The sequence below is a fragment of the Gammaproteobacteria bacterium genome, assembly GCA_013151035.1.
Classification (GTDB): domain Bacteria; phylum Pseudomonadota; class Gammaproteobacteria; order JAADJB01; family JAADJB01; genus JAADJB01.
In genome coordinates this window covers 1-57,671 of record JAADJB010000018.1, presented here as the reverse complement: position 1 = coordinate 57,671, position 57,671 = coordinate 1, and the positions used below count along the sequence as shown (strand labels likewise).

Genomic DNA, 57,671 nt, shown 5'->3' with positions numbered 1-57,671 from the left:
GTTGTACCACAGATCAAACAATGGGAAGCGTTTCTGAATCAGACCTCCAATAAACAACAACTGGTCAGCCGTTATCTCTATGAACACCTGTTTCATGCCCATATTCACTTTGCCCTATCCCCTCAACGGGAGTTTTATCAACTGGTACGATCCAGCACACCCACGGGAGAACCCATTAATGAGATCCCGACCTTACGTCCCTATGACGACCCAGGTAATGCCCCCTTCTATTATCGCTTACTCCGCTATCATCCTGTCATTGTCGCCAAGAATCATATTGTCTATGAATTTTCTGATAAACGTATGCAGCGTTACAGAGAACTTTTCCTGAGCCAGGATTATACCGTCTCAAAACTACCCTCCTACGCGATAAGTATTACCTCCAATCCATTCAAGGTCTTTTCCGACCTGCCAGCAAACTCACGCTATCGTTTTCTACTGGATGACGCACATTTTTTCATCGAGGGTTTTGTTAAAGGCCCCGTTTGTCGGGGGCAGATCGCGCTTGATGTTATTGAGGATCAATTCTGGGTTATGTTTTTTGATCCCAGGCAGGCAATAATCACCAACAATGAGCAATTCATCGGAAAAATGGTCAATGAACTACAGTTGCCCGAAGATGAAAACAGTAACCTGGATCTACTGCGTATATGGACCGATTACTGGCAAGGGCAAAGACGCTATATGGAACACAAACAAGCCTGGTTCAAGACCATCGGTACCCACAAACTGGAGCATGCCATGAATTACATCTGGGATGGCGATGGCAAAAACCCCAATGCCACACTCACCATCTTTCGTCACTTCGATAGCGGTTCAGTCGCCTACGGACTGGTTGGAGACGACCCGGAGACGGCATGGATCATTGATTACCCGATGTTTGAACGTATACATTATTTACTGGTTGCCGGATTCAATGTCTTTGGCAACCTCAGTCACCTGATCAGCACACGAATTTATATGGATTTTCTACGCATGGAAGGCGAAGATTACTTCCTTGCCTTTCTCCCTGTCCATCACCGCAAAGAGATTCGTGATAGCTGGTATGCAGGACAACGCAATAGCATTGAAACATTATTTTCTGCCCCGCAGGAATGGTTAAACACAGAATCGGTAGTTGGTTATCAAACCGAAAATCCACAAAAAGAATTATACCAATACATTAGAAACAGGGTCTCCCGTATAGCCCCACTGGCAAAAAGCATGAATGATTGTGGGCGCATCAACTGCAAAAAGCCATCATCCATAACATCAACAAAAGATGCCGACCGCGCAATGAAAAAGATCGCACGACTACAAGGTGAACGCCTGCACGCATTCCCTGATGTCGCCTTTATCCGCGTAACCACCGATAATCCAGAGGATCATTTTGCCTATACCCTGATTCGTAACAAGGCCTACAAAAATGTCACCTCATTTCTTGCCGATGAACATCAACGTGATCGTGCCGATATTAAAAAAGACACCATCACAGTAACCAAATGGCTGGAAGGTTCATACCCCAATTTCTTTTTTTCCGTTGCGCTATCAGAGATTGAAGAATTCACAATCCGCTGTGCCTCTATCAAGACGCCAGCCGATTATGAAAAATTTGTGAGTCGCTATGGGGTAAGACGCAGTGATCCTGACTTCTGGAAATTCGCCGACTGGTTTCAGGATGAATACAGACAAAACAAGCCCGTATTATCCGGATTATTTGATTTGAACCGTTATAATAATGATTAGGGAACTGCTAGGTTTGCTATTATTACTATTGTTCTAATAGCATCTTAGGTGGATATGGATATTTAAAGGATGTAGATGCGATAATGACTCAAATCAATTCAAAGCAGACCATGTCATTTTTTATGCTCCTATTGGAGTTAAAATTCCCTTTCTTCTTTAATTTTATCCTCCTCTATGTGGTTGCTTAGGTAATCAATGAATTTTCCTAGCCATGATTGGATTTTGATGGATGGCTCTTCCGATATCCACTGTCTAACTGAATCACGAATTTTAGACAGGTGGTTACTCTCATGCCCAATCCAGGTTCCCATATGAAAATGTATGAACAAACTACCCACCATTTTATCATCATTGAAAAACTCTTCGATAATCAATCGCGTTAATTGACCACCATCATTCTGATCTACAGTTTTAGGTAAAATGTCTCGTATTAGCCAGAATCTTTCTTCTCTATCTTCATTGACCCAGTTTATGATTTCTTCTGCAGGCATGTAGCTAATGGCTCCTCTTTTTGGTTTGCTTTCATATCCGGTATCACCCAGCCAGTAAATCACTTCATAATGATTCATGATCTCTGAAGCCAATATATCAGTAACAATTTCCCAAGATTCATGTGGGTATAAAACAACAATTTTATCGGCAACCTTTGTGATGTAATCCGAATGACTATAACGTGAAATTGCTTCCATATTAGTTAAAATTTTAGCGAGCAATTCAATGCTTCGATTAGGGTGTTTTTTAAGAAATACTTCAGCAATTATGTTCCAATAGTATTCATACATCTGATCTTTATTTTTAGTCAAAAGAGTGGCTGTGAGGACATCAAATACCATTTTCTCTGGAAACTCACCGGAAGATTCTTTATCAAAATAATAATTTTGAACAAGCTGCGTACAGATAATTGCTGATGTATTATCATTATACTTCAGGAGTGTAATAATAATTTCTTGAAAAAAGTCATCTTCAATATCACTAAGGCGCTTCCCAAATGAAAATCTATCAAATGCAATGGATGTTAGCTCTCCTTCCCTTATTAAAGTAAGCATGTAGCGCAACATTGATTCGGTGAAACCGGAACGTATGATGCAATCTACTGCAATTTCTCGAAGATCTTTATTGTGTAATAAGCAATTTAATCGTTCTTCCCAGCGCACAGCATCATGTGTGCGAAGGCCAGCCAAATAACCACCAATAAAGATGCCATTAATATCATTACTTTTTAATTGAATATGCGAGAAGATTTCTTCATCAAATATAGGGGTGGCAAGCTTGCCGCATTCCACGCCTAATTCAGGCAGTCTATGACCACTTTCCCGAACCAACTTGTTTAAGTTTTCTGAAAAGATATTGATATCATTCATGTACTCTTTAGCCAATTCGCGTACACGTTTGCTAGGTAAGTCTAATTTCTTGTATTTTTCTCCGCGGAACATATAATCCTCGTCCCAATTGGTATGTAGAACATATCGATTGGTTCGCTCCCACAATGACTCACCAGTTAATAGCTTATCAAGCTTATGAATTTTAGTGAGCATTTTTTTATCCGGCTTTTTATGTCTTTGCTGTAGCTCACATATAACAAATTGGGTAAGTAACTTTCGGTTAATCTCATCATCATTGGCAAGGTCAAATAAGATATCCATCACCTCATTCGACATCTCATCGATTCTGATCAGCCCTCTGGCCGCGTTGACTAAAACATTAGCAGCCTGATTTCGGTCAGCAGTGTTAAATCCTTTCATTTCATTGTGTAGAAAACGCAATACCTCACGCCAATAATCAAACAATTCTCCATAAGTCGTAGGATACCAAAATTCAATTGGTGGCCTCAGCCCTTGATATTCAGCACCTATCATCCTATAACCACCACGAGTTTTTAGCCATTCTTGACATAATTCTAAGCCTAATGCTCGCTTATTCACATCGCTACTTTTCACCAGTTCTTTTAAGAAAGGAATTCGTTTCGACGGTGCTGCTTCAGTAGGCGCCCACCCTAGACCAGTGCTGAACAGCTTTAATAGAAGTCCTTTGGAATTATTTGAATAAGTACTATTCTCCGTTAATACAATTAGAATCAATATATTTACTGAACGAATAAAGAGACTATCCCAAACAGAGATTTTTCCTAATGCCCAAACTATGTCTTGACGACCTGCATCCCATTTATACAGATCCTCATATGTCCAAGTATTAATCGTTCTTTCCAACAATGCAAGTGTGGCAATAGGATCTGCTTCTGCTAAGTACTTTATAAACCGAAGACCAACTTCTGATTTCATGAATGATTGATTTGAGAATGGACCTTTTGGAGATAAAATCTTTTTTACTACATCTTGAGCTGGAGCGGCCTTATGAGCGTAAATAAATAACTGTAAAAACCAGTGTTTCATGCTGGTGGGGACTTTCTCTAAAAAGGTTATAAACTCAAATCCTCGCCCGTAGTTATCCCAAAACTCAACCCAGAGATGAATATGTAAAGCTTTAGGTACAATAAATAATGTGTGTCGACCCTGTAATACCCGCTTGTTTCGATAGTGCTGTACAATTATTTGGAATCTGCCCCAAGTCATTGTTGGATCAACCTCTTTGATGAGGTTGCAAATAAATTGACCTTCTTCACTCACTGGCGATTCAAAACCGAAGCGGTGAAACAAAGCAATATGACGCATCACAAGCCTGTGTTGCTCTGCATCACGGCTATCCATTGCTTTATGACCAATGATAAAACGATCCCAAATAGGTACATCTGCCGGTGATTTGAGAATATCTTCAGGATTACTTTTAAGATTTTCACCAACAGCGTGTGCGACACGAGGTGATCCACTACACCAAGTAGCCCAATTGTGTAGATCCATATTTTTTTGAAGATAAGAGTGCAAAATATTTTTAATTTGCTCTTCTTGCAGTTGCGGACAAATAATACTCTTCATGGTGCTGTCATGAGTTTCATCTGATCCATGATCGATTGTGATTAATTTGATTCCACTATGACCTTTCAATGCCGACCAAATTGATGATCTGTCACGATCATCACAATCATCTATGACTAAGGTAACAGAATAGTGCTTTTCTGATTTGAGAAGCTCATTGAATAATTTGCTTTTCTGAAAATCTTCACCTGTTGGGACATAAATCACTGATGGCGCTATTTCATTAGTAGAAACAGACTCAAGAACAAGTCGAGTCTTACCAATACCAGGTTCACCAATTATTCGGATGTGCTGTACAGTATCATCTTGTAAGGTTGTTCGTATGTCTTGTATTAAGGTTTTTTGTTCATCTCCAAGCTCTAACGGTAGCTGCATTTGAGCCTTTCCACGCCAGCCTGCAATAGACAAAAAACCACCTTCGTCTAAGCCAAATAAGGAAAGACAAATAGATGGATATTTATCTAACTCGCTGACTAGCTGACCTTGCCCAAACACCCCAACCTTTGGACTTTTATAACCGCAGGCCTCAAATAACTTAGTAAGTTCATTTATTATTTTTGTATGTTGATTTGGCAATAGATCATGGCCAAAAGTAATAAGAGCATATGTTCCATTTTTATCAAGGCAGTTTTTTAATTCGTCGCCTAATAATTTTTTAGAGGGTTTAGCAGTCGATTTTCCAAATAATTCTCTCTTTAAGGCACTGGGTTGCCATGGCTTGAAGCTAGGCCCCGTTTTTATTTGAAAGTGCGTGCTACCCTTAGATAACAGGGAGCTGGATGTAGGGGAATTATCTACTTTTGCATCAACCCCACCATCTTTTATGTTGATATTTAATGATACCACCACATCCTTCGAGCTTAACCCATTCGCAATAGCTTCACATCGCAATAAACCAAGAAAAACGCTGGTGCCTAATGCCGCATCTAACTTACCCAACTCACTAGGCGCTGGAGCAAATATTGATAGTATTGGTCCAAGATTTGACTTAATTGTTCCTAGACCTGCTTGGATTTGTACATTCTGAACGTTCATATTAACGCGTAGCCCGGCTTTTGTTGCTAGTGTGACAAGCGCATCCAGGCTGAATTTATCAATTCGATCTTTGAGTAAATCATTCAAACGAGGCTGGGTAATACCAAGATCACCAGCTTTTTCGGCTTGTGTGCCAGAGCGTTGTTTAACATGCTCACGTAATGTTGTCATTAGTTCTGCACGTTCCTTAATATCTACAAATGACTCACGTTTAGTTTTTGGTGATTTAGTCATAATGTCTAATTTACCTTCCATTTTTGAATTGATGCAGAATTTATATCAATTCCGATATAATCAAGTTTATATCAGAACTGATATAAATGTCAAATAGTGGCTATGCTAACGCTTCAGGGTGCCTATTCCCCCTCTGTCAGGATAGTTATCGCCTCACTTAGATTATTAGAATAGAAGCTGTGGTGGGTGCTAGAGAGTCAATAATGAATCGTTATTCATCCGAACATAAAGAATCGGTAATACAGAAGATGATGCCACCACAGAACATTTCGATGACCCATCTAGCTAAGGAGGCCTACATTTCAGATGTCACCCTGTATAATTGACAAAACAAGCCCGTATTATCCGGATTATTTGATTTGAACCGTTATAATAATGATTAGGGGGTTACTATGAATAAAACACTCACACTCATCCGTCATGCCAAGTCCTCATGGAGCACACCCGGCGCAAACGACCACGACCGTATCCTCAACGAACGCGGCCTCATGGATAGCCCGCAGATGGGCAAGGCATTGTCTGAACGGGGTGTTCATTTTGATATGATCCTGTGCAGCACGGCAAGGCGAGCTATGCAAACACTGGACTTACTGTGTGAATATCCACTTGCCGATAAAGAGGCTATCCATTACCTGGATGAGCTCTATTGCGCAAGCACCGATAAACTCATCAGCATTATTCAGCAAGTGGATAAGCAATATAACGATATAGCCATTGTCGCGCATAACCCAGGGCTTGAAGATCTGGCGAATAAACTCATCTCTGGAAGAATGAACAACATGGCAACTTGCTCAGTGGTGCAGATTGGTTTTGATATCGAAGACTGGGATCAGGTTAATACCCATACCGGTGAGCAACAACTCGATATTAATCCAAAGAACCTCTAATCACCTTTAAATATATCTTCACCACCCACCACAATCGTTACCATACGATCAGGATTAATACGCCGACGGAATGCGTCATGGATCTCATCCCGAGTAAGCCGACTGATATTTCCATTAAAGTCTTCCAGATAACTCAATGGCAATCCATAAAAACCAATCATCGACAGATACCCGATCATCTTGCCATTGCTATCAATACGCAAGGGAAAGCCACCGGTAATATGCTGTATTGCTGCCTCCACCTCATCTTCCGTTGGCCCGCTTGTAACAAAGTCCGTTAGTGTCTTACGTGCCACCTGCAACGCTTCGCCCACCTGATCATTACGCGTTTGTAAACCCAACATAAAAGGCCCTTTTCTTTGCATCGGCAGGAAATAACTGTAGGCACTATAAGCAAGACCTCGCTTCTCACGCACCTCATCACTCATGCGTGAGACCAGACCACCCCCACCGAGGATATAATTCCCGGTATAGAGCGCATAATAATCCGGGTCACCCCGATAAACGCCCGGTTGCCCCATCAGTAAATGGCTCTGTTGCGAAGGGTGATGGATATATTGCTGAGAGCCTGTCTCCAGATCAGCGACAGATGCCAATGCTGCTGCCGCGTGACCTTTGGGCAGGTCACGGGTAATACGCCTGGCAATCGCCTCTGCCTGTTCCCTGTCAACATCACCGACTATCGACACCACCGCATTCTGCGCAACATAATAACGTTGATAAAAGGCCTTTACCTGTTGCAGACGAATGGCCTCGACACTTTCCCGGTTTCCAGCAGGTGATGTTGCATAAGGATGCTTATTATAGATAGCGCGGTAAAAGGCTCTGCTCGCAATCGCGCCAGGGCGTTCCTGCTCCATCTTCAAACCAATCAGCGTCCGTTCACGTTCACGCTTAAAATCAGATTCATTAAAATCGGCATGACTCAATACGCTGGCAAAAACCTGTAAGGCATCATCCATTAAATCCGCCTGACTTAGAGTGCGCAGAGATAACCACGCCATATCACGTTCAGACCCGGCACCCAAGTGGGCACCAAGCCCGTCCATACGTTGTGCAATGGTGTCAGCATCCATCCCGTCAGCACCCTTATCGAGTAGCGTATTGGTCAATGCTGCCAGACCGGGCAAGGCATCATCATGGGTAGAACCCGCAGCAAATACCACCCGCACATCCAGCATGGGTAACTCGGGTGCGGCAATAAAGTAGACCCTGGTACCCTGGCTGGTCTGCCAATGCTGAATATCTATATCCTGTGCGTACAGGTTCTGACTGGTCAGGAAAACAAAGAACAAAGATGATATATAAAATAACCGTCTCATTTCACATCTCCTGTTGAAGCTGCCGTCGTCTCTGGCACCAGAGTCGCAATAGTCAAATTATTTTCAATCAGATAATCACGCGCTGCCTGTTGAATCTGTTCCACCGTGACCGCCTGTATTCGTTTGACATAATCATCACCCTGCTGCCAGTCCAAACCGGATGCCTCCAGCATACCAATCTGCATCGCCTGATAAAACATCGAATCCTTTTCATAAACCGCATCAGCCACCACCTGTGCCTTGGCACGCCGCAACTCTTCTAATGTTACCGGCTGCTCACGCAGCAGAGCAATCTGCTCACGCAACGCCTGTTCCAGTTCGTTAATAGTATGCCCATTGGCCGGAACGCCTTGCAGGATTAATAAACTCTGTTGGCGCGCATACAAGTCATAACCCGCACCTGCCGTTGCTGCCACCTGTGACCCACGCACTAGTGAACGGCTCATACGCGCGCCATCACCACCATCCAGTATCCATGCCAGCACCTCCAGCGCATAGGCATCTTCGGTATTTTCAGCCGTACGCAATACCGGCACCTTGTACCCCATCATGACAAAGGGTAGTTTCGCCTCGGCATGCACCTCAATACGACGCAGACCGCGTTGTTTAACCTCAGTACGTTTTTTGGCAGGCTTGATAGCCACCGCTGGAATCGCTGAAAAATATTTCTTTGCCAGCGCATATACCGCATCAGGATCAACATCACCCACCACCACAATCAACGCATTATTCGGCGCATACCACAAGCGATACCATTCTCTGAGGTCATCCAACTCCATCTCCTCTAAATCCTGTTGCCAGCCAATCACCGGATTACGATAAGAGCTATTCATAAAAGCGGTAGCATTAAAGTGTTCACGCGTTAGTGACTTAGGCTTATCCTCAGTACGCATACGGCGTTCTTCCATCACCACCTGAACCTCTTTAACAAACTCCTTTTCCTGTAGCTTGAGTCGGTGCATACGATCCGATTCCAGCTTGAAACTGACCTCGATACGCGATTTTTCCATACGCTGAAAATAAGCCGTGTAATCCCGCCCGGTAAAGGCATTCTCACGACCACCATTACGTGCAATAATGCGAGAAAACTCACCCGGCTCATAGTTATCCGTACCCTTGAACATCATGTGTTCCAGCACATGAGATATCCCGGTATGCCCATCCAGTTCATAACTGGAACCCACCTTGTACCAGATCTGGGATACCATTACCGGGGCACGATGATCTTCCTTAACAATTAAACGAAGCCCATTATCAAACACATACTCACTCACCTTGTTTTCTGCAATCACATTCGATGCAAACAAGACCAACAACACCCACCCAAACGCTTTAAGCATTCAATATCACCTTAGTAAAAAATACCCATGAAATAGTAATGACACCCGAATAATCAGAAGTTCCCTGCTACCACTATGCACTACACGCATATCACAACCGCCAGAAGCTTAATTACTACCTTCTTTTATCGCCTGACGACGCTTCTCTGCTTCATTTTTAATCATCAACTCAAGCTCTTTTGCTTTTTCAAGCGCCTGAATCTGACCTTGAAAAACAGGTTCACTGACCGTTTTTTCCGGAGCCACCTTGTCTTCCCCACTGGAACAGCCAATACCCGAAACAATGGCTGAAAACACTATCAATCGACCTATATTTATCATCATATTTCCAACATCCTGATTGGTGTTAATTAATTTTATAAAACTCATCGTCCCTACCACATACAGTCGCCAGTTATTTAGACGCTATTTTTTCTAAGCGCTCCGCCAACCAAACTTTTATAATAGATTGACGTGTAACACCTAAATGTTTTAGCTTTCATAGAAACTCATACAATAATTATTGCGATGATTGTAACCAGCCCCATGTCATACGCCACATCACCAAACTTCCTCAACTGATGGATCATCATAGCGTTCCAAGCTTGCTAACCATTCAGACATATCTTCTTTTATCACTTCTTTTAAGTCACTAAGGTCTTCTTTATCTATCTGCTTCTTCTCATGCATAAAGGTATAAAACTTTTTGAGACTTGTTGCGTTGCCCTTAATAGTTGACCGACTTGCCCACATCGCCTTTTTTATGAACCAATATCCAAGAAACATGCTTACAGAGGATGCACCATCTTTTGCCTCAGTTATATCATCGTACAACAGATAGTCGTTTACGTAGAAATCAATATTCGAAACATGATTATTTATCGTCTTTTCCGACAGACCTGATGATTTTAGCCACGCTTCAAACTCCATTAACAAGCATTCGTTGGCTTTTCTTATCTCTTCGCGATTTTCTTCGCGCTTCTCGTAATCCATTTAAAATACCCTGTGTTTTAAAAAAAAGGGACAGAGGATTATTTAATCCCTCCGTCCCCTTTTTATAACCGGTCATTTATAAGATTGTGGTTGAATCATTGCTGGAACAACCTTACCACTCATTAATACCACATAAATATTATATTTTAATTTCATGGCCTTGTTAGCAACTTTAATTAAATAGTGCCAGTGTTTCTTATGTTTTGGTATTTTTCTTATTTCTATTTCACTTATAACATCTACTTTATTTTCATCTTTGTTAAAATCATTGACCGCTTTAATAGCATCGGCAACAGTCAAAGGAAGAGCTGTTTTACCTGGAATCCATTCAGGACTGTTATTAATATATTCTTTGCTTATAAATGCGACCATCTTTAAATCATCAAATTGCTCTACAATTTCAACTTTAGATTGATATGAATATACATTTGTAGATAAGATAAGAATAAAAATTGATACCCAACGGTATTGATTCATGTAAGGATTCCCCTTGTTTTTGTTACATTTCAACTTAATACTAGTGTGCCTTTGTACGCTTTATTTTAACACATTAAGTTAATCCAGATTCAGGTCAAATTATTTTTACTGATTCTTAGTTAAGCCCAAAGAAAAACAAGCATGGCAGGTGGATATATTATAAAGATACTTGCTGTTATCATAGCTACCATTACTTCAACGACAGGTTAGAGTTTCCATGTTTGGCTTCAAGCGTAAAAAAGACCCTGAAGAGACGGCTGTAACACCAAGTACAGAGCCAGAAAAGCCCAAAAAAGGCCTTTTTGGTCGCTTGCGGGACGGGCTATCCAAAACCCGTAGCGGGCTGGTTGAGGGCATATCTAACCTTGTGCTGGGTCACAAGGAGATTGACGATGAACTACTGGAGGATCTTGAGACTCAATTACTGGTTGCGGATATTGGTATTGAAGCAACCCAGCGCATCCTCAAGGATCTGACCCAACGCGTTGCACGCAAACAACTCAAGGATGCCGACAGCTTAATGTCTGCCCTGCGTGAGGATATGCAGGCGATCCTCACACCCTGCACGATACCTCTGAATATCGACACCAGCAATGGTACCTTTGTCCTGTTAATGATCGGGATTAATGGCGCTGGCAAGACCACCACCATTGGCAAGCTGGCGCGCCGTTTCCAGGATCAGGGTAAAAGCGTGATGCTGGCTGCCGGTGATACCTTTCGGGCAGCTGCGGTGGAACAACTACAGAGCTGGGGCGAACGCAATGACATCCCGGTGGTGGCTCAACATCAGGGAGCTGATTCGGCATCGGTGCTCTACGATGCCCTGCAATCGGCACAGTCTAAAAACATCGATATCCTGATCGCGGATACTGCGGGTCGTCTACATACCCAATCGAACCTGATGGAAGAACTGAAAAAACTCAAGCGTGTGTTACAGAAGCTGGATGCCAATGCACCCCATGAGGTGATGTTGGTGCTGGATGCGGGTACGGGTCAAAATGCCATCAATCAGGCCACTCAATTCCATGCGGCTATGGGACTCACCGGGATCACCATTACCAAACTGGATGGCACTGCCAAGGGTGGTGTCATCTTCGCTATTGCGGAACGCCTGAGCATCCCTATTCGTTTTATTGGTGTCGGTGAAGCCATCGAGGATCTACGTGAGTTTCATGCTGATGAATTCATTCAGGCACTCTTTGAACAGGAATGATCCGCTTTTCCAACATATGCAAACGCTATAATAATGGCCCCGAGGCTCTGAGCGGGATCAACCTGTTTCTGGATAAGGGTAGCCTCAGTTTTCTAACCGGCCACTCAGGTGCCGGTAAAAGCACACTATTACGCCTCATCGCCCTGCTCGATCGCCCCACACGCGGACAATTGATTGTTGATGGTGATAACCTTAGTCGCATCCCTGCACGCAAGATCCCTTACCTAAGGCGTAAGATCGGCATCATATTTCAGAATCATCGCCTGTTAATGGATCGCACGGTATTTGATAATGTGGCTCTGCCCCTGATTATCGCAGGCTTCCGACATCAGGATATTGCACGCCGAGTACGCGCCGCACTGGACAAGGTGGGTCTATTGGATAAGGAGCGTAAACAACCCATCAGCCTGTCGGGTGGTGAGCAACAACGAGTGGGTATTGCCCGTGCCGTGGTACACAAGCCCCGCATCCTGATTGCTGATGAGCCTACCGGTAATCTTGATCCTGAACTATCGCGCGAGATCATGGGTTTATTCGAACAATTCTCCCAGGTGGGTGTGACGACCCTGATCGCATCCCACGATCTCGCCCTGATCGCACAGATGCATCACAACATATTAACCTTGGATCAGGGGCAGCTTATTCATCCTGAGGATCGCTTTATTCCATGAAAAAAAAGAAGCCCTCTACTCGTAAACCCGTGCGTAGCCTTAAAGACATATTACGCAACTATCTACTGCGTCATGCCCAAACACTCATTAGCAGCCTCGGTCGACTCTGGCTAAAACCTATCGCCAGTCTATTGACCATTGCCGTTATTGCCATCACCCTTGCCCTGCCCGGTGCCATGCTGATCCTGCTCGACAATCTGAAACAGGCACAGATTAACTGGGATGGTGCCACCAGCATCTCACTATTTCTGAAACAAACCGTCACCGAACAACAGGCTAGAAAACTGGCTGGCGAGATTCATTCATGGCCGGAGATCGAACAGGTCAGGATTATCACCAAACAACAGGCACTGGAAGAATTTCAACAATACCCCGGCCTTGGCAATCTCATTCAGCAACTGAATAAAAATCCTCTACCCACGGTACTGGTACTACAACCCGGTGATCTTGATCGCTATCTAAGCCAGTCCCTGTTGCAACGACTACAACAACGCCCCGAGGTTGATCTGGCACAACTGGATCTGGAATGGGTCAAACGCCTGTCGGCAATATTGGCTATTTTTGAGCGCATTATTCTTATTATTGGTAGCTTGTTGGGGCTTGCAGTATTGCTGGTCACCGGCAACATCATCCGCCTGGAGATTCAGAGTCGCCATGAAGAGATCGAGATCACTCAACTGATCGGTGCCACCAACGCCTTTATTCGTCGCCCGTTTCTCTACACCGGGCTCTGGTATGGTCTACTCGGGGCACTACTCGCCTGGATCATGATCGGCATCAGCTTCTGGTTACTCAGTACACCCGTACAAGCACTGACTGAGCTCTATCACAGCGCCTTTCAACTCTCCGGCATGAGTCTGAGCTGGGGACTGGCGCTGTTGGGTCTGGGGACGCTATTGGGTTTGATCGGAGCCTGGATTGCTGTAGCCCAGCATCTTCATCGCATACAGCCGCGTTGACTTGCTATGCATTCCCACGCGGGAGCATGGGAACGAGAAAGGTCAGTCCCCAGGTTCCGTTAACTCAAGAGACCGGGGGTGACTCCTCTCTATCAGAGACCCTTGCCCGCATGGACGCGGGCGTGGAGCCTACACGCCTACATGGATGTAGGTAGGTAGAGCAATGCAGGAGCAATTGCCGAGGATGTATTCACGGCGTGTCTCTGATAGAGAGGAGCCAGCCCCGGTCTCGAACTTACCAGACCTATATTTTCTCAAGCAAATAAAAAATGCCCGCTTATGCGGGCATCTTCACTAACAACAGTAATAAAGAAAATTACTTCTTCTTAGCCGTCAGCTCAACATCAAGATCCTTCGCTGCCTTCATCATCCACAGGTTCATAAACCCAGCAGCCGCATTACCCTGATCAGCACCACCATTACCACTACCATTCATAACAATATCAGGCACCCATTTCTGCTTGCCCAGTTCCTTGGACAATACCGTCATCACCTTCACGTAGGCATCCAGCTTCTGTTCCAGCGCGCCATCAGCCTTGTAGATGAGCCGTCTTTGCTCACTCACGCCTTCACCCTCAAGGATTTGAGCCCGCTTATTATACTTCGCGGCATCAACATTTAACTTGGCAACCTTAACACCCTTATCAGCAGTAATAATGGCCTTTTCCTTTTCCAGTTTCGCCAGCGCAACCTTTTTATTAGCCGCACCCAGATCCTTCTGCTTCATTACCTTGGCCACTGCCAACTTACGTTCGGCATTGATGATAGCAACACTCTTTTCTTCTTCCGCTGCAACCTCGGCCTTTTTCTTCTTTACCATGCCTTCATATTCAGCAATCTTGACCTTCTTCTTACCAAACTCTTCAGCCGCCAGACGTTCCTGCTTGGCACGCTCTGCTGCGATCCTGGCTACGATGGTCTGTTGCAGTGCATTACGCTTGATCTTGATAAGACTCTCGGTCTCTGCCTCATAACGAATATTGGTAATCTGGAACTGTTTAAACTTGATCCCGTAACGTGCTAGAGGGTCCTCGTTTCTCAGTTTTGCACCATCCTTTACCTTAACCCTGACAACATTGTTTTCCATCGCACCACCCAATGTACCCTGATCAGAACGAGCAACCTCTTCTGTCATATAAGTACCCTGAGTCAATTGATCCTTGGCCCATTCAGAGAAGATGGCTCGTTTAGTGGTATACGACTCACCCGAATTCATCAAGGCAGCCGTTAATACTACAGACTCTTCAATAGTCGGTTTGACACCCATCTCAAGCAGATTGTTATAATCCCGAAACTTCTTGTGAACAAGTCTTAATTTGCTTCGATCAGCTGGTAGATCAAACATTGTCATCACCGAGATCCAGCCCAGACCACCATCATTAAATCGTACCTCGATCTCACTGGATAGGGAAGGATCTTTCTCCTTACTCCGGCCCGGTCGCTCGATCATGGTGCCATTAGGCCCTTTTATTTGATCGGCCTGGGCAAACTTGACGGTACCCGCCTCAGGATATTTTGTCACCGAACCAAGACACTGACAAAACAAACCCGGCTTGGAAATAATATCCACTGCCCCCGTCATCGCAGACTGTTTGACCGTAATAGTACCCGCTTCATTGGTTTCCAGCAGCCCGCCTATTGCACCGGCAAATAACAGGGCAGCAAACAAACCACCCAATACTGTCGGCTTTGCAAGACCGGTCTGTTTCATCGTCTCACCAAAATTATTCATTTTGCCCCGTGTTTCATTGGTTTCCATGATTGTCTCCACTTTTATTACTAATACGTTGTTTTATTTTTCATTTAAAAATATCACCCAGGGCCCCCGATCAGGAAAGACTCTGTAGCTTACTCTCGATTTCATTCACCAGCGCATCCTGCTTTTCACTGCCTATATGCGCCATCTTCAGGAAGTACAGTGCCACCTGATACTGATCAATGGCACCTTTCGTATTACCCTTTGCCTCTTCCTTGCTTGCCTTGGCGAGATACTCGTCATATTGCAACTGGTTGATAAAGTCATTCGCCTCTTCGATCTCTTCGCTCAACAACTCTTTATCAATACCCATATCCAGTCCTTCGCTCAGGATCGCCTGTGCAGAGGTGGCATGATTAACCTTGGCAATGGTACTCGTGGTCTCGCGCGCCTTACGCATAGACTCCTGAAACCGTCCCTTGATACCGGAATGCGTGAGCCCCCGTTTCAATGACAGTAATTCAGATAGCTGGGAGGCTGAATCCTTCCCCGGCAGCATCTCTTCCATTTGTTCAAGATGACCAATGGCGCGATCAATATGTGCCAAACGCGCCTTGAAGCCCTCGCTATCATTAAATGACTTCATGCTTTCATCAAAGTCACGTTTTACCGAACCATAATCGACATGCTTCTCCGTTTGCATTGACTGTGCACGAAGTTGCTTATTCTTCTCACTATGGTGATAAAGCCAAAGAAACAAGATCCAGCAAAAAAAGAATATTAACCAGCCCATTTTAATTCTCCATCCAAATCCGCTTAATAAAGAGCCCTGGGGCCTGAACTACTAGGATAGGCCTCCATACCATGCTCACTGATATCAAGACCAATGTGTTCTTCTTCCTGACTCACACGCAAGCCACCCAAAAGCAGACTGACCAGGTGCCAGACAAGATAACTACCACCCCCGGCAAAGACCGCAATCGCAGCAACCCCGATCAACTGAGTCGTCAACAATGACAACTCCCCGGTATAAAAGAAGCCTTCACTCAGGCTAAATAAACCAACAGCCAATGTGCCCCAGATACCGTTGACAAGATGCACCGGCACCGCACCAACAGGATCATCAATACGCCGTCTATCGAGTAACATAATAAAGTAGACCACCAACACACCGGAGACAAGTCCGATAATGACGGCACCACTGGTGCTAACCTCGGCACAACCCGCTGTAATCGCCACCAGGCCACCCAATGCACCATTAAGAATCATACTCATATCCGGTTTACCAATAAGCACCTCGGCAGCAATCAAGGCACTGATTACACCCGCTGCCGCCGCCAGCGTTGTGTTGAGTGCCACTGTGGCAATCAGCTCGCCACTTGATGCTGTCATTGCACTGCCCGCATTAAAACCAAACCAACCGAACCACAACAGGAACATGCCCAATGCCGCCATCGCCAGGTTATGCCCCGGAATAGGTGACACCCTGCCATCACGGGTAAATTTACCTGCCCGCGCACCCAGAATAATCGTTCCTGTTAGTGCCGCCCAGCCACCAACAGAATGCACCACCGAACTACCGGCAAAATCAATAAAACCCAGATCAGACAACCAACCACCACCCCATGCCCAGTGACCAACAACCGGATAAATAATGGCAACCAATACTATAGAGAAGGCAATAAATGAGAAAAACTTGATGCGCTCGGTTACCGCACCGGAGACAATATGCGCTGAGGCAGCAACAAACATCAGTTGAAATAGAACCTTGGCATACAGGGGTAAGGCCGCCCAACTAAGAGAAGTATAATCACCATAATAATAGTCACCCACCGCCGGGCTATTATCGACACCGGATAACATCCAGCCGGTCATCCCCATCAGTGAATTACCATCACCAAACATCAAACCAAAGCCCACCAGCCAGAAACTCAAACCGGCAATGGCAAAGATAACAATGTTCTTGGCAAAGATGTTCACCGTATTCTTTGCCCGACAAAGCCCCGCCTCCAACATGCCAAACCCGGCATTCATCATAAAGACCAGAACAGCCGCAATAATCACCCACACAGTATCCAGCGATACTGCAAAAACAGCCATATTCTCAGTAGCACTCATTATCAATAACCTCTTGTCTTAATTTTGCCCATAACGGTTGTCCGGTTCATTCACTGTTGCCGGCTCACCGCTTTTATCCAAACCGGATATTGTCTTAAAACTTTTCTTGTGACATTGCTGACAGGCATTGATCGCATCACCCGTCATAAATTTAATTATCCTGTTACCGGCAACGTGACCTTTATGGCAGGTGGTACACGACACCTTTTCCATCGGCCAGTGATTCTCTTCGGCATGAAAGACCGTATCAGGATCACCCTGTGTCGACTTGCCTCGGGTGTGACACGTCAGGCAGACCTGTGCCGATGGGAGTTCGCCCTTGGTCTGACCTGATTCATGGCAGACCTGACAATCGGCATCAGACCCTCTTTGTTTGAATACATAGCCATGGAATCCGGCCAGCGTTTTGATATCATGTAATGGCGCAGCAAAGTCCTGACTCAATTCGCTGTGTAAATGGCAGCTAATACAGCTTTCATCACTCGCCTGAGCAGGTGCCAACAGTAACGAAGCAAGCCCCATCACCAACATCAATAGAGACAACCGATTAATCCTCATCGGCTTTCTCCTTTTTTGATTCTATCTCCATCAATTCAAGCGGATGATCATGCTTCATCACCTTGTACTTGGTCTTGCCGGTTAACCATGAGGTATCCATCGGGAACACATCAGGATTCAGGAACACATGATAGAAATGCTGCACAAAGATGACCAGCACCGCCAGGATTGCCTCCCAACCGTGTATCAACTGCGCATAAAAAACAAATTCAACTGGAATCCAGCTTGCCAGTGGAGAGAAATTCCACATCAATAGCCCGGTTGATATAACAATGAAACCACCGATCACTGTCGCCCAGTATTCCACCTTCTGATACCAGGCATAACGGTACATCAACGGCATTTTATCGGCTCTGCCAAACAGATAACTAGTGTGCAAAAAGGCATCAATAAAATCTTTTTTGCTAAGGAATATCTTACCCGGTGGTTTCAACTTGAGCAGATAGGGCAATAGATGAATAGCCGCCAACAGCATAAAGACAATCGCGGCAATGCGGTGAATAATAGAACGCAGTTCTTCACCACCTGACATCCACACCACTGCCTCAGAAAGCACTGACTCAGGGAATTTAAGCGAGAGACCCGTTGCTGCCAGAAGAATAAATGACAAAGCCCAGAAGAAATGCTGTAAACGCCAGGAGATAGAGAAGCGTTTCACACTCGGTTTATTATCATCCTCACTACTGGAGGCACCCGCCTGGGTCTTTTTCATATAATCGCGTGTGGAAAGCAAGGTGAAAAACCCGACAATACCAATAATCATCGCCAGATAGGTCGAATCAATCATGGAGGCAACCGAGAAAGGCCCGGCCGTTACCGGATCACGGAAATGAGTCACCTTACGCGTGGAATCACCGCTTAAATTTTGTATCAGCAGGGCATCAGCACCGGCACCGGCATTAATGGCATCACCATGACAACCGGCACATAGACCACCAATATTATCGGCATGAATAAACGAGGCAGGGGAATCGGTGGGTACTTCATGACCTCGATGACAATAGATACAGGTCGGAGCCAGGGTATTCCCTAAATGAAATTGCTTGCCGTGGAAGGTCTTCATGTAGGAGCCGAGGGCATCCTTATGGCATCGACCACAGGTATTGGTATCATTACCCCGGTAGATCTTCGATGCCTTGCTGGTCACCAGGGGTGCCAAATGAGGGTCATGGCAATCCACACAACTCACCGCTGTGGTCTCACTCTTGCTGTTTGCTACGCCATGAACGCTGGCATTAAATTCCGTTAATCTATCTTGATGACAACTACCACAGACCTCTATAAAGTAGGCCTTGTTTTCCTTATTATCAGGGTCAGCCACCATGGCGGCATGTGCCTCTTGCCGACTCTCTGTAGTAACCGCTGTGTAAAAGTCCTGACCCTTAACATCCTGTTTCAGATGACAATCAACACAGCTTACACCCTCCGCCGCATGACGACTCTTTAGCCAGGATCTGGCCGACTCATATCTTTCAGGTTTTTTAGTTTCTTCGTGACACGACTTACAGTCGGCTGCGCCCTCTTTTTTGGCACTATCAATGTTTGCACTGGCAGCATAACCTGCGGCTTGTGCCGTCGTAAGGAATGCCACTGATAAGCACAGACTGGTCAGTAGTATAAAGATACCACGTAACATTATTGATGTCCCTCTTCTAACAGCGATCCCGATTTACATTCCCAGTGCCCTTCATTCTCTACCACCGACTCAACGAAGCGATGATCGGTTATAGTTTTGTTTTTTGTGCTCACCACACCACTTAAACCCGCATAAAGATTCTCAAAAAATCCAGGAGCCGTTTCTTCCGTCACCGGGCGAGTGGATTGATAGCGACTATGACAAGTCAAACATAATGCCTCTCTATCAACAGACTTGAGATCCTTCACACTGTGATAACCGTTAATGCCACCCGGATCATAAATCGCCTTGCCGTCTTGAATAGACTCCACACTATGACAAGCCACACAGGTCACACCATCACGATACAACTTACCTTTCATGACATCATTAGTGGCCGCAAAGACATCACCACTAATCACCTCACCAGGCGCATGGCAGTCAAAACAATAGGCACCACTGTTCGTCCTTTCTTTTTCCAGATAGTCTTCCAGACAACTGCGAAAGCCCTGGCGACTAATAGAGTCAGCATGCGCAGAGGACTCCCAGGTATCAAAGTTTGATACATGGCAACTACCACAACTCTCCGCACGCGGCAGCCCCTTAGCCTGCACTGTCAGGCTGGCGGTCAACAGGAATAAAAACATTACGATAAGTCTCATGCGTAATTACTCGCCGAAATCGACCTTTTCTGCTTCAATACCCAGCTCTTTTTCCAGCTTATCCAGGCGCCGCAACTGGTTTGCCTCGTTCTTTATCCTGGACAGCTTCAGTTTCATTGGCGCATTACCATACCAGTGCGTCCAATCCGGGCTAAAGTGATAGGCTCCTTTCCAGGCATGGACTAGATCAAACTTATACAACTCAAAAAACAGCGCCTCGATACCGGATGTCTGCTCATAAAGCTGATGCCCGGTCAGCATCAATTTCTTACCCACGAATGGATTCTCTGGTCTATCCTCCGGCATCGGATTCAACAAGCCATCACTATGAAGTGATTTAATCACTTTGATAGCCTCACCCGCAACAGCATCACTGGCAATTTTGATACCATCCGCAACCGATAGCTTATGTTCGGCAAAACGCTGTGAATGACAGTTCATACAGATAGAGACCATCTTGGCACGTTCACGTTTGAATGTTCCTACGGTAATCTCATTCATCAAGATACCATTAGGGTTTTTGCTGTATCCCGCACCGGTATCCTTCTTACCGATAAACTTGCCCTGTGAGGCACCACCTAAGGTCAGACCCTGACTGACATCATGATTACCGGCCTTCATGTGGCAGGTGACACAAGTCGGCGCGCGACCACCCTCTTCAAACCCCTTACCTTCTATATCAAAAATGACACCGTGTTTTGACGATTCATAATAATCCAGCTGCGCATGATCCGGCCCCATATGACAAGTGCCACAGGCAGCCGGCTCAAGTGCCTCTTTAGGATTAAACTTGTGACGAGAATGACAGGAATCACACTTATCTTCGACACTGTGGCAACCACCACAACTGGCCTCTTTCATTTCTTCATACTGGGCAAGGAAACGACCCGCACCGCCACCTTTACCACCCGATGCTACCTTGATACTCCAGGCGATAGAATGTTTACCTGCACGATGCTGCATAGTCTCGGAGGCATGACAGGTTCCACAGGTATCAGGGGTCGGCATAATAAGGTTGCTGTGATCGTTATGACAGCTTTCGCAGCCGACACCCTTCTCATAATGCCTGCTTTCTTCCCAATCCTTCACCGCAACAGGTGTCAACACCTTGTGACACTTGACGCAATCCTTACCTGCGCCCTCGATAATAGGCGGAATGTATTTCTTAGGATTGCTATAGCCATCCTTTACCACCTTCCATTTTTCTGTCATCGCCACACCACGTTCAGGGTAGTGGACAATAGGTCTGGGGACATCATCAGCCGCAACGACTGCCCGAAGAAAAATAATATTAAAAATGGCTAGCAAAATAATCGAGGCAAAACCCCGTAGCAAGCTGTTACTCATGACGCACCCTTAACCCTGATTTCAAGAAGATAGAAATGTATTTTTTTACTTATCCTTAAAACCTCTAGCACAATCTATGCCATAAGCATAAAAGCTTATTAATCAAAAGGGTATGAAACTCTCTGCTAGCAGGCCCGCACTATAAGAAGGCAGCAAATTCAAACCCGCATATAAATTGTACTAATTTGGTGCGCAACAGGCACAACAATCCAGAGGAAAAGGTATTCCCACATTAACAGGAACTTAATACCCACTTGGCACTCATACTGTTAGAGTGCTAAAATACAACTTATTATAGATATTAAACGGAGTGAGCCATTGCCATGAGTAATGAATTAGCCATTAAAAATCAAGACTTTGCCATGTTAATCCCCAATGGCAATCTGAGTGGTTATATGCAGACAGCCAGTCGTATCGACATGCTGAGTGCAGAGGAAGAACAGGATTTGGCGTGGCGCCTGTTTAATCATGGCGATATTGATGCGGCGCGAAAAATGGTTTTGTCTCATCTACGTTTTGTTATCCATATTGCGCGCGGTTATAACGGCTATGGCCTACCCTTAGGTGACCTGATTCAAGAAGGTAACGTAGGTCTGATGAAGGCTGTTAAACGCTTTGACCCCAATGTTGGCGTGCGTCTGGTATCCTTTGCCGTGCACTGGATTCGCTCCGAGATCCATGAATTTATCCTCAAGAACTGGCGCATCGTAAAGATTGCTACCACCAAGGCTCAACGCAAATTATTCTTTAACCTGCGTTCTGCCAAGAAACGTCTGGGCTGGTTCAGTCACGCAGAGGTCAATACCGTTGCCGAGGAACTAGGCGTAAAACCCGAAGTCGTACTGGAGATGGAAAAACGCCTTAGCGGCACCGATATCGGCTTTGATCTACGCAACGAGGAGGATGACGAACAGGCATCATTCTCAGCCCCCGCCAGTTATCTACAGGATCAGCGTACCGATCCGGCACTGGAGATTGAACTTCAGGATACCGAGGATCAAGACAAACAACAGCTCTATCGCGCCATGAAACAACTGGATGAACGTAGTCAGATCATCTTGCAGCAACGCTGGTTAGGCGAGAAAAAGACCACTCTGCAAGACCTTGCAACACGCTTCGGGGTATCCGCTGAACGTATTCGCCAACTGGAAAAGAACGCGATGAATAAGCTCAAGCTCCAGATTACGATATAATTCGAGGCCTCCAGACGGAGGCCTTTTTTATAACACGAAAAAACCCCTATGAACCCAAACGACTATACCCTGCCCGAGCTATCCCCGGCACAGCAAAAACGACCCATTATCTGGCTTAACCTGGGACTGGTCGCCCTGGTTGCAGCGGGTCTGTTTTCCTTATTGCTGGTGCTTTCCCGTACCCCAGGGATACAGGACATCATCCCCTGGACTGATTTTTTTCATACCGCACTGATTGTTCATGTTGATCTCTCGGTATTGATCTGGTTCCTGTCCTTTGCCGCCCTGCTATGGAGTATACAACAGGCACAATATGCACCCACATTAGAAAAGGTAGCTCTAAGCCTGGCGATCCTCGGTACCAGCGCCATTATCATCGCGCCGTTTACTGGCGAAGCACAACCTCTACTCAATAACTATATCCCGATCCTGCAACAACCCCTGTTTCTACTTGGCCTAGGTCTATTTATCAGCGGCATTGCACTACAACTGATACCCGTTTTATTGCACACAACGACACCGCGTAGCACAACCTATACCGCCTCTCAAGCCCTGCAATTTGGCATCCGCAGTGCATCACTGACCACCCTCATCGCATTACTGATCTTCATTTACTCATACCTCACCCTGCCTAGCGACCTGATCGGCAAAACCTATTTTGAATACCTGTTCTGGGGAAGCGGCCATGTGCTGCAATTCACCCACAGCCTGATGATGCTGGTGGCCTGGTTATGGATCAGTCAAGGCAGTGGAGTCCCGTTAAACATCGCGCCAAAGACAACCCGTTTATTACTGGCACTGTGTCTGCTACCTGCCTTTATTGCCATCCCGATCTCACTCGGCAGTGAGACCTATAGCCTGGAACACCGCATCAATTACACCGAACTCATGCGTTGGGGCGGACTGACCAGCCTGCCACTTGGTCTGATCATTGCTTACTATTTACTGCGTGCAGACAAGGCCAGCGGTGCACAGCGTCCGATTAGAAACGCCCTCATCTGCTCCGTTCTGTTATTTGCCACCGGCGGTGTTCTCGCCTTTATGATCCACGGTATCAATGTCGTTATCCCCGCCCACTATCATGGCTCTATCGTAGGCATCACCCTCGCCTTCATGGGACTCGGCTACCTGTTATTACCCAAACTGGGCTTCAGCGCACCCGATACCAAACTGGCGCGCATACAACCCTACGTCTATGGCGGTGGTCAACTGATGCATATCCTCGGGCTTGCCTGGTCGGGTGGTTACGGCGTGCAACGCAAGACCGCCGGTGCTGCACAAGGCCTGGATCAACTACCCGAAATAGCCGGTATGGCCATGATGGGGCTGGGTGGTTTAATTGCAATCATCGGCGGCCTGTTATTCCTGATCGTTATGATTCAAGCGATGATAAAGAAACCACGGTAGGGTGCCGCACCGCGCACCAAAAAACTCGCCATTCTCGCGCAGGCGGGAATTTTTCTAAGCCATCTGTGTGACATAAATCAGAGCTTACCCTAAATAAACCTCATACCGGGTACTACGACCACCGCCTGTTTGCTTAAATACGCCTATCTCCGTCAGGTACTGCAAATCACGTGCAGCCGTTGCTTTCGATGCACCGGTAATGGCCACATATTTTTTGGTACTCATGCCACCTTCAAAGCCATCTATTCCCTTTTCTAACATGCGTCGAATTACTTTTAACTGACGTTCGTTAAGTTGGTTTTCAAATTGATCAAAGAATTTTGTTTTCTTAAGTATGAATACTATATTTTCTTCGGCTCTGGTTTGCGCTTCAATAATGGTGCTTAAAAAATAAATTATCCACTCTGTTATCTCGTTTGATCGCTGCGCTGTTTTCAATGCGTTGTAATAGGCCTTCTTATTTTTTTCTATAGTTTCAGACAGGCTTAAAAGAATAGGACGACCAAGATTTTGTGATAGCGCTTTTTCAGATAACGCTCTACCTATACGTCCATTTCCATCTTCAAAGGGATGGATACTCTCAAAATATAAATGTGCAATAGCAGCGCGTAGAACAGGATTTTTAATCTCATTTTTATCACCCAGTGCAGTGCTATTGAACCAGTTTATAAACCGCTCCATCTCTTCCGGTACTTTTTCAGAAGCCGGAGCTTCAAAATGAACCTTCCATTTACCAATAGGGCCAGAGACAACCTGCATGGGTTCTTCGTGGGTTCGCCACGCACCAATTTCTATTCGTCTATGTTGACCCGATAACAACATTTTATGCCAATCAAAGAGTTTTTCTTTGGTTAGTGTTTCCTTGAAACCATTATGAATATCGACCATAAGGTCTGCGGCACCTTTGGCACGTTGGTCTGCAACAGATTCTTTATCTTCATCCAGACCCAGATTATGGCGGATAGAGGACATCACCTCAGAACGATTTAGATACTCCCCCTCAATTTCCGAAGTCTTAACCGCTTCAGAAACCATAAGATTGATAATTGCTTCCGTTTTCATGGGGTCAGGCAGACCTTTCAAAAGACCGCTAACATACCCCGTTTTCTCCGCAAAAACGAATGAAACATCCTGAAATCTGGAAATATCATAGTGAAAATCAGGCCAGTCATCTTGTTGCCAATTGTACTTCATGAGGTGAATATACCGGCTATTCACCTCATAATCAATAAAACCATGAGGCGAATGGCCGGTATATTCACCCAAAGTCATCAAGCAAAGATTAAGGAACCCCTGATCAATAGTAAGTATTCAACCCATTTTTTTTATTTGTCCCTCTGGAGTGAGTTGCAACATATCTTTCCCCTGCTGCAACAAGAAATCCAGAAAAGTGCGTGCGACCAGCGATAATTTTTTACCTTTCAGGTGCACCGCATACCAGCGATAGAACAATGGAAAACCTTCTACATCCAGTATCGCAATATGCTCACCCGCCAACTCCAGGCGCAGGTTATGTCTGGATAAAACTGATATTCCAAGACCCGCCATAACAGCTTGTTTAATGGCTTCACTGCTACCCAGTTCCATGTAAGGCTGCACCTTCAAACCCTGTTCGGCAAACAGGCGATCTATTGCTAAACGTGTCCCAGAACCCGTTTCACGCACCAGAAAGCGTTCTTCACTCAACTGTTCAAGTGAAATAGATGTCTTTTGTGTGAGCGGGTGATGAGGACTGGCAACAACCACTAACTCATTATCAATAAAGGGGTAAGCCTCTACCGCCAGGTCAACGGGAACCTGTCCCATTATTAATAAATCATCCTCATTAGACTTCAGACGTTCAAGCACCCGAGAACGATTTGTTACCTTCAACATGGGCTTTACCTCAGGATGTTGTGCAATAAAAGCCCCCAGCAAGTGCGGCATAAAATACTTGGCAGTGGTAATAACCGCAATGCGCAATGGCCCTTTAACCACACCTTCCAGTTCAGCGGTTGATTCACCCAATGCCACCATACTGCCAAGGATACTCTGGGCCGAGGCATAAACCTCATCACCGACAGCCGTGGTATGAAGATGATTAGCCACCTTCTCCAGCAAGGGATAGCCAATGGTCTCACTCAGTTTTTTAACCTGCATGGATACCGTCGGTTGAGATAGATGCAACTCCTCAGCCGCACGGGTGTAGCCTTTAAGACGCACTACAGCCTCAAAGATCTGCATCTGGCGCAGGGATACATGGCGAATAAGGTTTTTAGCTGTTGAATACACCATAGATAAAACCCTATATATAAAATAGAAACTATTGATTATTATTTATACCCCTGTTTTAGCATAATGTCTAGCACGCGGTAACTACCGCGCCATAACTCATTTATTGATCACTGGAGAACATAATGGCTAAAACCTATGACGCGGGAGTAAAAGCATACCGCGAAACTTACTGGATGCCGGACTACACCCCGAAAGACACGGATATCCTGGCCTGTTTTAAGGTTACACCACAAGATGGTGTCCCTCGTGAAGAAGTTGCCGCTGCCGTTGCAGCAGAATCATCAACTGGTACCTGGACTACGGTATGGACCGATCTACTGACTGATCTGGATTATTATAAAGGTCGCGCTTACGCAATTGAAGACGTGCCAGGTGATGATACCTGTTTCTACACCTTTATCGCCTACCCGATTGACCTGTTCGAAGAAGGCTCTGTTGTTAATGTAATGACCTCTCTGGTTGGTAACGTATTCGGCTTTAAGGCACTACGCGCACTGCGTTTGGAAGATATCCGTTTCCCCATCGCTTATGTTATGACTTGTAATGGGCCACCACAGGGTATCCAGTTAGAACGTGACATCCTGAATAAATATGGTCGTCCAATGTTGGGTTGTACGATTAAACCTAAACTGGGTCTGTCGGCTAAAAACTATGGTCGTGCCTGTTATGAAGGTCTGCGTGGCGGTCTTGATTTCACCAAGGATGATGAGAATGTTAACTCACAACCCTTCATGCGCTGGCGTGCCCGTTTCGATTTCGTAATGGAAGCGATTCACAAAGCCGAAGCCGAAACCGGTGAGCGTAAAGGTCACTACTTAAATGTAACTGCCGCAACCTCTGATGAAATGATGAGACGTGCTGAATACGCGAAAGAAATCGGCGCACCGATCATCATGCATGATTACATCACCGGCGGCTGGTCTGCGAATACACAGTTAGCACAATGGTGTCAGAACAACGGTATGTTGTTACACATTCACCGTGCTATGCATGCGGTACTCGATCGCAACCCGCACCACGGTATTCACTTCCGCGTATTAGCCAAGATCTTACGTCTGTCCGGTGGTGACCATCTGCACTCAGGTACGGTTGTTGGTAAGTTAGAAGGCGACCGTGAAGCAACACTGGGCTGGATCGACCTCATGCGCGATTCATTCATCAAAGAAGATCGTTCACGCGGTATCTTCTTCGACCAGGATTGGGGCGCGATGCCAGGCGTACTGCCGGTTGCCTCTGGTGGTATCCATGTATGGCACATGCCGGCACTGGTTAACATCTTTGGTGATGATTCCGTACTGCAGTTTGGTGGCGGCACATTAGGTCACCCCTGGGGTAATGCAGCGGGTGCTGCGGCTAACCGTGTCGCGGTTGAAGCCTGTGTAGAAGCACGCAACACGGGACGTGAGCTTGAGAAAGAAGGTAAAGACATCCTGACAGCAGCAGCAAAACATAGCCCTGAACTGGCCGCAGCAATGGAAACATGGAAAGAGATCAAGTTTGAATTTGATACTGTTGACAAACTGGACGTATCTCACAAGTAATTTTTTAATTGTCAGGTCGGGAACCAGGATCAGGTTCCCGACCTGACTAACAACAAAATAGTTAACTCTATCTGGAGCAATAAAAATGCAAGATTATGAATCAAGTTTGAGTAATACCTCAAGCCGCAAGTTTGAAACATTCTCATATCTGCCACCGATGACAGCTGAGCAGACGCGTCAGCAGATCGAATACATCGTCAGCAAGGGCTGGAACCCAGGCATCGAACACACCGAACCAGAGAATGCTAATGGCCATTACTGGTATATGTGGAAACTGCCCATGTTTGGTGAAACCGATGTTGATGCAATCCTGAAAGAGGTTGAAGCTTGTCATACCGCTCATCCAGACAACCACGTTCGTCTGCTGGGTTTTGACAACTTCGCTCAATCAGCGGGCGCGTCGATGGTTATATATCGTGGAAAAACTGTGTAACGGCACATATCACCCCTGAGTTTCACAATCGCTGCCCCGTTAACTCAAGAGACAGGGATTGCGTTTCTCTATCAGAGAAGCGTGATTCATGCCTCGAACTTACCAGATAATTTCACAGGTGAAATAATCATGAGCAAACCAGATAAATATATCGGCATTGATAACGAAATCAATGGTGGCATGACCAGTATTGGCAAGATCATCCGTGATGGCTGGATGTTTGGCCTCATCGAAGAAAACGAAACTTGTGAAGGCTGGAACCTGGCCGGGATTGACGCTTTGTTGCAAAAAGTGAATACCGAGTGGGATAAGCACGGCTGTTTGGTCAGCCAGTTACCCGATCCATTAGCACAGCGTCACCAAAGAATTTATGCATTGGCCAGACAAAAGGCAAAAGCCGCAGGCTGGTCAGGCGAATGCGAAACCAATGACGAAGACGAATAAACTCAAACACAAGTGTAAGCAGGTGCAACTATGACTGATACAAGAGTAGATCCAGAACAGTACATCATCAAGGATGAACCTTACTACGAAGCCATTGGTAAAGAGATAGAACTCTACCAGGCCGCCTACGATGTACGTATGCCAATGATGTTGAAAGGCCCCACTGGCTGTGGTAAATCCCGCTTTGTCGAATACATGGCATGGAAACTACAACGTCCATTGATAACCGTCGCCTGTAATGAAGATATGACCGCATCCGATTTAGTGGGACGTTTTCTGCTCGATAAAGACGGCACCAAATGGCAGGATGGCCCACTGACCATGGCTGCACGTATCGGTGCCATCTGTTACCTTGACGAAGTAGTAGAAGCACGTCAGGACACCACCGTTGTCATCCATCCACTAACCGACCATCGCCGCTCTTTACCGCTGGACAAAAAAGGTGAACTGATCAAAGCGCACCCGGATTTTCAGCTGGTAATTTCTTATAACCCCGGTTATCAGAGTTTAATGAAAGATCTCAAACAATCCACCAAACAACGTTTTGGTGGGCTGGATTTTGATTACCCGGAAACCGAACTGGAAGTCGCGATTGTATGCAAAGAATCTGGCGTGGACAAAGACATTGCAGAAAAACTGGTACAGATCGCACACCGTGCCCGTAACCTGAAAGGTCACGGTCTGGATGAAGGTATCTCCACCCGTCTGTTGGTTTATGCTGGACAGCTAATCAACAAAGGTGTTGATGCCGAGGCCGCCTGTAGTATTACCATGGTAACGCCATTAACGGATGATCCTGATATGCGCGACACCCTGAATGCTGCTGTACAGACCTTCCTGGGCTAAAAAACAAACCACCCAATAGGGTATACCGCTATGTCGTCTATCAAACTTGAAGATTATGCAGAATTTCTGGAGCAGGCAGCACCAGAGATAAGGGATATTCTTGATAGCACTTTTCACGAAGCTGCACGCATCATGTCACCTGCCGGACTAGGCGATTATATGGACGGTGCCCGTGCACTAAGTAATCTTCGTCGTGGCCCCGACCTTGTTATCACCTACCTGGAAGAAATGCCATTAGTTGCCAAAGAGTGTGGCGAAGATATTATCCCCGACTGCATTACCGCTGCCATGAAGGTTTCATCAATGACCTCGGGCGAGGTCATCACCCTGATGTTTTCCAGCTTGCCGACTGTAGCCAAACGCCTCGGTGATGCCCAACTGGTACGCGGTTATCTCACCCTGATTCATCAGTTAGCGTCAACTGCTGCGCGTGGTTTACGACCCATGCTAAGCCACATTGATGAACTATTATCAAAGTTAACCCTGAGCGGTCTACGGCGCTGGGCGAATTTTGGTGCGCAGGCCTATCGTCGCGACTTTAATAACCTGACTTCCTATTTCAACCTGGAGTCAGCGGATAGCCGCGCTATGCTGGAAAAAGAACGCCGTGGCGTACTGTTTGTTAAAGTACAACGCAAATTGAACTTCTACCTGCGTGCCTTGTGGGGGCGTGATTTTTTCATTCGTCCAACGGGTGCTGACTACACTGATTTTCGCCCCTATGTCGAAGATCGCATTCTCTATGTACCCGATGCCCTCGATGACGTAGCAGACATCGCTGGTCTCGAACTGTATCGTGCCACCGTCGCACACATGGCATCGCACATGATCTACACCAGTGCCTCCATGTCAGCCGAACAACTCAGCCCGGCACAGATGTTTTTCATCGGCCTGCTGGAAGATGCACGCATCGAATACAAGGCTATCAATAGTTTCCCCGGTCTGAAAAAACTATGGCGATCATTGATGCAGGCTGAGTATAAAGAATCTGTCGAACACGAAACGGTACCTGTGCTGGAAAATCTGGCACTACAACTACTGGATAGCAGCATAAAAAATGATGATGAAGCACTCAACAACTTTGTTGAAAAGTTTCATGCCAGTATCGAACATAACCAGGATGATAACCACTTCGCTTGGCTGATGGGTGTCGAGTTATATAATATATTCGCTAGTCGCAAAGCGGTTCCCAGCTTGCGTATTCTGGAACGCTACCGCATCCCTTATCGTGATGATAATCGTATTATCTGGCACTTCGAAGATATCAACTGGGATTCAGGAATTGAATACATGGCGGCCAGCCAGCGCCAGGTTCGCCGTCAGGTTAGCCCGCTGATGATGGCACATGAAGTCGACTGTGAACTGGCTGGTAATGATGCGCAGGAGATATGGACTTGCTCGGATTTAATGCGTTTCTATGAAGACGACCTGACTGATAACGCCAAAAGTTTTAACGCTGAATGGGGCAAAGAGCCGGTATCTGATCCCTTCCATTATCAGGAATGGGATTACCAGATTCAGCTCCATCGTCCGGACTGGGCGACAGTGTATGAACGTCGTCTGCCTAAAGGCAACCCGGAGGATATTGATAATATTCTCACCGAACACAAACCGATTGCACATCGCATTCGACAAATCATCGACCTGCTAACCCCGGCTGGTGTACAACGCCAACGTGGTATGGAAGACGGCGATGAGATCGATATTAATGCGGCAGTAGATGCCATGATATCACTACGCATGGGTGAACAACCCAACCCACGCATTACCATGCGCAACGTGTTAAAAACCCGTGATCTTTCCGTTGTAGTATTACTCGATCTATCCGAATCCACCAATGAAAAGGTGGGTGACTCGGATAAAACTATCCTGCAACTAACGCGTGAAGCGGCCACTCTGGTTGCCACTGCCATTGATGGCATTGGTGATCCCTTCGCGCTACACGGCTTTGCCTCTGATGGTCGCCACGATGTGCAATATTATCGCTTCAAGGATTTTAATCAGCACTTTGATGACGAGGCTAAATCACGTCTCGCAGGCATGACGGGAGGCTTATCCACTCGCATGGGTGCGGCGCTGCGCCATGCTGGACACCACCTGTTAAAGCAACAGGAGCGACGCAAACTTATCCTGCTGGTCACCGATGGCGAGCCAGCCGATATTGATGAACAGGATCCACAGCATTTACGCCATGACACCAAAAAGGCCGTCGAAGAATTATATTCCACCGGCGTTCTCACCTACTGCCTGACTCTGGACCCACATGCCGATAGTTATGTGAAACGTATTTTTGGTGAAAATAACTATACCATAATCGAACATGTCGACCGTCTACCCGAGCAACTGCCATTATTGTTTGCCAGTCTTACCGGGTAATGAATTAAATCACGAGGGAACAAACGATGCCAGTCGTTGATATGAAAGATATGCTACAACACGCCTACCAACATGGTTACGCAGTAGGTGCCTTTGAGGTAACCAACCTGGATTCTTTAGAAGGCATCATGATGGCAGCAGAACAAGCGCGCGCACCTGTGATCCTGAGTCTGGCTGAATCACACTTTGAATATTATGATTTTGAACTGCTGATTCCTGCGGTAGAAGTCGCAGCAAAACGCTCCCTGGTGCCAGTAGCCATTCATTTTGATCATGCTACCAGCCTTGAGTCCGCAGTCAGAGGCATTAATCAAGGCTGTAATGGCGTACTTGTCGATCTCTCTCACCAGGACTTTTCTGAAAACACCCGTACAACTAAACAGGTGGTTGATACAGCACATGCCTGTGGCATCGCAGTGGAGGGTGAACTCGGTTACATCCCCGGTGTTGAAGGGCAAGGTGCTGAACACTATCCCGGTGATCTTGCCTATACCTCAGTGGCAGAGGCCAAGGCCTATGTAGAACGAACCGGGGTGGATTTTCTTGCGGTGTCCATTGGTACCGTACATGGACACATGAAGGGCAAACCCAGGCTGGACTATCAACGCCTGAAACAGATTAATGAATCACTGGGTATTCCGCTGGTTATACACGGTGGTAGCGGTCTATCGGATGACCAGTTTCACCGCTTGATTTGCCACGGCGTAGCCAAAATCAACTGTTTTACTGCCTTATCGGATGTGGAGGAAAAACAACTCAGGAAAAACACAAAAAAAACGTCTTCTAATGGATACACTCGCGTGCAGAAAGACATTAAACAGGCTATTGCCGCCGAGGTTGAACGTTGCATGCGCCTGTGGGGGGCAGCAGGACGAGCGGCCGAGGTATTGACCCGATGTCAATCGTGGACACCGGTTGAACATATACTGATTTACAAGGCTGAAGGTATAAACCTGCCCCAGGTTGAAACAATAATGGCAGAGGGTTGCCGGATGTTTTCTTCCATTCCCGGCGTGCGTGAAGTTTTTATAAGTAAGGCAGGACAAGACAGTACACAGCAGCAATACACCTGGCTGGTACGTTTTTGTCACTCAAAGATAGCGGACAATCACCAACAACACCCGGCCTATATAAGTTTTACCAACAATCTATCCCGTTCAACAGCGGAGAAATGCAGTAGCATTAATTTCCAGGCAGCAGTTTAGGTAGGATGCGCACTGCGCAGTAAAAAACTCACAGCTGTGATTGCAAATAATTCTGCAAACCAATTTTATCAATCAAACCCAGTTGTTTCTCCAACCAATAGGTATGATCTTCCTCAGTATCTGCCAGCATTACCTCAAGGATCTCACGCGTCTGATAATCACCCTCTTGCTCACAACGGGCAATCGCCTTTTTGAGGGCGGCAATTACGCTTTGCTCCAATCCAAGGTCATTGCGTAGCATTTCGGGCACATCACCGCCAATATGAAGCGCACTACGACTGGACAGATCTGGCTTACCTTCCAGAAACAGGATCCGTTTAATCAACAGATCAGCATGTTGCTTCTCATCATCCATCTCATGATCAATACGTTCATACAGCTTGGAGAAGCCCCAATCATCAAACATGCGTGAATGAATAAAATACTGATCCATCGCAGTCAGTTCACCGGCAAGGAGTTCGTTGAGGGTATCAATAATTGCGTTATTACCTTTCATTGTTCTTGCTCCTTACATCATTGCCTGTAAATAGTTTTTAATACCCAATTTGTCGATCAGGGTTAATTGGGTCTCCAACCAGTCCAGATATCCTTCTGTGTATTCCAGCATATCCTCCAATAGGTCGCGGCTGACATAATCACCGACTAACTCACACTGAGGAATCGCCCGTACCAATTCACTTCGCATACGGATAACAAGGGCCAGATCGCTTTGTAACATTTCCTGCGTATCTTCACCGATCAGTAACTTACCCAAATCTTGCAGGTTCGGCAAACCTTCCAGAAAGAGCACCCGCTCAATCAAATCATCGGCCTGCTTCATCGCCTTAATAGAGGCCTTATAGGTATGCTCATTCAAACCACCCAGACCCCAGTGTTTATACATACGGGCATGGAGGAAAAACTGATTAACAGCGGTAAGCTCATTCTTCAACAACGGGTTGAGGAGCCTTGTTATAGATTGATCACCTTGCATCATCGATTCCTTCAATAATTAGTCGCTGGCAAGCATTGCACCAGCTAATAACGTGGCAGGCACCTGTTCAATAAAAGGGACATGAACACTGGTCTTCATTCTGTGTTCTTTCAACATCCCCCTGGCACATTGTCCACATTGTCCACATTGGTTCGCGACACCCAGTTCCTTACGCAAATCGTACAAGGAACTCGCCCCGTCCTCAATTGCAGCATTAATCTGTTTATCTGTGACCTGGTTACAAATACATATGTACATAGTGAGACCTTTAACGAATAAGGTCTCATTAAAACACGAATGAGAATGATTATCAATAAGGTCTTACTTAAAAAATCAGCCACCACCAGACGATCCACAGCCACCACAGGAACCCGAGCCACCGGTGACAGCAAAGGCATTATTAAACACAAAACTGGCACCCGTCGGGCGATCAACATAATCAATCTCCACACCCTGCAGAAATCCCATCGCAACCACATCGACATAAATCTTGAAACCATCCATCTCAAGCACACGATCCTGCTCCGAACAAGCATCGGTAAAGGTCATGCCATAACCCATGCCACCACAACCTCCACCCGAGACAAAAACGCGAATCGCTTCCAGGTCATCATCCGCCGACTGAAACAGTTCAGCCATCTTGCCCTCAGCCATTGCGCTTAAAGAAAGTTCATCCTTCGATATTATCTTGCTAAAAGTATTTACTGATTCACTCACCATCGTTTCCTCTTTAAAAACCATAAAATGATAACTGAGAGGGAGTTTAGCACTTCTTGAGTAAAAATCTGGCATTGAAGTTATATGGATTTTAACAGCCACCTAATCTAAATGAGAATGATTTGTGTTTATATTGTTTTTATACTAGAATACACACATCCTTAATCCACATTAATAACAATGGAATAAAAAATGAAGCTATCCAAACCTCTTTCAGCCCTCATCGGCAGCCTCTTGATCAGCTCCACAGCGATCGCTGCCACCAACACACCAAGCCTGGAGGAGATGTGGAATCTTATTCAACAACAACAACAGGAAATTCAGACTCTGAAGGCCTCCTTAAACCAGACCCGCAACGAGGTCGAGGCCAGCGCCGATATCATTGATGAGATCAGCACCGTTAGCCCCACCACAGTCAGCAAGACCCAGGTCGGCGGTTATGGTGAGCTTCATTACAATAGTCTAACCAACCAGGCAGTGGGCGGTGGCGACAACAAAAACACCGTCGATCTTCATCGCTTCGTTATGTTCCTGAACCATCAGTTCAACGACAAGATTCGCTTCTTCTCCGAACTGGAAGTTGAACACGCCATGATTGAGGGCGCAACAGGTGGTGCCGTTGAGATGGAGCAGGCCTTTCTTGAGTTTGATATTAGTCCGGAAACCCGAATACGTGCGGGTATGCAGCTGATACCTGTTGGCATCATTAACGAGACCCATGAACCCAATACCTTCTATGGTACCGAACGCAACCCTATTGAAAAGAACATCATCCCCACCACATGGCGTGAAGCAGGTGCCATGCTCAAAGGTCGCTGGGGCGCAGGTTGGAGCTATGATCTGGCCTACACCTCCGGCCTGGATCTATCGGCTGCTAACACGGTACGCAGTGGACGCACCAATGTATCCAATGCCCCGGCTAAATCAGGCCTGTTCAGTGGTCGCATCAAATGGGCTGGCTGGAAGGGTGTCGAGTTAGCAAGCACCCTGATGTATCAGGATGATTACAATCAGGGTCAACTGGCAAGCAAGGGGCAGGCACGGCTATGGGAGACCCATGCCGTAGTACAGCGTGGACCTTATAGCCTGCGCGCACTGTATGCTGACTGGAATCTTAGTGACAAGACCAGCGGTTATGACCGTCAAACCGGTTGGTACATCGAGCCCTCCTACAAGATTAATAGCCAATGGGGGCTGTTTACACGTTATAATCGCTGGGATAATCAGGCGGGTGACAGCACCGACAGTGTCTACAAACAGCTGGATATTGGTGCCAATTACTGGCCTCACAAAGATGTTGTCGTCAAGATTGATTATCAAAACCAAAAAACACCCACCGGCAAGGACGAGTATGATGGTGTTAATGTTGGACTTGGTTACCAGTTTTAATCCATTATCAGGGTAAACCCTCTTATGAAACGAAGTATAATGAGACCTTTGCACAATACAATCACGAGTAAAAATGACTGAAATCTCACTGCTTTTCGTTAGAAAATTTGTCAATAGCTCGCTATTAACTGCGTTTCCTGCCTCGATCAGTAAAATTTCAGCTCATTTTTCTTTCGCGCCGGTATCATGCAAAGGTCTCATATTGCTTCTTTGTCTACTATCCCCCATCGGTCAATCACTGGCCGATGAGGTTTATCAAAAACCAAGAGACTTCATCAAAGAGGTGTTCGCAGGGGTATCCCCGCTCTCCCATACGCTATGGGTTACCAAAGATCGTCGTCAGACCGTTGAAGAAATTCTCGGAGAACGACCTAGAAGTCTACGTGTGCGCTTCTGGGAATATGGCGCACGTAGTGCCTGGATTCTTGATGCGACAGGCAAGGATCATCCCATTACTGCTGGCATTGTGGTTAATCAAGGCAAGATCGAACGCGTCAAGATACTGATCTTCCGTGAGAGTCGTGGCTGGGAGGTGCGCCACGCCTTCTTTACCGATCAATTCATTGATGCAAAGATAACCAAAGAACATGTACTCACCAAAGATATTGATGGTATTTCAGGGGCCACCCTGTCTGTTCGTGCCGTCACTGCAATGGCACGTCTGGCTCTGTATTATAGTAACGAGATAAAGAAACAACTATGACCCGCAAGCAAGCAGGGCTAAAGGTTAAGCTCCGATCCATCTATCTGTGGCATCGCCACATCGGTGGCATCGCTGCAATCCTTGTCCTGATTCTGGCAATCACGGGTATCCTGATCAATCACAGTCAAACACTGGAATTCAACAAAAATTACATCCAGTCCAGCGGGTTACTCAATTGGTATAATATCCATCCACCTGCCCTGGGACCATCCTATGCCTTACCGGAACATAGCCTGAGTCAATTAGGTGAATATATTTATCTGGATACAACCCCCGTCACACAACATGCAGCACCCTTAATCGGTGGTATACAGCAGGACGAGGAAATCATTATTGCCACTCGGCAACAACTTATTATCACCACTTTACAGGGAGAGCTCATCGAGATACTGGACGAAAGTTCCGGCTTACCCGAAAACATTGAGGCGATTGGTAGCGATCATTCAGGGAGAATTATTCTCAAGAGTGCAGGGGTTAACTACCGTGGACATATCGGTGACTTTACCTGGGAAAGAGTGGATAATCTGGCACCACCATCAGGAAACAGTCCTGCTGCCATTTCAGACGAGATGCGCACAAGGATAGAAGATAATTATATGAACCATATCCTGACGGTAGAACGTGTATTACTCGATCTGCATAGCGGTAGAATACTGGGTAATGCTGGAATATGGTTGATGGATATTGCCGCCATCCTGCTAATATTACTCAGCCTGAGCGGTAGTTACTTGTGGTGGAAACAAAAACAAAAACACTTGAAGAAAAAATAACTTCCCATTAAATCCAGACCTTGTGATGGTGCGTAATACGCACCCTACCCAATATACAATCAACCAAAAATCAGGTGCTCCAGAGCCTTTAGCGCATCCTTATAGACATCACGTTTGAACGAGACCACCTCATCCAGTGGGTACCAGTAATCCACCCAACGCCAGTGATCAAACTCAGGGGTATCGGCATGAGTCAAACAGATATCCTGTTCCTCACCCGTTAGACGTAGCATAAACCAGACCTGTTTCTGCCCAATACAGAGTGGCTGGCTATTCCAGCGAATATAACGCTCCGGCAGTCGATAACGCAGCCAACCATCGGTTGATCCAATAATCTCAACATGCTTCGGGCGCAGACCCACTTCTTCAAAAAGCTCTCGATACAGCGCCTGCTCCGCACTCTCGCCCTGCTTGATCCCACCTTGAGGAAACTGCCAGGCATCCTGACCAATCCTTCTTGCCCACAACACACGACCTTCTGCGTTACTCAGGATGATACCTACATTCGGTCTGTATCCTTCCTCATCAATCACAACAACCTTCCCACTAATTCGTGCATCTAATACCTTAATAATACAAGGCGGTGGCGAAAACGCTAGTCTATTTATCCTTATCTACACTTTTCCAGTTCACGAATGCGTCATAACAAGGTAGGATGCCCATTTTGAACCCTGTTATATTGAAGAAGAATCGCCATGCCCCTTGCCCTGTTCGATCTGGATAACACCCTGTTAGCAGGTGACAGTGATTATCTCTGGGGACAATTTCTGGTTGAACAGAATATTGTTGATCCCATTGAATTTGCAAAAGAAAACAAACGATTTTATATCGAATATGAACGCGGTGAACTGGATATCAAAGAGTTTCTGGCATTCCAGTTAAAACCACTAGGCACACACAACAAAGAACAATTACATCGCTGGCGCGAACAATTTCTGCATGAAAAGATTGATCCAATCATACTGCCTGGCGCGCGCGATTTATTAAAAACACACACGAACAAAGGGGATACTCCCCTTATTATCACCGCAACCAATCGTTTTATAACCGGCCCCATTGCCGAGATATTCGGGGTAGAGCACCTGCTGGCAACCGAGGTCGAAATACGCGATGGAGAATATACCGGCCAGTCAACCGATACCCCCTGTTTTCAACAAGGTAAGGTCGAACGCCTGGAACGCTGGCTGGCAGAACACGATGTCACACTAGATGACAGTTTCTTCTACAGCGACTCCCACAACGACCTGCCACTATTAAAGCTAGTCAGCCATCCCGTAGCGGTTGATCCCGATGACATACTAAGAGAATATGCCAACCAACAAGGCTGGCCGATTATCAGCCTGCGCTAACTACATTAACAGCCTTTTGCTCCAACCAGGCATTGATATTATCTACCACCTGCACACATATCTTCTGCGTATTTGTAGCCTCATCACCCGTTAAGCCAGGCACATTACAAATAATCACACCACGCTCTTTAGCCGCAACCTTATCAATATGGTTCGTACTATCCCCCGCCGCAACAATCAATTGTAGCTTATAGGTCTCCTTGATAAATTGCGCTGTAATCGGCGCATTGACACTAATAACAATATCCGAACGCCAGCAACGATCCTCAATCTCCTCTTCATCCAGCGAGAGAAATTGTAACCAGCTAAACTTCGGCAGATTTACCCCCGGAAAATCAGCCTCACCCACCAACTGCGCACTATCAATCATAACTATATTCATTATTCATACCTCTATTGGTGCGTGGTACGCACCCCACCTCAAAAACTATAACCGCTAGAGATAGGTGGGTCGTTCCTCTTTATCATAGACCCTTGCCCGCATGGACGCGGGCATGGAGCCACCAGGGATGGTTTCACGGCGCGTCTATGATAAAAAGGAGCGACCCACCTATCGCGGATGTATATCTCCCATTTCCCAACAAAGTACCCGATTATTAGCCGGCATCTCATAATCCCCACACAAAGACATCCCCTGTTCATTAGCTAATTGATCCAACGCCTCAAAGTCACGAATCCCACTCACAGAATCCCGTTGCTTTAACCAGACATCAAAACTACGATTACTCTCACTGGTGTACTCACCCTGATAATTAAAGGGTCCATACAAGATCAATAAACCACCCGCAGACAAAAGACGACCCACACCCGAAAACAGATTAACCACCGATGACCAGCCCATAATATGCACCGCATTCGCCGAAAACACCACATCACAATCCAGCACAGGCCAATCCACCTGATCCACATCCAGATTCAATGCTTGCCGAACATTCGCTAAACCAGACGCATCAACCCACTGCCGAATACCCGCATGATTATCATCCCGATCACTGGTGTGCCACACCAGATGCGGCATCTGCTCAGCAAAAAACACCGCATGCTGACCCGTACCACTGCCGATTTCAAGCACTACACCAACATCCGCCAACAAAGGGCGAATAACGTCAATAATGACATCTTTATTCTGCTCGCAAGACTCAGCATAAGGCTTCATATTCATACTCAACTATTCATGGTGCGTGGTACGCACCCTACCCTTGTCATTCCGCGTAGGCGGGAATCCGGCGTTACCTCTGCCCCATTAACTCAAGAGACAGGAATTGCTCCTTTCTATCAGAGACCCTTGCCCGCATGGACGCGGGCATGGAGCCACCATGGATGGTTTCACGGCGTGTCTCTGATAGAAAGGAGCAATCCCTGTCTCGAACTTACCAGACATATTTTTTTCGATGAATATCATATTATTACAGCCTCTTGCTGGTGCGTGGTACGCACCCTACCGATAAGGCGACCGTGCCTCTTGCTCCAACACATAAGCACGCACCCCCTCCCGTTCCCGCTGCACAAACTGTTTAATCGCCGCATCAAAATACTTATTTAACAACCAATGGTTCGAGTGCGTAATCACCGGCACAAACCCCCGCGCCATCTTGTGCTCACCACCCGCACCCGGTTCAAAAGACTGCAGCCCCTGCTTAATACAATACTCAATCCCCTGATAATAACAGGCTTCAAAGTGCAAGGCATCCAACTGTTCGATACAACCCCAATGCCTGCCATATAAAGTTGTGTCACTGCGATACATCAAAGCACCCGCCACACATTGACCATCAAGATCAGCCATGACCAGGATCGTCTGTTGCGGCATCAAACGAGCCACCTCAATAAAAAAACCTTCATTTAAAGTAGGCGTTCCCCACTTCTCATCAAATAGCTTTTTATAAAACAAGGCAAAATCCTGCCAGTCCTGGGCACTCGCCTCATCACCCTGCAACAAACGTATCTTTATGCCCTGATCGCGAACCCGGCGTCTTTCCTGACGAATATTCTTTCGTTTCTTCGGCACCAACGCAGCAAGGAAATCATCAAAACAAGTATAGGCCTTATTCGCCCAGTGAAACTGACAACTCTCCCGTGTATGCATATATTTTGAGAGAAAATCATGCTCACCCACCGGTGGAAACAGACAATGCAGACTACTCGCCTGTATCTCATTAGCATGCTGCTGGGCTGTTTGCAGCAGGGCGAGATAAACACAATCTTCTTCTCCGGCAAGCGATAACAAACGCTGTCCTGTTGCCGGTGTATACGGAATCGCGCTAACCAGCTTCGGAAAATAATCCATCTCCTGTTGCCGCCAGGCATCCGCCCAGGCCTCATCAAAAACAAACTCACCATAGGAATTCGACTTTTTATACAGTGGCATCGCGCCAACCAGTCGACCTGAATCATAAGCCGCGACATGACAAGGCATCCAGCCATATTCCTCACCCACACAACCATGATGCTCCAGCGCAGCAAGAAATTCATGACGGATAAAGGGGTTATTATCCCGAACCATAGCATTCCAGGCACTAGCATCTATCTCATCCAGCGAATGATGTATTCTGAGTTCCAGGCTAGCCAAATAAACGATTCCACCAACGCCTGCGGTTGCCTGGCAAAGCGACTGCCGCATGTAAATCAACCGGCATAAGCTTTGACATCACCCAGCCGGGCAGCGGTGGATTATCACTAAAGCCGCAAGACACCCCAAGATTATTCGGATCAAATATTTTCACAAAGGTCGGTTGCAAGGGGTCATCAACATAAACAATACCGCAATATTCCTCACCATGATCACGCCGCAGAATAATATCAACCTCATCAATAAAGATATGCAACTGTTCAGGGTTAGAGACCTCAGCCGGCGGTTGTTCACCAACCGCATAGATATACCAGTCATCCTCGGCATGCAAACGTATTACCGACCATAGATCATCCAGATGATCCCAGCTACGCATCGCCAGAAAACTACCTTTAAATGCCAACCTGAAACCTTCTATTTGAATATCACTCACAACGCACCTGCCTGTCCATTGGTTAATCCACCCATCCCGTAATCGTGACCAGCGACAAGACCACAATCCATAGAAACAGACTACGCCAGACCAGATCAATCGCTGATTGCAATAGATCCGACCATTCACTATCGGGGGTCTTTTCAGGATCAAGGCTCAATGCCCCACCCCCGATATCAATCAATAACTCCTCGGATAGATCACCCAGATTGCGGGTGTAATGATCGCCTCCAGCCTTCCATGCCTTGAAGGCAAGATCAAAATTACCCGACAGGGCATAAGAAAAAGCCAACAGACGGGCAGGAATCCAGTTCAGAATTGACTGCATTCGATATAAGGCCGTGGCCACTGCATCATTATCACTCCAGAGATTCTGCTGCCTTAACATGAGGACAGAACGCACCAATACCGCCCCCAAAGGACCCAGCAACAAAAACCAGAACAGTACCGAAAAGATTGCCACATTCGCCTTTACCAACACCGCAAATACCAGCACATGACCTCGTTCTTCAAGGTCTTCCGGTGCATCAACCCCCAGAAAATCACCAGCAACGCGGTAGGCCGAGTCATCATCCCCTTGCTGCATCGCATCACGATACTGATTAGCAAGCTCGGTAAGATCATTAATGCCAATACAATAAAGAACAATAAAGATCGAAAATACCAGACCAGGAATATCCCACAGAAAACTATCCAACCAAACCTGCAACAGTGCCACAACCAATAACAGCGGTAACAAAGCAAAGACCACGGCAAAGGCGGCCTCGCGTTGAACCAAAGACTGCACCCACGACATCTCGGTTATCAGGTTGAACGGTAATTGATATTCCCGCCATTGACGCGCACCACCCCATACTCGATCCATAAATAGCGCGATAATAATCGTTAGTAAAGCCATAAACATCCAATGATTTGTTGGTAAAACTGCCTGATTGTACCAATTTCAGCCTAAAAAAGCTCTAATCGAGCCCATTCAAAGGCAGAACCCGGATCACTCTTCCTGCCCGGAGCAATATCACTGTGCCCCACCACCCGCTCAGAATGAATCGCCGGGTAATGCCCCATCAAAAAATCCTTTAATTCGATGAGTTGTTGATACTGTATATCCGTATAGGGCTCATCATCCTGCCCCTCCAACTCAATCCCGATGGAGTAGTCATTACAATGTTGTCGTCCTTGAAATGCCGATACTCCAGCATGCCATGCCCGCGCCACAAAGGGCACATATTGAATAACCTCGCCATCACGCCTGATCAATACATGAGTAGAAACCTTAAGTCCCTCTAGCTGAGAAAAATAGGGATGCGCAGAGCTATCTAGCTGATTCATAAATAGATCATCAATCCAGCCCCCTCCATATTGCCCGGGTGGCAAACTAATCCCATGAATAACCAGCAGACTAATCACTTCGCCTTGAGGACGCTCATCCTGATTAGGCGAGCGATGTTGTAATACTGACTCAAGTAGCCCTGTTTCTGTATTAAGTTTCATCTTTTAATTTCACATGAAGATAGATTGCTTTATGATTAATACCATAGAATCCTTATCACTGAAAGCCTATCACCATGAAATATAATATTAGCAAGACAGTCACCCTGATGCTCACCCTGTTGTTTATATTTAACAGCGCCCCCCTGCTTGCTGAAGAACGCTATGTCAGTGACCGCCTGGAAATCACTATGCGGAGTGGTCAGGGATCTCAATTCAAGATCATCCGCATGTTAAAAAGCGGTACCCCGCTTGAGCTTATCGAACAGGACAAGAGCTCTGGCTACAGTCTGATGCGAACTAAACGTGGCACCGAAGGCTGGGTATTAAACCGTTACCTGATGCGCACACCCGCTGCCCGCACGCAGCTGGAACAGATCAAAAAACAACAAGGTCAGCTTTCACATGAAAAAAAGAAACTGGCAAAACAACAACAGGAAGGCGAGGATCATCTGAAGAACCTTGAACAATCCAGCAAGAAACTGTTAATCAACAACCGTAGCCTGTCCAAACAACTGGAAGAGATTCATAAAACCGCATCCAGCGCACTGGCTATCAATAATGAGAATAAAACATTGAAGGCTCGCCTGATGAAGATTGAACGCGAGCAACAAACTCTGCAACAGGAATATAGCGCACTCAAAGATCGCACCGATAGAGACTGGTTTATGATCGGTGCCGGGGTATTATTACTGGGTATTATTGCCGGTCTAATCCTGCCCCGCTTCCAGTGGCGCAGACGTCATCAGGACTGGGGCTCACTATAGTCAACGGGCGATGGCATTATTGATTGCAGCAATAGCAAATCAATCTCGTCAAAACGGAGCAGTCGCCCACCATTCTCCTTGATATAACGTAGCGCTGCCTCTTCACGGGAGAATGGGGCCAACATCACACCCATCGCAACCCTCTTCTTTTCATCCAGTACATACCAGGCATTTCTTGCCTCCAGCATCACCGGGTGATCAGGGTCATCCCATCCTTCACCACCCATATCATGCACATAAATCGTTTCAACAATAGCGGCAGATTCAGGTTGCAATAACCAGATAAATAATTCATGGGTTGAACAAAAGCGAATTGCCTCCGGCTGCTTCCTGAGATAGACCATCGCCTTGGGCCCTGAAAAACGGGCAATAACCATACCACAGACATGACACTCATCCGAGTCATGGAAGATACCTGCCCCCCGTGACTGATCTTTTACCTCAGTATTTTCACAGCCGGCAATTGTCAAAAAAATCATAAACCACAAGAATCGAAAATACATGTAACTATTTATCCTGAACATCTCATGAACCCTGCACAATCTCAAATAGACTTACGTTGAAAAATGGTGATTGCCAGTCCTAATGGCAGACAGATCCATGCCACCAGTATGCCGAGCAATACAGCAGGATTAAACAAAGGCCCGGTCGCAATAACAGCCAGACCTGTATACTCACGAACGGCTTCAAAACTGGCAAGATTAGCGATTCGAAAGATATCAGCCGGATTCAATAACAATAGATAGGATAACCATTCACCATCACCACTACCGGATTCCATTACCAATAAACCCAGTAACACCATATCAAATATCAGGACAAACCAGAACCAGAGCACCAAGGCAAGACCCGCTGCCCGTGACTTCTCCGATACCATCACACTGAGTAATTGAGCCAGAGCAATAAACACCCAACCCAGAAGTGTCGCCGAAAGGATAAAGAAGCCAAATGCATTCCATAGGCTCGCATCACTAACCTGATCAGATAACATGGCAATAACAAGTCCTGATCCACCAAAACCCAATACCGTTGAAACCGCCAGAATACTGGCGAAACCAATAAACTTGCCCAGTAATAATTCAGCTGCGGTGACTGGATAGGTCATCAATAATAACAAGGTACCCTGTTCATTCTCACCCACAATACAATCGTATGCCAGCAACAACGCAATCAGGGGGATCAGAAAGATCGCCAGACTGGCAAGACTAACGATCAAAGTAGCCAGGGATGAAAAACCTACCAGACCCGAGGCTGCCGAACCAAAATAAGAGATACCCAGTGCCAGCACAGCAAATACAATAGTAATAGCAAATACCCAGCGATTACGCAGGCCATCGGTAAATTCCTTACCCGCAACAATCAAGATCGGAGACATGTCTGCCCCCTGTCTGCTACATCCTGATTAAAGTATTCATAAAGGCTCTCAAGACCAGGATTTAACATCTGAATATCATTAACCCCTGGATTCTCCATCAACAATCTCAGTATTGCCAGCTTTTCACTTTCCGGACCAACACACTCAATCTGTTGAGTATTAATATGTTCAAGCCTTGTCTCAAATGCATCCATTTTATGATCCCAACAGGACTGATCCCAATCACCGTATGCCCTAATGACAATCGGTAGCGCCGCCTCCTTTCTCAGGTCATCGAGATTACCACAGGTCACCAACTGCCCACTGGACAGTATGATGGCCTGATCAATATGGCCTTCAATACCGGGTAATACATGTGATGAAATTAAAATAGTCACCCCTTGTTCACTCAATTCATCCAGCAGACAATAAAACTCACGGGTTGCCTCAGGATCAAGCCCCGCTGTCGGCTCATCCAGGATCAACAGGCGTGGATTACCCAATAATGCCTGTGCTAGCCCAAGACGCTGACGCATACCCTTGGAGTAGTTCTTGACCTTACGCTTGATTGCAAAACCCAGTCCCACCCGATCCAGTAGTTTGAATACCTCTTTTTCAGCCACGCCCTTCAGACGAGCGAAATATTGCAGCACCTCCTTGCCCGTCAGGTGCTGATAAAAACTGACATTCTCAGGTAAAAAACCAATCTCATACTGATGACTATTGACATGACGCAAGGATGGAACCTCACCAAACACGGAGATACTACCTGCCGACGGCTCGATCAAACCCAGTATCAACTTCATTGTGGTCGTTTTCCCAGCCCCGTTGTGACCCAGCAAACCAACCACCTCACCCGGATGAATAGCAATAGAAACATCATGGAGTGCATCAAATTCCCCATAACGCTTGCCTGCTTTTTTTAACTCAATAACAGTATTCATGAATCAATCTCTTGAGGGAAACCCGGTTTCATTAGTGGATAACTATCACGCACACCCTGAGGCCGTAATACAGGAAAATGTTCCTGTACCCAACGCAATGTTTCAATCGCTGGACTATTCAATAAAATACGTGCAAGTGGATAGCGCCATAATAACTTGTCAACGGCATCATTCGGTTCATAGGGTCGATCACCAATACCATCGGCATCAAGATCCCAGCCAAGGTAATCACTCCAGTAATTTCCCTTGCCCTGCTGTGACCATTCCTGTGTCCGTGTCGCCACATACTTTACCTGCACATGATTTCCAATAAAATCATTTCCATAAATTATATTATCTTCAGAACCTGCAGTCAGATGAATACCAATATCAGCACCTTGCAAATGATTATTTGTCATAATATTAAAATGGGAGTTATAGACAAAAAATGCCTTACCTTCTGCACCCGTTACACCGGCACCACCCGAAGCATAGCCACGTCCCTTGCGAGTACCAATAATCACATTATCAGTAATAGTGCTTTTAGTAATAAAATTAAGCAGTATCCCGTAGTTCCCGTCATTCTCGGAACGGTTCCCGGTTACTGTAAGGAATTTTGACTGCATCAAGGCGTAACCTGTACGCGTATTCAAAGTATGATTATTACTCACTGTATTGCTATAAGAATACATATAATGCACCCCATAGCGAAGATCATGCAGGAAATTACCAATTAAGCGGTTATTCTGACTGGATTCAATATAGATTCCATCACGTGTATTCCAGACCTCATTGTCTTTTATCAGACCATAATAAACTGCATACAAGTGAATACCATTACCACGATCCTGTGAACGAATAGCCACATTACCTGAAATTCTATTTTTAATCACCTTTGGATAATGGCAACCATCCAGCCATATACCAAACGCATTATTTTCAAAACGGTTATTTCTTATCTCAACATTTACCGCCTCTTTTTCAACAAAGATACCTGCATCCATCTTTGTCAGATTGTTACCCGAATTACGTATCTCAAATCCTTCGATACTGACATCAGGTGAACGCACTTGTAATACATTACCTTTACCCTGTGCATCAAACACACTGCCAGGCTCACCTATCAAATGTACAGACTGCGTAATAATACTACCGCCAGAATAGACACCTGCCTTGAAACGAATGGTATCTCCAGCTTGAGCATATTGAAGAATCTCATCCAGTGATTCCCCGGATGGATCAGTAATATGTGTAGCAGCAAAGGACAGACCAATAAATAACAGGGAATACAAACCACAGATGCCCGTTAAAAAAAACCTGCTCAACATTTGTTATCAGCCCCTGGTCCATTAAAAAACAAACACCCCCACTCCCATACAAATGAGAATGGGGGTGTAATCACAATACTGCTATCCAGAGGATTATGATGCCTCAACCAGCATACGACCACGCATCTCCATATGAAGAGCATGACAGAACCAATGACAATAGAACCAGTGCACACCGGCTCGATCAGCAGTAAAGGTGGCTGAAGCAGTGGCTTGTGGGCCAATCTCCATACTGACACCATGATTCACCATAACAAAGCCATGCGTCACATCTTCGATCTGATCCAGATTGGTAATCACAACAGTCACTTCATCACCCTGCTTCACAGTAAAATCAGTCATACCAAAACTCGGGGCAACCGAGGTCATATAGACACGAACATTTTTACCATTACGAATCACCTTATTATCAGTTTCCAGCGTCACACCATCGGCTTTAGCCATCGCTACTGTACTGGCAAAGAATGGATCATTACGTTCCCACAAGGTTGAAGGATGCATCTTGCTGCGATGAACCATCATACAGTCATGTGGCTCGGCAAAGGTTGGGCCATCGTGAACCAGTATCATCTTGTCACCTGAGATATCGATTAATTGATCATTCTCTGGATGTAATGGGCCTACAGGAAGGAATCTATCCTTGGAAAACTTACAAAGAGAGATCAACCATTTACCATCGGCATCACGCGTCTCACCCATAGTCGTATGGTTATGACCAGGCTGATAATGCACATCCAGTTTTTGACGAATATAATTAACCTTTTTGCCATTATAGGCCTGAATCGCATCTTCTATATTCCACTTCACTAACTGGCTATCAATAAAGACCGTTGTATAGGCATTACCACGACCATCAAATGCCGTATGTAATGGTCCCAGACCCAGTTCTGGCTCAGCAACAATCACATCGCGTGGCTCGGTAATCTTGCCAGAGAACAGGTCATGCAGCTTTTCAATCGAAATTATAGACACTGTTGGTGACAACTTGCCATTGGCCATAAAATACTTACCATCAGGTGAAGTATTCAAACCATGTGGACTCTTGGGCACAGGGATATAGGCTGTCAGATCAGAACCATGCTGTCCATTCAGAACAGGCACCTTGGAATCACCAATGTTAATAAACTTACCAGCCTTGATAGCTGCCTCAATACGCGGAATATTGAATACTACAGCCCAGTCACGCTCGTTACGCATGGTGCCCGCCAGATCAATTGCACCCTCTGAGTTATAACAGGTTGAACAGGCATAATTACCATCGTAATCGGCATCGGTATTATCCAGGTTACCATCAACGATCACCTGCCATGCCACCTCCATAGTCTCTGCGTCAATGGCATTAAACATGGTTCTGTATTTGGTTGGATCAAAGATATCCCTACCATCATTAGGCTGTGGAATACAGAATTCAGCATTGCAAAATACATATTTGGTATAAGGAACCTTTTGTACGCGCAGGCCATGAATCGCCGATACATTGGGTACACTGACCATCTTGTCCGTCTTCATAATATCGCAACGAATACGGGCAACTCGGGTATTGGCCTTATCATTAATAAATACATATTTACCATCATAACGACCATCTTGCATACTCATGTGTGGATGATGCGCATCACCATTCAGGTAAGGCCCGCCGCCACCAGCAAGAATCTCTTTACTCTCATTACTAATACCCCAGCCAGTCGCACTATCAACATTAAATACCGGGATACGCATCAGCTCACGCATGGAGGGAATACCCACAATACGCACCTCACCGGAGTGACCACCACTCCAGAAGCCATAGTACTCATCCAGCTCACCCAGACCAACAGTCGCATTACTATGATTAGATGAAGATGCCATCGCATTTTCTATACCAATCAAACCACTACCAATCCCCGCACCAGCAACACCGGCAACCGCTGTTGCACTCAAAAAGTCACGTCGGCTTATACCTTCTTTTCTTTTATCATCACTCATAGCTATCTCCTGTTTACTTTAGTTTGTTTTTTACTGCTACTACTCGTTCTCTCTTCTTACGTTTATCCACCAGAGGTGGACATTTCCTGTTATCCCAATAAGTCACCTGACAATCCAGGCAATAGTGGCATTCGTTTGGATTAATAACACCGCGTTCATCAATAGCCTGGATCTCACACTCCCTGGCACAGGTCTGACACGGAGACCCACATTCCTTACGACGCCGCAACCAGTCAACCAGCCGCATCTTTGCAGGAACAGCCAGTGCTGCACCCAGTGGGCAAATATACTTACAATAAAATTTACAATTAAATACAGAAATCAAAACCAGTCCTGCAGCATAGAACACATAGCCCCACTCACGCATAAAGCGCAGGGTAACCGCTGTCTTGAAGGGCTCAATCTCTGCATAACGCTCGGCCAGCTGTAGCGACTGTAATGAGATACCAAACAGAACCATGAGAATCAGATATTTGATACCCCATAAGCGGTCATGGATAAACTGTGGAAGATTAAACTGGCGAACATGTAGGGCAACCGCAATCTCATTAACCAGTTTTTGCAAGGCACCAAAGGGACACAACCAGCCACAATAAACCCCACGTCCCCAGAATAATAATGAGGCAGCAACAAAGCTCCACAGGATAAACATGGTCGGATCAATCAGGAAGGTATCCCAGCGGAAATCACTGGCCATCGCACCAGTAAAGGTAAACACATTGACGATTGATAACTGTCCCAACAAATACCAGCCAATAAAGAACAGGGTGTAAATCTGGAAACCGATGCGTAATATATTCGTCAATGACGGATGTTTTACCAGTACATCCTGGAAGACAAGTATCAATGTCAACAGGAACAAACCACCAACTAATACTGAAATCTGTAGTGTACGCTCGCGCCATACCTGCACCCACATAGCTTCCGGTTCCTCGATCAACACCCTCGGTGGACGATCAATATAGGACTCAGGAATACTGTAGGTTGAGGAAAAACTGTAAAACACACTTTCCAGTGGTGTGGTCTGACGCTTTACCAGTAGCTCCAGTTCCCAGATGGTACCAGGATCAAATCTGCGCTCTGCACGAATGACAAAGATTGCCATCTCAGAGAATTTGGGAACCCCCTTGGCATATACATCGAGTAATCGATGATAATCCAGATCACGAAAACTGATCTCCCGATTATTCTGGCGCACCAGGATACGATCAAATATTCCGCCACGAACATAACCCGACCCTTTAAAGGAATACAGGCCATTACCCATGATTGCAATCAGGTGTTCATTTTCCTTCAGGCTAGACATCAACCAATCATATTGCGAATCACCCAAAAGATTGCGCCCGACTGTCGGTGCATTAAGGTAAGTATAATAAAGATTAATAAAGGTCTCTTTTGCTTCTTCTGCATTCGCTGAACGGTCAACAAACTCTGCATCCGTACCGACAAACACATGATCAACATCACCACGATTCAGTTTCATAAAGCGAATCGAGCCATCATTTGTCAAAAATGTCCAGTCACGCTCCACAAAGACATCCTTGCGCACTGTAGCCGGAGGCTGTCGTGCTTCAAGCCTTTCCTCAACAATCCCTTTGGCCACTGCCACCTGCCAGGCCGATTGCATCATTGCCTCATTCATCACCATCACAGTCACAGTGGCTCCGGTGATAGCATCAATATTCTGGTAGCCTTCACGTGCGCCTGCACCAACCTTGACCTTATCACTGACAGACTTACCAGTATATTGCTGTACAAATTCGGTGAGACGACTCTCGGGAATACCGACTAACAAGATGGGTTCATGATGTTCAAGCACCTTGACACCAACAATAACCCCTTCAGTATCCATGCCGACCAACATGTCCATTGGTTTCCCCGAATAGGCCGGGATCGGTGCCAGTTGTTTAGTACGAAAAAGATAACCCAGAACCTTCTGATTCTGGTAGACAGTCGCTACCAGCGGTTCACCTTCAAAATCAGAGAATCGATTAGCCGCAGGAAATATATTCTGGGCATCCGCAAAAAATTCATCCAGCGAGGCCTGCACAGTACTCATTGCGAGAACTGATAACCAACACATCAATGATAAAAATCTTATCAAATCAACCCCTATGCAAATACATCAAAAGTATTTATAACTGGTGAAACCACCTGCACAGAAAAATCATATAGTCCATTAATATCAACTAACATCCTATCAGAGGTTCCTCAGGCATTTACCAGTAAACTAAGGGAGTAGCGTAGACTCACAGCCGTAAACTACCCTTGATCCTGATCAAGAATACTACTAAAAGTGCGGCAAATTGCCACACTGAACTCAAGGGAATAATTTCACTACCAGTAAAGCTGACCAAAAGGGGTTATTTCAGCTGATCGACATCTCGTACCGCGCCATTAGCTGCTGAGGTCGTCATCGCCGCATAAGCACGCAGTGCCGCAGAGACCACACGTTCGCGTCCTATCGCCTGCCAGGCATCATCACCCTTGGCATTCATAGCTACACGACGCTGATCCAGCTCAGCATCAGAGATATCCAGATGGATCTTACGCTGCGGGATATCAATCACGATAGAATCACCCTCTTCCACCAGGCCAATGTTGCCACCCTCAGCCGCCTCGGGTGAGACATGGCCAATCGACAGACCCGATGTTCCACCTGAGAAACGACCATCAGTAATCAAGGCACAAGCCTTACCTAGACCCTGTGACTTCAGGTAGCTGGTCGGATATAACATCTCCTGCATACCGGGCCCACCACGCGGCCCCTCATAGCGAATAATGACCACATCACCCGCCTTGACCTGATTCGCCAGAATAGCCTCTACCGCCGTATCCTGACTCTCAAAGATACGTGCAGGACCGGTAAAACAAAGATTGTCTTCATCCACACCGGCGGTCTTCACGATACAGCCGTCCTGCGCCAGGTTGCCATACAACACCGCAAGCCCGCCATCCTGACTATAGGCATGCGCCTTGTCGCGTAGACAACCCTTCTCCCGATCCAGATCCAGGGTGTCAAAATACTCCGACTGCGAGAACGCCTTAGTGGTGGGTACGCCCCCTGGTGCTGCCCGATAAAATTTCTTACGCTTTTCATCGTTGGTCAGGCGTATATCCCACAGTGCCAGCGCTTCACCCATATTTTTCGCATGGATGGTACCGACCTCACGATGCAACAAACCGGCACGATCTATTTCACCCAGAATACCAAACACCCCGCCGACACGATGCACATCCTCCATGTGATAGATCGGATGCGCCGGTGCCACCTTACACAGGTTCGGCACCTTGCGTGAGAGGCGATCAATATCCGCCATAGTAAAGTCAACACCCGCCTCACGTGCGCCTGCTAATAGATGTAAGACCGTATTAGTCGAACCACCCATAGCAATATCCAGACACATCGCATTTTCAAACGCCTCAAAATTGGCAATCGAACGCGGCAGAACGGAATAGTCATCCTCTTCATAATGACGACGTGCCAGCGCTACAATCATACGACCCGCTTCCAGGAACAGACGCTTACGCTCAGTATGCGTTGCCACCACACTGCCATTACCCGGCAATGCCAGACCCAGTGCCTCCATCAGACAATTCATTGAATTAGCAGTAAACATACCCGAACAGGAACCACAGGTGGGACAGGCCGAACGTTCGACCTGCATTACATCTTCATCCGATTCATTCTTGTCCGCAGCCATCACCATAGCATCCACCAGATCCAGGTGACGCTCTTCATTCTTAATCCGCGTCTTACCCGCCTCCATCGGCCCACCCGAGACAAAGACCACTGGAATATTCAGGCGCAGAGCCGCCATCATCATGCCCGGTGTGATCTTGTCACAATTAGAGATACAGACCAATGCATCCGCGCAATGGGCATTCACCATATATTCAACCGAATCCGCAATCAGGTCACGGGAGGGTAAGGAATACAACATCCCCCCATGCCCCATAGCGATACCATCATCCACCGCAATGGTATTAAATTCCTTCGCCACACCACCAGCCGCCTCAATCTCACGCGCCACTAACTGCCCCATATCCTTGAGATGGACATGCCCTGGCACAAATTGGGTAAAAGAATTGGCTACCGCAATAATTGGTTTATCAAAATCACCATCCTTCATTCCGGTCGCACGCCAAAGGGCACGAGCACCCGCCATATTGCGTCCATGAGTGGTCGTTCGAGAGCGATATTCAGGCATGTCTTTTCCTTGGGTAATAATGAATAGTGAGTAATCGTTATACTAACAAAAATCAGACACCAACACATCATCCGATAACACAACGCCATCCTCAAATTGCTTGATACTATTCAATGTCGTATCTGCTATATTTTCCAATGCATTCGAGGTAAAAAAACCCTGATGAGCCGTAATTAATACATTAGGAAAAGTAAGTAATCTTTCAAAGATATCATCCTGAATAATCTCACATGAAAGATCTTCAAAAAACAGATCACTTTCCTGCTCATAAACATCCAGCCCTAAATAACCCAGTTTTTTTGACTTAAGTTTTTCAATGACAGCACAAGCGTCCAGTATTGCACCACGACTGGTATTAATCAGCATGACCCCTGTCTTCATTTTATCAAGCGCAGATTCATCCACCAGGTATTTTGTTTCCGCCGTTAAGGGACAATGCAGTGAAATAACATCCGACGCCATAAATAGTTCTTCAATACCCACATAGTTTACACCCATATTAATGCATTCATGATTATGCAGTGGATCATACGCCAGAACATTCATCCCCATCGCACTCATAATACGCGCCACTATTGACCCTATCTTTCCCGTACCCACTATCCCGATTGTCTTGCCTGAAAAATCGAAACCCAGCAAACCATCCAGAGAAAAATTACCCTCACGCACTCTGTTATAAGAGCGGTATATTTTCCTGTTTAAAGAAAGCATAAGACAAACCGCATGTTCCGCTACAGCAGAAGGCGAGTAAGCAGGCACCCGAACGACTTTAATACTCAAGTCATTGGCAGCAGAGACATCAACATTATTAAAACCAGCACAGCGAAGAGCAATAAGCTTTACATTTAATTCAGATAATAAAGACAGGACATTTCGATCAAGGACATCATTAACAAAGGCGCATACGACTGATTCACCATTAATAAGATTAATCGTATCGCATGTTAATTTAGCCTCAACAAATCGAATATCGTGATTATAATTTTTGTTCAATAAAGAAAAATATTCCTCATCATAACGCTTACTACTAAAGAATATGATTTTCATGTTAACCCTCTGTAACACCCATAGCCATTTTCCAGCCTCCCAGTGTATACATCCGCTTCAGGTTCCACGTCATACACACCAGACCTCACTTGCCTTGTGCCGTTTTTAACCCGCGAAGGTAAAACCCTCGAAAATCTATCACTTCTTTAATAATACCAAACACCGCTTCTCCGGTATTACTTGACCAGAATAATAGGTCGTGGTTTCTTTGCTCTCACGACCTATTATTATTCGTTAGATATTACCGAGAATTCACGGCACCTCTCGATTCTTGGGTTATTGCATTCATAGTAGCGATAAAGGGAAATTGACTTAGACATCCCAAATACCTTGCACTTAACATCACTGAAAAAGTACACCAGGACCTCCTCAACTTCCTTCGCCGTATTAACGTGTTCATGTTTCATCAGTAGTCCGTAATCGAGCCCATACCTAAGCTTGAACTCCAAACCAGTAGTCAACTTCCAAGCTAGTGTCCAAAGCAATGTACCCTCACTCGGTATGCTTGCGCGTAACATGCCGTTTTTTGCTAATAAGAGTCCACTTCATGCTATCACTTCGGGTAGATTACAAATATGTTCAAGGGTGGCTACTGAAGTAATCCTGTCATAATTAATACCACTTGGTATTTCAGATATATCTGCGTAGATGTTTCTAACTCTCCCGAGAAGAGGTGAACTTTTATAGAGATCAGTGAAAGGCTCAACTATGTCATACGAATTATTGGTAGATTCATACTGTAATTGATTAAGGGTCCCGGTACCTAGTTCCAAGGTTTTCTTGACCGATCCCTGACACTTAGTAACATTCTTTGCGACCTGCTTATGCAACCATGATTCCATTTTTTGTGATAAGGACGCTGCAGTCGTTTCCCCTTCACGGTTTGACTTATAGTGAGATGAGTAGATATCTTCGATCTCTCTCGGCAATGAAGAACGAATTTTTGGAAAGCTATCGAACATTAATGCTCCTATTGTTTTACGCATAACAAGGCTGTATAAAAAAACAAGGATTCCATAGCTCTATTTTCTTTTATTATTTTCACTAAAATTAAAAACTCTATCTACGTATGTGTGAGCTCTGTATTACCTCAATCATGCTACCCGTATGCCTCTATGCAGCCATTGTACCGTAATTCATTAACTTCTCAATGTTATGTACGATACCACTGCTGTCCCGTTAAGAACGTAAATAGACAGGCCTGATTTCCCCTTTTTTTGTTACAATGAAATCACGACAAGTCATTGTAAAACAAAAAGGAAACCAGGCCATGAGTCATTATAACACTGCCTTCTCACAACTTCTAAAATTGATACCGAGACATGAATTTGAGACCCTTGCAAAACAGCATCATTAAGGCCGTTCTTTCCGAACAGCATCCCGCTGGTCACAGTTCGTAACCATGTCGATGGGGCAATTGGCTGGGCGAAATAGCTTGCGAGATATTGTTCGGTATTTGTCAACAAAGATGTCCTGTATAGTCATGCAGCTATGGCGAGCTTTTGTTCTTCGGCCCGAATCTCTTTCGGAGGATTCAACCAGACATTTTCAATCCTGTCCCAGTTTCTGATTTCGCCTGACCAGCGCGCAGGATTACGCTTTTTCGCAGCCTCGTAAACAGCCTTCCTCTGTATCAGTATGGCCTGATCTACGCCTTCATGTCGCTGAGTTGGTGTCACATATTGAATAGCACTATGACGATGTTGCTCGTTATACCATCGTACAAAGCCATGAACCCACTCCCTTGCCACTTCCAGATTTTGAAAGGGTTGATTCGGATAGTCAGGCGTATATTTCAATGTGCGAAACAGGCTCTCTGAGTAGGGATTGTCATCACTCACCGAAGGGCGGCTAAACGAGGGCACCACGCCCAGCTTCTGTAATGTCGCCAACATGGTTGCACCCTTCATCGGGCTGCCGTTATCAGAATGCAACACCTGGCCTTCCTGATGGATATTCTCAGTCAGACAGGCTTTCCTGATCAGCTGGCTAGCATACTCGGCACTTTCCCGTTCATGGATTTCCCAGCCAACAATTTTGCGACTGAAGATATCTTCTATCAAGTAAAGATAATAGAAAATTCCGCGTACCGCTGAAGCCAGATAGGTGATATCCCAGCTCCAGACCTGGTTGGGTGCAGTGGCATTGTATCCTTTGGGTTTGGTGTGATTTTTGGGTTGCTCCGCACGTCCCCTGCGATTGGCT

The 57,671-nt window shown here is 45.9% G+C and carries 54 protein-coding genes and 2 pseudogenes (1 of these 56 running past the window's edge); 20 read left to right on the top strand and 36 right to left on the bottom strand.

Annotated features, from left to right (window positions below; translation table 11 throughout):
- On the top strand, positions 1 to 1,725 hold the 3' portion of the coding sequence (locus GXP22_04360) for a fatty acid cis/trans isomerase (GenBank protein NOX08713.1). The gene continues 579 nt to the left of window position 1, outside the view; the window shows 1,725 of its 2,304 coding nt (coding positions 580–2,304); its start codon lies beyond the left edge, outside the window; it ends in the stop codon at positions 1,723 to 1,725.
- 137 nt (positions 1,726 to 1,862) lie between these two features.
- On the opposite strand, the gene GXP22_04355 is transcribed toward GXP22_04360, so the two are convergent.
- Complete coding sequence (locus GXP22_04355) at positions 1,863 to 5,882, bottom strand: XRE family transcriptional regulator (protein NOX08712.1); 4,020 nt, start codon at positions 5,880 to 5,882, stop codon at positions 1,863 to 1,865.
- A 434-nt stretch (positions 5,883 to 6,316) separates the two neighbouring features.
- Between GXP22_04355 and GXP22_04350 the strand changes: the two genes are divergently transcribed.
- Positions 6,317 to 6,811, top strand: a complete 495-nt coding sequence (locus tag GXP22_04350) for a histidine phosphatase family protein (GenBank protein ID NOX08711.1) — start codon at positions 6,317 to 6,319, stop codon at positions 6,809 to 6,811.
- On the opposite strand, the gene GXP22_04345 is transcribed toward GXP22_04350, so the two are convergent.
- From GXP22_04345 to GXP22_04320, 6 genes and pseudogenes are all read right to left on the bottom strand, one after another.
- The gene (locus tag GXP22_04345; protein NOX08710.1) at positions 6,808 to 8,133 is read right to left on the bottom strand and encodes an insulinase family protein; all 1,326 of its coding nucleotides are present in this window, start codon (positions 8,131 to 8,133) and stop codon (positions 6,808 to 6,810) included. The two genes, GXP22_04350 and GXP22_04345, sit on opposite strands and share 4 nt — an antisense overlap.
- Entirely contained in the window at positions 8,130 to 9,473 is a 1,344-nt protein-coding gene (locus GXP22_04340) for an insulinase family protein (GenBank protein NOX08709.1), read from the bottom strand. The genes GXP22_04345 and GXP22_04340 overlap by 4 nt, the downstream gene beginning before the upstream one ends.
- Positions 9,474 to 9,581: 108 nt before the next feature.
- Complete coding sequence (locus GXP22_04335) at positions 9,582 to 9,797, bottom strand: hypothetical protein (protein NOX08708.1); 216 nt, start codon at positions 9,795 to 9,797, stop codon at positions 9,582 to 9,584.
- Between the two features lie 70 nt (positions 9,798 to 9,867).
- Positions 9,868 to 9,939, bottom strand: a pseudogene (locus tag GXP22_04330) (CopG family transcriptional regulator).
- Between the two features lie 74 nt (positions 9,940 to 10,013).
- Entirely contained in the window at positions 10,014 to 10,445 is a 432-nt protein-coding gene (locus GXP22_04325; GenBank protein ID NOX08707.1) for a recombinase, read from the bottom strand.
- Between the two features lie 72 nt (positions 10,446 to 10,517).
- Complete coding sequence (locus GXP22_04320) at positions 10,518 to 10,922, bottom strand: hypothetical protein (protein NOX08706.1); 405 nt, start codon at positions 10,920 to 10,922, stop codon at positions 10,518 to 10,520.
- 217 nt (positions 10,923 to 11,139) lie between these two features.
- Between GXP22_04320 and ftsY the strand changes: the two genes are divergently transcribed.
- The 3 genes from ftsY to ftsX are packed head-to-tail and all read left to right on the top strand — an operon-like array spanning position 11,140 to position 13,765.
- On the top strand, positions 11,140 to 12,135 hold the full coding sequence (gene ftsY, locus GXP22_04315; GenBank protein ID NOX08705.1) for a signal recognition particle-docking protein FtsY: 996 nt from the start codon (positions 11,140 to 11,142) through the stop codon (positions 12,133 to 12,135).
- On the top strand, positions 12,132 to 12,806 hold the full coding sequence (gene ftsE / locus GXP22_04310; protein NOX08704.1) for a cell division ATP-binding protein FtsE: 675 nt from the start codon (positions 12,132 to 12,134) through the stop codon (positions 12,804 to 12,806). The genes ftsY and ftsE overlap by 4 nt, the downstream gene beginning before the upstream one ends.
- Positions 12,803 to 13,765 (top strand): cell division protein FtsX, encoded by a 963-nt coding sequence (gene ftsX / locus GXP22_04305; GenBank protein ID NOX08703.1) that lies wholly within the window; start codon positions 12,803 to 12,805, stop codon positions 13,763 to 13,765. The genes ftsE and ftsX overlap by 4 nt, the downstream gene beginning before the upstream one ends.
- A 316-nt stretch (positions 13,766 to 14,081) precedes the next feature.
- On the opposite strand, the gene GXP22_04300 is transcribed toward ftsX, so the two are convergent.
- The 7 genes from GXP22_04300 to GXP22_04270 all read right to left on the bottom strand — a co-directional run bounded on the left by GXP22_04300 (position 14,082) and on the right by GXP22_04270 (position 21,761).
- Entirely contained in the window at positions 14,082 to 15,524 is a 1,443-nt protein-coding gene (locus tag GXP22_04300) for a cell envelope integrity protein TolA (GenBank protein NOX08702.1), read from the bottom strand.
- A 70-nt stretch (positions 15,525 to 15,594) separates the two neighbouring features.
- Complete coding sequence (locus tag GXP22_04295; GenBank protein ID NOX08701.1) at positions 15,595 to 16,254, bottom strand: hypothetical protein; 660 nt, start codon at positions 16,252 to 16,254, stop codon at positions 15,595 to 15,597.
- A 23-nt stretch (positions 16,255 to 16,277) separates the two neighbouring features.
- A complete protein-coding gene (gene amt, locus GXP22_04290; GenBank protein ID NOX08700.1) occupies positions 16,278 to 17,579 on the bottom strand; it encodes an ammonium transporter in 1,302 nt (433 codons plus the stop codon).
- An 18-nt stretch (positions 17,580 to 17,597) separates the two neighbouring features.
- Complete coding sequence (locus GXP22_04285; protein NOX08699.1) at positions 17,598 to 18,137, bottom strand: hypothetical protein; 540 nt, start codon at positions 18,135 to 18,137, stop codon at positions 17,598 to 17,600.
- A complete protein-coding gene (locus tag GXP22_04280; GenBank protein NOX08698.1) occupies positions 18,127 to 19,773 on the bottom strand; it encodes a hypothetical protein in 1,647 nt (548 codons plus the stop codon). The genes GXP22_04285 and GXP22_04280 overlap by 11 nt, the downstream gene beginning before the upstream one ends.
- Positions 19,773 to 20,414 carry a hypothetical protein gene (locus GXP22_04275; protein NOX08697.1) on the bottom strand — a complete coding sequence of 214 codons (642 nt, stop codon included), beginning with the start codon at positions 20,412 to 20,414 and terminating at the stop codon, positions 19,773 to 19,775. Before GXP22_04275 ends, GXP22_04280 begins: the two co-directional genes overlap by 1 nt.
- 6 nt (positions 20,415 to 20,420) lie before the next feature.
- Positions 20,421 to 21,761 carry a hypothetical protein gene (locus tag GXP22_04270; GenBank protein NOX08696.1) on the bottom strand — a complete coding sequence of 447 codons (1,341 nt, stop codon included), beginning with the start codon at positions 21,759 to 21,761 and terminating at the stop codon, positions 20,421 to 20,423.
- Between the two features lie 323 nt (positions 21,762 to 22,084).
- Between GXP22_04270 and rpoH the strand changes: the two genes are divergently transcribed.
- Positions 22,085 to 22,954 carry an RNA polymerase sigma factor RpoH gene (gene rpoH / locus GXP22_04265; protein ID NOX08695.1) on the top strand — a complete coding sequence of 290 codons (870 nt, stop codon included), beginning with the start codon at positions 22,085 to 22,087 and terminating at the stop codon, positions 22,952 to 22,954.
- Between the two features lie 48 nt (positions 22,955 to 23,002).
- The gene (locus GXP22_04260) at positions 23,003 to 24,361 is read left to right on the top strand and encodes a cytochrome C oxidase subunit I (GenBank protein NOX08694.1); all 1,359 of its coding nucleotides are present in this window, start codon (positions 23,003 to 23,005) and stop codon (positions 24,359 to 24,361) included.
- A gap of 84 nt (positions 24,362 to 24,445) precedes the next feature.
- Here the strand turns inward: GXP22_04260 and GXP22_04255 are convergent, their stop codons facing one another.
- Together GXP22_04255 and GXP22_04250 are read right to left on the bottom strand one after the other, a co-directional pair.
- Positions 24,446 to 25,555 (bottom strand): Fic family protein, encoded by a 1,110-nt coding sequence (locus GXP22_04255; GenBank protein NOX08693.1) that lies wholly within the window; start codon positions 25,553 to 25,555, stop codon positions 24,446 to 24,448.
- 117 nt (positions 25,556 to 25,672) lie between these two features.
- Complete coding sequence (locus GXP22_04250) at positions 25,673 to 26,635, bottom strand: LysR family transcriptional regulator (protein ID NOX08692.1); 963 nt, start codon at positions 26,633 to 26,635, stop codon at positions 25,673 to 25,675.
- 119 nt (positions 26,636 to 26,754) lie between these two features.
- Here GXP22_04250 and GXP22_04245 point away from each other — a divergent pair, with 119 nt between their 5' ends.
- The 6 genes from GXP22_04245 (at position 26,755) to GXP22_04220 (ending at position 33,480) form a co-directional block, all read left to right on the top strand.
- Positions 26,755 to 28,176, top strand: a complete 1,422-nt coding sequence (locus tag GXP22_04245) for a form I ribulose bisphosphate carboxylase large subunit (GenBank protein ID NOX08691.1) — start codon at positions 26,755 to 26,757, stop codon at positions 28,174 to 28,176.
- Between the two features lie 85 nt (positions 28,177 to 28,261).
- The gene (locus tag GXP22_04240) at positions 28,262 to 28,609 is read left to right on the top strand and encodes a ribulose bisphosphate carboxylase small subunit (protein NOX08690.1); all 348 of its coding nucleotides are present in this window, start codon (positions 28,262 to 28,264) and stop codon (positions 28,607 to 28,609) included.
- Between the two features lie 129 nt (positions 28,610 to 28,738).
- A complete protein-coding gene (locus GXP22_04235) occupies positions 28,739 to 29,053 on the top strand; it encodes a hypothetical protein (GenBank protein NOX08689.1) in 315 nt (104 codons plus the stop codon).
- A 30-nt stretch (positions 29,054 to 29,083) separates the two neighbouring features.
- Complete coding sequence (locus tag GXP22_04230; protein ID NOX08688.1) at positions 29,084 to 29,899, top strand: CbbQ/NirQ/NorQ/GpvN family protein; 816 nt, start codon at positions 29,084 to 29,086, stop codon at positions 29,897 to 29,899.
- A gap of 30 nt (positions 29,900 to 29,929) precedes the next feature.
- Positions 29,930 to 32,275 carry a VWA domain-containing protein gene (locus tag GXP22_04225; protein ID NOX08687.1) on the top strand — a complete coding sequence of 782 codons (2,346 nt, stop codon included), beginning with the start codon at positions 29,930 to 29,932 and terminating at the stop codon, positions 32,273 to 32,275.
- A gap of 26 nt (positions 32,276 to 32,301) precedes the next feature.
- Positions 32,302 to 33,480, top strand: a complete 1,179-nt coding sequence (locus GXP22_04220) for a class II fructose-bisphosphate aldolase (GenBank protein ID NOX08686.1) — start codon at positions 32,302 to 32,304, stop codon at positions 33,478 to 33,480.
- 28 nt (positions 33,481 to 33,508) lie between these two features.
- Here the strand turns inward: GXP22_04220 and bfr (GXP22_04215) are convergent, their stop codons facing one another.
- From bfr (GXP22_04215) to GXP22_04200, 4 genes are all read right to left on the bottom strand, one after another.
- On the bottom strand, positions 33,509 to 33,976 hold the full coding sequence (gene bfr / locus GXP22_04215; GenBank protein ID NOX08685.1) for a bacterioferritin: 468 nt from the start codon (positions 33,974 to 33,976) through the stop codon (positions 33,509 to 33,511).
- A 12-nt stretch (positions 33,977 to 33,988) separates the two neighbouring features.
- Positions 33,989 to 34,453, bottom strand: coding sequence for a bacterioferritin (gene bfr / locus GXP22_04210; GenBank protein NOX08684.1), 465 nt, complete (start codon positions 34,451 to 34,453; stop codon positions 33,989 to 33,991).
- An 18-nt stretch (positions 34,454 to 34,471) separates the two neighbouring features.
- On the bottom strand, positions 34,472 to 34,711 hold the full coding sequence (locus GXP22_04205) for a bacterioferritin-associated ferredoxin (GenBank protein NOX08683.1): 240 nt from the start codon (positions 34,709 to 34,711) through the stop codon (positions 34,472 to 34,474).
- 75 nt (positions 34,712 to 34,786) lie between these two features.
- The gene (locus tag GXP22_04200) at positions 34,787 to 35,173 is read right to left on the bottom strand and encodes an iron-sulfur cluster assembly accessory protein (protein ID NOX08682.1); all 387 of its coding nucleotides are present in this window, start codon (positions 35,171 to 35,173) and stop codon (positions 34,787 to 34,789) included.
- A gap of 189 nt (positions 35,174 to 35,362) precedes the next feature.
- Between GXP22_04200 and GXP22_04195 the strand changes: the two genes are divergently transcribed.
- The 3 genes from GXP22_04195 (at position 35,363) to GXP22_04185 (ending at position 38,032) form a co-directional block, all read left to right on the top strand.
- Positions 35,363 to 36,559 (top strand): porin, encoded by a 1,197-nt coding sequence (locus GXP22_04195; GenBank protein NOX08681.1) that lies wholly within the window; start codon positions 35,363 to 35,365, stop codon positions 36,557 to 36,559.
- Positions 36,560 to 36,632: 73 nt separating this feature from the next.
- Entirely contained in the window at positions 36,633 to 37,262 is a 630-nt protein-coding gene (locus GXP22_04190; GenBank protein ID NOX08680.1) for an FMN-binding protein, read from the top strand.
- A complete protein-coding gene (locus tag GXP22_04185) occupies positions 37,259 to 38,032 on the top strand; it encodes a hypothetical protein (GenBank protein NOX08679.1) in 774 nt (257 codons plus the stop codon). The genes GXP22_04190 and GXP22_04185 overlap by 4 nt, the downstream gene beginning before the upstream one ends.
- A gap of 59 nt (positions 38,033 to 38,091) precedes the next feature.
- Here GXP22_04185 and GXP22_04180 read toward each other — a convergent pair whose 3' ends face one another.
- Complete coding sequence (locus tag GXP22_04180; protein NOX08678.1) at positions 38,092 to 38,565, bottom strand: RNA pyrophosphohydrolase; 474 nt, start codon at positions 38,563 to 38,565, stop codon at positions 38,092 to 38,094.
- A 162-nt stretch (positions 38,566 to 38,727) separates the two neighbouring features.
- On the opposite strand from GXP22_04180, the gene GXP22_04175 reads away from it, so the two are divergent.
- Positions 38,728 to 39,381 (top strand): HAD family hydrolase, encoded by a 654-nt coding sequence (locus tag GXP22_04175; protein NOX08677.1) that lies wholly within the window; start codon positions 38,728 to 38,730, stop codon positions 39,379 to 39,381.
- On the opposite strand, the gene GXP22_04170 is transcribed toward GXP22_04175, so the two are convergent.
- The 6 genes from GXP22_04170 to ampD all read right to left on the bottom strand — a co-directional run bounded on the left by GXP22_04170 (position 39,368) and on the right by ampD (position 43,874).
- Positions 39,368 to 39,763 carry a hypothetical protein gene (locus tag GXP22_04170; protein NOX08676.1) on the bottom strand — a complete coding sequence of 132 codons (396 nt, stop codon included), beginning with the start codon at positions 39,761 to 39,763 and terminating at the stop codon, positions 39,368 to 39,370. The genes GXP22_04175 and GXP22_04170 overlap by 14 nt on opposite strands.
- A gap of 168 nt (positions 39,764 to 39,931) precedes the next feature.
- Positions 39,932 to 40,543, bottom strand: a complete 612-nt coding sequence (locus tag GXP22_04165; protein ID NOX08675.1) for a DUF938 domain-containing protein — start codon at positions 40,541 to 40,543, stop codon at positions 39,932 to 39,934.
- A 276-nt stretch (positions 40,544 to 40,819) separates the two neighbouring features.
- Positions 40,820 to 42,001, bottom strand: coding sequence for an N-acetyltransferase (locus tag GXP22_04160; GenBank protein ID NOX08674.1), 1,182 nt, complete (start codon positions 41,999 to 42,001; stop codon positions 40,820 to 40,822).
- Entirely contained in the window at positions 41,943 to 42,326 is a 384-nt protein-coding gene (locus GXP22_04155; protein ID NOX08673.1) for a hypothetical protein, read from the bottom strand. The genes GXP22_04160 and GXP22_04155 overlap by 59 nt, the downstream gene beginning before the upstream one ends.
- 79 nt (positions 42,327 to 42,405) lie before the next feature.
- Positions 42,406 to 43,281, bottom strand: a complete 876-nt coding sequence (gene ampE / locus GXP22_04150) for a regulatory signaling modulator protein AmpE (protein NOX08672.1) — start codon at positions 43,279 to 43,281, stop codon at positions 42,406 to 42,408.
- A gap of 50 nt (positions 43,282 to 43,331) precedes the next feature.
- Positions 43,332 to 43,874, bottom strand: coding sequence for a 1,6-anhydro-N-acetylmuramyl-L-alanine amidase AmpD (ampD, locus tag GXP22_04145; protein NOX08671.1), 543 nt, complete (start codon positions 43,872 to 43,874; stop codon positions 43,332 to 43,334).
- Between the two features lie 74 nt (positions 43,875 to 43,948).
- Between ampD and GXP22_04140 the strand changes: the two genes are divergently transcribed.
- Entirely contained in the window at positions 43,949 to 44,638 is a 690-nt protein-coding gene (locus GXP22_04140; protein NOX08670.1) for a TIGR04211 family SH3 domain-containing protein, read from the top strand.
- Here GXP22_04140 and GXP22_04135 read toward each other — a convergent pair.
- From GXP22_04135 to GXP22_04100, 8 genes are all read right to left on the bottom strand, one after another.
- A complete protein-coding gene (locus tag GXP22_04135; GenBank protein ID NOX08669.1) occupies positions 44,617 to 45,117 on the bottom strand; it encodes a NosL protein in 501 nt (166 codons plus the stop codon). The genes GXP22_04140 and GXP22_04135 overlap by 22 nt on opposite strands.
- A gap of 65 nt (positions 45,118 to 45,182) precedes the next feature.
- Positions 45,183 to 46,013, bottom strand: coding sequence for an ABC transporter permease (locus tag GXP22_04130; protein NOX08668.1), 831 nt, complete (start codon positions 46,011 to 46,013; stop codon positions 45,183 to 45,185).
- Complete coding sequence (locus tag GXP22_04125; GenBank protein NOX08667.1) at positions 45,998 to 46,936, bottom strand: ABC transporter ATP-binding protein; 939 nt, start codon at positions 46,934 to 46,936, stop codon at positions 45,998 to 46,000. Before GXP22_04125 ends, GXP22_04130 begins: the two co-directional genes overlap by 16 nt.
- Positions 46,933 to 48,243, bottom strand: a complete 1,311-nt coding sequence (gene nosD / locus GXP22_04120) for a nitrous oxide reductase family maturation protein NosD (GenBank protein ID NOX08666.1) — start codon at positions 48,241 to 48,243, stop codon at positions 46,933 to 46,935. Before nosD ends, GXP22_04125 begins: the two co-directional genes overlap by 4 nt.
- Positions 48,244 to 48,336: 93 nt before the next feature.
- Positions 48,337 to 50,208: a nitrous-oxide reductase gene (locus GXP22_04115; GenBank protein NOX08665.1), complete on the bottom strand. Its 1,872-nt coding sequence runs from the start codon at positions 50,206 to 50,208 to the stop codon at positions 48,337 to 48,339.
- A gap of 13 nt (positions 50,209 to 50,221) precedes the next feature.
- Entirely contained in the window at positions 50,222 to 52,291 is a 2,070-nt protein-coding gene (locus GXP22_04110; protein ID NOX08664.1) for a regulatory protein NosR, read from the bottom strand.
- A 280-nt stretch (positions 52,292 to 52,571) separates the two neighbouring features.
- Complete coding sequence (gene ilvD / locus GXP22_04105) at positions 52,572 to 54,419, bottom strand: dihydroxy-acid dehydratase (protein ID NOX08663.1); 1,848 nt, start codon at positions 54,417 to 54,419, stop codon at positions 52,572 to 52,574.
- A gap of 42 nt (positions 54,420 to 54,461) precedes the next feature.
- Positions 54,462 to 55,466, bottom strand: a complete 1,005-nt coding sequence (locus GXP22_04100; protein ID NOX08662.1) for a 2-hydroxyacid dehydrogenase — start codon at positions 55,464 to 55,466, stop codon at positions 54,462 to 54,464.
- Positions 55,467 to 56,691: 1,225 nt separating this feature from the next.
- Between GXP22_04100 and GXP22_04095 the strand changes: the two genes are divergently transcribed.
- Positions 56,692 to 56,823 carry a DUF4372 domain-containing protein gene (locus tag GXP22_04095; protein NOX08661.1) on the top strand — a complete coding sequence of 44 codons (132 nt, stop codon included), beginning with the start codon at positions 56,692 to 56,694 and terminating at the stop codon, positions 56,821 to 56,823.
- 6 nt (positions 56,824 to 56,829) lie between these two features.
- Positions 56,830 to 57,036: pseudogene (locus GXP22_04090) on the top strand (DUF4372 domain-containing protein).
- Here GXP22_04090 and GXP22_04085 read toward each other — a convergent pair.
- A partial coding sequence (locus GXP22_04085; GenBank protein NOX08660.1) for an IS3 family transposase occupies positions 56,948 to 57,671 on the bottom strand: 724 nt, incomplete at its 5' end. The pseudogene GXP22_04090 and the gene GXP22_04085 overlap by 89 nt on opposite strands.

Coding starts and splice junctions, on each gene's coding strand:
- GXP22_04350 (NOX08711.1), top strand. CDS start 6,317: ATGAATAAAACACTCACACTCATCCGTCATGCCAAGTCCTCATGGAGC.
- GXP22_04345 (NOX08710.1), bottom strand. CDS start 8,133: ATGAGACGGTTATTTTATATATCATCTTTGTTCTTTGTTTTCCTGACC.
- GXP22_04340 (NOX08709.1), bottom strand. CDS start 9,473: ATGCTTAAAGCGTTTGGGTGGGTGTTGTTGGTCTTGTTTGCATCGAAT.
- GXP22_04335 (NOX08708.1), bottom strand. CDS start 9,797: ATGATGATAAATATAGGTCGATTGATAGTGTTTTCAGCCATTGTTTCG.
- GXP22_04325 (NOX08707.1), bottom strand. CDS start 10,445: ATGGATTACGAGAAGCGCGAAGAAAATCGCGAAGAGATAAGAAAAGCC.
- GXP22_04320 (NOX08706.1), bottom strand. CDS start 10,922: ATGAATCAATACCGTTGGGTATCAATTTTTATTCTTATCTTATCTACA.
- ftsY (NOX08705.1), top strand. CDS start 11,140: ATGTTTGGCTTCAAGCGTAAAAAAGACCCTGAAGAGACGGCTGTAACA.
- ftsE (NOX08704.1), top strand. CDS start 12,132: ATGATCCGCTTTTCCAACATATGCAAACGCTATAATAATGGCCCCGAG.
- ftsX (NOX08703.1), top strand. CDS start 12,803: ATGAAAAAAAAGAAGCCCTCTACTCGTAAACCCGTGCGTAGCCTTAAA.
- GXP22_04300 (NOX08702.1), bottom strand. CDS start 15,524: ATGGAAACCAATGAAACACGGGGCAAAATGAATAATTTTGGTGAGACG.
- GXP22_04295 (NOX08701.1), bottom strand. CDS start 16,254: ATGGGCTGGTTAATATTCTTTTTTTGCTGGATCTTGTTTCTTTGGCTT.
- amt (NOX08700.1), bottom strand. CDS start 17,579: ATGAGTGCTACTGAGAATATGGCTGTTTTTGCAGTATCGCTGGATACT.
- GXP22_04285 (NOX08699.1), bottom strand. CDS start 18,137: ATGAGGATTAATCGGTTGTCTCTATTGATGTTGGTGATGGGGCTTGCT.
- GXP22_04280 (NOX08698.1), bottom strand. CDS start 19,773: ATGTTACGTGGTATCTTTATACTACTGACCAGTCTGTGCTTATCAGTG.
- GXP22_04275 (NOX08697.1), bottom strand. CDS start 20,414: ATGAGACTTATCGTAATGTTTTTATTCCTGTTGACCGCCAGCCTGACA.
- GXP22_04270 (NOX08696.1), bottom strand. CDS start 21,761: ATGAGTAACAGCTTGCTACGGGGTTTTGCCTCGATTATTTTGCTAGCC.
- rpoH (NOX08695.1), top strand. CDS start 22,085: ATGAGTAATGAATTAGCCATTAAAAATCAAGACTTTGCCATGTTAATC.
- GXP22_04260 (NOX08694.1), top strand. CDS start 23,003: ATGAACCCAAACGACTATACCCTGCCCGAGCTATCCCCGGCACAGCAA.
- GXP22_04255 (NOX08693.1), bottom strand. CDS start 25,555: ATGAAGTACAATTGGCAACAAGATGACTGGCCTGATTTTCACTATGAT.
- GXP22_04250 (NOX08692.1), bottom strand. CDS start 26,635: ATGGTGTATTCAACAGCTAAAAACCTTATTCGCCATGTATCCCTGCGC.
- GXP22_04240 (NOX08690.1), top strand. CDS start 28,262: ATGCAAGATTATGAATCAAGTTTGAGTAATACCTCAAGCCGCAAGTTT.
- GXP22_04235 (NOX08689.1), top strand. CDS start 28,739: ATGAGCAAACCAGATAAATATATCGGCATTGATAACGAAATCAATGGT.
- GXP22_04230 (NOX08688.1), top strand. CDS start 29,084: ATGACTGATACAAGAGTAGATCCAGAACAGTACATCATCAAGGATGAA.
- GXP22_04225 (NOX08687.1), top strand. CDS start 29,930: ATGTCGTCTATCAAACTTGAAGATTATGCAGAATTTCTGGAGCAGGCA.
- GXP22_04220 (NOX08686.1), top strand. CDS start 32,302: ATGCCAGTCGTTGATATGAAAGATATGCTACAACACGCCTACCAACAT.
- bfr (NOX08685.1), bottom strand. CDS start 33,976: ATGAAAGGTAATAACGCAATTATTGATACCCTCAACGAACTCCTTGCC.
- bfr (NOX08684.1), bottom strand. CDS start 34,453: ATGCAAGGTGATCAATCTATAACAAGGCTCCTCAACCCGTTGTTGAAG.
- GXP22_04205 (NOX08683.1), bottom strand. CDS start 34,711: ATGTACATATGTATTTGTAACCAGGTCACAGATAAACAGATTAATGCT.
- GXP22_04200 (NOX08682.1), bottom strand. CDS start 35,173: ATGGTGAGTGAATCAGTAAATACTTTTAGCAAGATAATATCGAAGGAT.
- GXP22_04195 (NOX08681.1), top strand. CDS start 35,363: ATGAAGCTATCCAAACCTCTTTCAGCCCTCATCGGCAGCCTCTTGATC.
- GXP22_04190 (NOX08680.1), top strand. CDS start 36,633: ATGACTGAAATCTCACTGCTTTTCGTTAGAAAATTTGTCAATAGCTCG.
- GXP22_04185 (NOX08679.1), top strand. CDS start 37,259: ATGACCCGCAAGCAAGCAGGGCTAAAGGTTAAGCTCCGATCCATCTAT.
- GXP22_04175 (NOX08677.1), top strand. CDS start 38,728: ATGCCCCTTGCCCTGTTCGATCTGGATAACACCCTGTTAGCAGGTGAC.
- GXP22_04170 (NOX08676.1), bottom strand. CDS start 39,763: ATGAATATAGTTATGATTGATAGTGCGCAGTTGGTGGGTGAGGCTGAT.
- GXP22_04165 (NOX08675.1), bottom strand. CDS start 40,543: ATGAATATGAAGCCTTATGCTGAGTCTTGCGAGCAGAATAAAGATGTC.
- GXP22_04160 (NOX08674.1), bottom strand. CDS start 42,001: ATGCGGCAGTCGCTTTGCCAGGCAACCGCAGGCGTTGGTGGAATCGTT.
- GXP22_04155 (NOX08673.1), bottom strand. CDS start 42,326: ATGCGTAGCTGGGATCATCTGGATGATCTATGGTCGGTAATACGTTTG.
- ampE (NOX08672.1), bottom strand. CDS start 43,281: ATGGCTTTACTAACGATTATTATCGCGCTATTTATGGATCGAGTATGG.
- ampD (NOX08671.1), bottom strand. CDS start 43,874: ATGAAACTTAATACAGAAACAGGGCTACTTGAGTCAGTATTACAACAT.
- GXP22_04140 (NOX08670.1), top strand. CDS start 43,949: ATGAAATATAATATTAGCAAGACAGTCACCCTGATGCTCACCCTGTTG.
- GXP22_04135 (NOX08669.1), bottom strand. CDS start 45,117: ATGATTTTTTTGACAATTGCCGGCTGTGAAAATACTGAGGTAAAAGAT.
- GXP22_04130 (NOX08668.1), bottom strand. CDS start 46,013: ATGTCTCCGATCTTGATTGTTGCGGGTAAGGAATTTACCGATGGCCTG.
- GXP22_04125 (NOX08667.1), bottom strand. CDS start 46,936: ATGAATACTGTTATTGAGTTAAAAAAAGCAGGCAAGCGTTATGGGGAA.
- nosD (NOX08666.1), bottom strand. CDS start 48,243: ATGTTGAGCAGGTTTTTTTTAACGGGCATCTGTGGTTTGTATTCCCTG.
- GXP22_04115 (NOX08665.1), bottom strand. CDS start 50,208: ATGAGTGATGATAAAAGAAAAGAAGGTATAAGCCGACGTGACTTTTTG.
- GXP22_04110 (NOX08664.1), bottom strand. CDS start 52,291: ATGTGTTGGTTATCAGTTCTCGCAATGAGTACTGTGCAGGCCTCGCTG.
- ilvD (NOX08663.1), bottom strand. CDS start 54,419: ATGCCTGAATATCGCTCTCGAACGACCACTCATGGACGCAATATGGCG.
- GXP22_04100 (NOX08662.1), bottom strand. CDS start 55,466: ATGAAAATCATATTCTTTAGTAGTAAGCGTTATGATGAGGAATATTTT.
- GXP22_04095 (NOX08661.1), top strand. CDS start 56,692: ATGAAATCACGACAAGTCATTGTAAAACAAAAAGGAAACCAGGCCATG.